The sequence below is a fragment of the Rhodococcus sp. 077-4 genome (assembly GCF_047782425.1).
Classification (GTDB): Bacteria; Actinomycetota; Actinomycetes; order Mycobacteriales; family Mycobacteriaceae; genus Rhodococcoides.
Map to the genome: position 1 here is coordinate 1188838 of NZ_JAJPWC010000001.1, position 56364 is coordinate 1245201.

The 56364-nt window shown below is 65.9% G+C and carries 58 protein-coding genes (2 of these 58 cut by a window edge); 37 read left to right on the forward strand and 21 right to left on the reverse strand.

All coding sequences use genetic code 11. From position 1 onward, the window contains the following. The 3 genes in view from ACNEOT_RS05760 to ACNEOT_RS05770 are tightly spaced (at most 27 nt apart) and all read right to left on the reverse strand, a layout consistent with a single transcriptional unit that may run on beyond the window. Positions 1-457, reverse strand: partial view of a YbaK/EbsC family protein gene (locus ACNEOT_RS05760; RefSeq protein WP_415972863.1) — the 5' portion only. It extends 17 nt beyond the left edge of the window; the window shows 457 of its 474 coding nt (coding positions 1-457); the start codon lies at positions 455-457; its stop codon lies off the left edge, out of view. A gap of 27 nt (positions 458-484) precedes the next feature. Next, entirely contained in the window at positions 485-1450 is a 966-nt protein-coding gene (alc, locus tag ACNEOT_RS05765; RefSeq protein ID WP_415972864.1) for an allantoicase, read from the reverse strand. Between the two features lie 4 nt (positions 1451-1454). Then, positions 1455-2459 carry a hypothetical protein gene (locus ACNEOT_RS05770; RefSeq protein WP_415972866.1) on the reverse strand — a complete coding sequence of 335 codons (1005 nt, stop codon included), beginning with the start codon at positions 2457-2459 and terminating at the stop codon, positions 1455-1457. A gap of 137 nt (positions 2460-2596) precedes the next feature. Here ACNEOT_RS05770 and ACNEOT_RS05775 point away from each other — a divergent pair, with 137 nt between their 5' ends. Continuing rightward, positions 2597-3175 (forward strand): TetR/AcrR family transcriptional regulator, encoded by a 579-nt coding sequence (locus ACNEOT_RS05775; protein WP_415973665.1) that lies wholly within the window; start codon positions 2597-2599, stop codon positions 3173-3175. A gap of 28 nt (positions 3176-3203) precedes the next feature. After that, positions 3204-3428 (forward strand): DUF6480 family protein, encoded by a 225-nt coding sequence (locus ACNEOT_RS05780; protein ID WP_415972868.1) that lies wholly within the window; start codon positions 3204-3206, stop codon positions 3426-3428. Between the two features lie 53 nt (positions 3429-3481). Here ACNEOT_RS05780 and ACNEOT_RS05785 read toward each other — a convergent pair whose 3' ends face one another. Continuing rightward, positions 3482-3979 (reverse strand): 2-oxo-4-hydroxy-4-carboxy-5-ureidoimidazoline decarboxylase, encoded by a 498-nt coding sequence (locus ACNEOT_RS05785; RefSeq protein WP_415972870.1) that lies wholly within the window; start codon positions 3977-3979, stop codon positions 3482-3484. Positions 3980-4098: 119 nt separating this feature from the next. On the opposite strand from ACNEOT_RS05785, the gene ACNEOT_RS05790 reads away from it, so the two are divergent. From ACNEOT_RS05790 to ACNEOT_RS05800, 3 genes are all read left to right on the forward strand, one after another. Further along, positions 4099-4926, forward strand: a complete 828-nt coding sequence (locus ACNEOT_RS05790) for a crotonase/enoyl-CoA hydratase family protein (protein ID WP_415972872.1) — start codon at positions 4099-4101, stop codon at positions 4924-4926. Between the two features lies 1 nt (position 4927). Further along, the gene (locus ACNEOT_RS05795) at positions 4928-5392 is read left to right on the forward strand and encodes a MarR family winged helix-turn-helix transcriptional regulator (protein ID WP_415972874.1); all 465 of its coding nucleotides are present in this window, start codon (positions 4928-4930) and stop codon (positions 5390-5392) included. Between the two features lie 179 nt (positions 5393-5571). Next, entirely contained in the window at positions 5572-6570 is a 999-nt protein-coding gene (locus tag ACNEOT_RS05800) for a GGDEF domain-containing protein (protein ID WP_415972875.1), read from the forward strand. A 46-nt stretch (positions 6571-6616) separates the two neighbouring features. Here ACNEOT_RS05800 and ACNEOT_RS05805 read toward each other — a convergent pair whose 3' ends face one another. Continuing rightward, positions 6617-7075, reverse strand: a complete 459-nt coding sequence (locus ACNEOT_RS05805; protein ID WP_415972877.1) for a PAS domain-containing protein — start codon at positions 7073-7075, stop codon at positions 6617-6619. Positions 7076-7138: 63 nt separating this feature from the next. Then, positions 7139-7630, reverse strand: a complete 492-nt coding sequence (locus ACNEOT_RS05810) for an inorganic diphosphatase (protein WP_068053642.1) — start codon at positions 7628-7630, stop codon at positions 7139-7141. 142 nt (positions 7631-7772) lie between these two features. Between ACNEOT_RS05810 and dacB the strand changes: the two genes are divergently transcribed. The 19 genes from dacB to ACNEOT_RS05905 all read left to right on the forward strand — a co-directional run bounded on the left by dacB (position 7773) and on the right by ACNEOT_RS05905 (position 28062). Continuing rightward, positions 7773-9176: a D-alanyl-D-alanine carboxypeptidase/D-alanyl-D-alanine-endopeptidase gene (gene dacB / locus ACNEOT_RS05815; protein ID WP_415972878.1), complete on the forward strand. Its 1404-nt coding sequence runs from the start codon at positions 7773-7775 to the stop codon at positions 9174-9176. Further along, on the forward strand, positions 9161-10258 hold the full coding sequence (locus ACNEOT_RS05820; protein WP_415972879.1) for a zinc-dependent metalloprotease: 1098 nt from the start codon (positions 9161-9163) through the stop codon (positions 10256-10258). Before dacB ends, ACNEOT_RS05820 begins: the two co-directional genes overlap by 16 nt. Before the next feature lie 17 nt (positions 10259-10275). Continuing rightward, on the forward strand, positions 10276-11250 hold the full coding sequence (tilS, locus tag ACNEOT_RS05825; protein WP_415972881.1) for a tRNA lysidine(34) synthetase TilS: 975 nt from the start codon (positions 10276-10278) through the stop codon (positions 11248-11250). Positions 11251-11261: 11 nt separating this feature from the next. Further along, the gene (hpt, locus tag ACNEOT_RS05830; RefSeq protein WP_032380712.1) at positions 11262-11813 is read left to right on the forward strand and encodes a hypoxanthine phosphoribosyltransferase; all 552 of its coding nucleotides are present in this window, start codon (positions 11262-11264) and stop codon (positions 11811-11813) included. Between the two features lie 289 nt (positions 11814-12102). Further along, positions 12103-14940: an ATP-dependent zinc metalloprotease FtsH gene (gene ftsH, locus ACNEOT_RS05835; protein WP_415972883.1), complete on the forward strand. Its 2838-nt coding sequence runs from the start codon at positions 12103-12105 to the stop codon at positions 14938-14940. A gap of 184 nt (positions 14941-15124) precedes the next feature. After that, complete coding sequence (gene folE / locus ACNEOT_RS05840) at positions 15125-15739, forward strand: GTP cyclohydrolase I FolE (RefSeq protein WP_415973667.1); 615 nt, start codon at positions 15125-15127, stop codon at positions 15737-15739. A gap of 19 nt (positions 15740-15758) precedes the next feature. After that, entirely contained in the window at positions 15759-16607 is an 849-nt protein-coding gene (gene folP / locus ACNEOT_RS05845; RefSeq protein WP_415972885.1) for a dihydropteroate synthase, read from the forward strand. Then, on the forward strand, positions 16604-17008 hold the full coding sequence (gene folB / locus ACNEOT_RS05850; RefSeq protein WP_415972886.1) for a dihydroneopterin aldolase: 405 nt from the start codon (positions 16604-16606) through the stop codon (positions 17006-17008). The genes folP and folB overlap by 4 nt, the downstream gene beginning before the upstream one ends. Next, positions 17005-17511, forward strand: a complete 507-nt coding sequence (folK, locus tag ACNEOT_RS05855) for a 2-amino-4-hydroxy-6-hydroxymethyldihydropteridine diphosphokinase (RefSeq protein WP_415972887.1) — start codon at positions 17005-17007, stop codon at positions 17509-17511. The genes folB and folK overlap by 4 nt, the downstream gene beginning before the upstream one ends. Beyond that, on the forward strand, positions 17508-17978 hold the full coding sequence (locus tag ACNEOT_RS05860; RefSeq protein ID WP_415972889.1) for a DUF3180 domain-containing protein: 471 nt from the start codon (positions 17508-17510) through the stop codon (positions 17976-17978). The genes folK and ACNEOT_RS05860 overlap by 4 nt, the downstream gene beginning before the upstream one ends. 90 nt (positions 17979-18068) lie before the next feature. Next, complete coding sequence (locus tag ACNEOT_RS05865) at positions 18069-19352, forward strand: DUF6779 domain-containing protein (protein WP_415972890.1); 1284 nt, start codon at positions 18069-18071, stop codon at positions 19350-19352. Positions 19353-19466: 114 nt separating this feature from the next. After that, on the forward strand, positions 19467-20381 hold the full coding sequence (locus ACNEOT_RS05870) for a Rossmann-like and DUF2520 domain-containing protein (protein ID WP_415972892.1): 915 nt from the start codon (positions 19467-19469) through the stop codon (positions 20379-20381). Next, complete coding sequence (panC, locus tag ACNEOT_RS05875) at positions 20378-21286, forward strand: pantoate--beta-alanine ligase (RefSeq protein WP_415972894.1); 909 nt, start codon at positions 20378-20380, stop codon at positions 21284-21286. Before ACNEOT_RS05870 ends, panC begins: the two co-directional genes overlap by 4 nt. 4 nt (positions 21287-21290) lie before the next feature. Then, the gene (gene panD, locus ACNEOT_RS05880; protein WP_032380718.1) at positions 21291-21722 is read left to right on the forward strand and encodes an aspartate 1-decarboxylase; all 432 of its coding nucleotides are present in this window, start codon (positions 21291-21293) and stop codon (positions 21720-21722) included. 4 nt (positions 21723-21726) lie between these two features. Then, positions 21727-22524, forward strand: coding sequence for a type III pantothenate kinase (locus ACNEOT_RS05885; RefSeq protein ID WP_415972896.1), 798 nt, complete (start codon positions 21727-21729; stop codon positions 22522-22524). A 159-nt stretch (positions 22525-22683) separates the two neighbouring features. After that, positions 22684-23253, forward strand: a complete 570-nt coding sequence (locus ACNEOT_RS05890) for a cysteine dioxygenase (protein ID WP_415972897.1) — start codon at positions 22684-22686, stop codon at positions 23251-23253. Then, positions 23250-23687, forward strand: a complete 438-nt coding sequence (locus tag ACNEOT_RS05895) for a rhodanese-like domain-containing protein (RefSeq protein ID WP_415972899.1) — start codon at positions 23250-23252, stop codon at positions 23685-23687. The genes ACNEOT_RS05890 and ACNEOT_RS05895 overlap by 4 nt, the downstream gene beginning before the upstream one ends. A gap of 36 nt (positions 23688-23723) precedes the next feature. Then, on the forward strand, positions 23724-25247 hold the full coding sequence (gene lysS, locus ACNEOT_RS05900; protein WP_415972901.1) for a lysine--tRNA ligase: 1524 nt from the start codon (positions 23724-23726) through the stop codon (positions 25245-25247). 274 nt (positions 25248-25521) lie between these two features. After that, positions 25522-28062: an ATP-dependent Clp protease ATP-binding subunit gene (locus ACNEOT_RS05905; protein ID WP_415972903.1), complete on the forward strand. Its 2541-nt coding sequence runs from the start codon at positions 25522-25524 to the stop codon at positions 28060-28062. A 167-nt stretch (positions 28063-28229) separates the two neighbouring features. Here the strand turns inward: ACNEOT_RS05905 and ACNEOT_RS05910 are convergent, their stop codons facing one another. Together ACNEOT_RS05910 and ACNEOT_RS05915 are read right to left on the reverse strand one after the other, a co-directional pair. Next, positions 28230-29555: a serine hydrolase domain-containing protein gene (locus ACNEOT_RS05910; protein WP_415972905.1), complete on the reverse strand. Its 1326-nt coding sequence runs from the start codon at positions 29553-29555 to the stop codon at positions 28230-28232. Between the two features lie 65 nt (positions 29556-29620). After that, the gene (locus tag ACNEOT_RS05915) at positions 29621-30808 is read right to left on the reverse strand and encodes a lipase family protein (RefSeq protein WP_415972907.1); all 1188 of its coding nucleotides are present in this window, start codon (positions 30806-30808) and stop codon (positions 29621-29623) included. Positions 30809-31084: 276 nt separating this feature from the next. Between ACNEOT_RS05915 and ACNEOT_RS05920 the strand changes: the two genes are divergently transcribed. Further along, on the forward strand, positions 31085-33397 hold the full coding sequence (locus ACNEOT_RS05920; RefSeq protein ID WP_415972909.1) for a putative bifunctional diguanylate cyclase/phosphodiesterase: 2313 nt from the start codon (positions 31085-31087) through the stop codon (positions 33395-33397). Between the two features lie 16 nt (positions 33398-33413). Here ACNEOT_RS05920 and ACNEOT_RS05925 read toward each other — a convergent pair whose 3' ends face one another. Next, positions 33414-33725, reverse strand: coding sequence for an antibiotic biosynthesis monooxygenase family protein (locus ACNEOT_RS05925; RefSeq protein WP_415972910.1), 312 nt, complete (start codon positions 33723-33725; stop codon positions 33414-33416). A gap of 52 nt (positions 33726-33777) precedes the next feature. Here ACNEOT_RS05925 and ACNEOT_RS05930 point away from each other — a divergent pair, with 52 nt between their 5' ends. Then, entirely contained in the window at positions 33778-34515 is a 738-nt protein-coding gene (locus ACNEOT_RS05930; RefSeq protein ID WP_415972911.1) for an alpha/beta fold hydrolase, read from the forward strand. A 5-nt stretch (positions 34516-34520) separates the two neighbouring features. After that, positions 34521-35330, forward strand: a complete 810-nt coding sequence (locus ACNEOT_RS05935; RefSeq protein WP_415972913.1) for an alpha/beta fold hydrolase — start codon at positions 34521-34523, stop codon at positions 35328-35330. On the opposite strand, the gene ACNEOT_RS05940 is transcribed toward ACNEOT_RS05935, so the two are convergent. Further along, positions 35327-36211 carry an A/G-specific adenine glycosylase gene (locus ACNEOT_RS05940; protein WP_415973668.1) on the reverse strand — a complete coding sequence of 295 codons (885 nt, stop codon included), beginning with the start codon at positions 36209-36211 and terminating at the stop codon, positions 35327-35329. The two genes, ACNEOT_RS05935 and ACNEOT_RS05940, sit on opposite strands and share 4 nt — an antisense overlap. Positions 36212-36300: 89 nt before the next feature. Here ACNEOT_RS05940 and ACNEOT_RS05945 point away from each other — a divergent pair, with 89 nt between their 5' ends. The 3 genes from ACNEOT_RS05945 (at position 36301) to ACNEOT_RS05955 (ending at position 38647) form a co-directional block, all read left to right on the forward strand. After that, the gene (locus ACNEOT_RS05945; RefSeq protein ID WP_415972915.1) at positions 36301-36927 is read left to right on the forward strand and encodes a carbonic anhydrase; all 627 of its coding nucleotides are present in this window, start codon (positions 36301-36303) and stop codon (positions 36925-36927) included. 91 nt (positions 36928-37018) lie between these two features. Then, entirely contained in the window at positions 37019-37756 is a 738-nt protein-coding gene (locus ACNEOT_RS05950; RefSeq protein WP_415972916.1) for a hypothetical protein, read from the forward strand. Between the two features lie 15 nt (positions 37757-37771). Continuing rightward, complete coding sequence (locus ACNEOT_RS05955) at positions 37772-38647, forward strand: SCO6745 family protein (protein ID WP_415972918.1); 876 nt, start codon at positions 37772-37774, stop codon at positions 38645-38647. Here the strand turns inward: ACNEOT_RS05955 and disA are convergent. From disA to ACNEOT_RS05970, 3 genes are all read right to left on the reverse strand, one after another. Further along, on the reverse strand, positions 38644-39729 hold the full coding sequence (gene disA / locus ACNEOT_RS05960; protein ID WP_415972920.1) for a DNA integrity scanning diadenylate cyclase DisA: 1086 nt from the start codon (positions 39727-39729) through the stop codon (positions 38644-38646). The two genes, ACNEOT_RS05955 and disA, sit on opposite strands and share 4 nt — an antisense overlap. 127 nt (positions 39730-39856) lie before the next feature. Further along, positions 39857-41254, reverse strand: a complete 1398-nt coding sequence (gene radA / locus ACNEOT_RS05965) for a DNA repair protein RadA (RefSeq protein WP_415972922.1) — start codon at positions 41252-41254, stop codon at positions 39857-39859. 54 nt (positions 41255-41308) lie between these two features. Then, the gene (locus tag ACNEOT_RS05970; RefSeq protein WP_415972924.1) at positions 41309-41920 is read right to left on the reverse strand and encodes a hypothetical protein; all 612 of its coding nucleotides are present in this window, start codon (positions 41918-41920) and stop codon (positions 41309-41311) included. 288 nt (positions 41921-42208) lie between these two features. On the opposite strand from ACNEOT_RS05970, the gene ACNEOT_RS05975 reads away from it, so the two are divergent. Genes ACNEOT_RS05975 through rlmB form a run of 5 tightly spaced genes read left to right on the forward strand, consistent with a single transcriptional unit; the run spans position 42209 to position 46261 of the window. Further along, positions 42209-42697: a CarD family transcriptional regulator gene (locus ACNEOT_RS05975; RefSeq protein WP_027494344.1), complete on the forward strand. Its 489-nt coding sequence runs from the start codon at positions 42209-42211 to the stop codon at positions 42695-42697. A gap of 1 nt (position 42698) precedes the next feature. Further along, entirely contained in the window at positions 42699-43364 is a 666-nt protein-coding gene (gene ispD, locus ACNEOT_RS05980) for a 2-C-methyl-D-erythritol 4-phosphate cytidylyltransferase (RefSeq protein ID WP_415972927.1), read from the forward strand. A 10-nt stretch (positions 43365-43374) separates the two neighbouring features. Then, complete coding sequence (ispF, locus tag ACNEOT_RS05985) at positions 43375-43839, forward strand: 2-C-methyl-D-erythritol 2,4-cyclodiphosphate synthase (RefSeq protein ID WP_415972929.1); 465 nt, start codon at positions 43375-43377, stop codon at positions 43837-43839. A 23-nt stretch (positions 43840-43862) separates the two neighbouring features. Further along, positions 43863-45278, forward strand: a complete 1416-nt coding sequence (gene cysS / locus ACNEOT_RS05990; protein WP_415972930.1) for a cysteine--tRNA ligase — start codon at positions 43863-43865, stop codon at positions 45276-45278. Further along, positions 45278-46261 (forward strand): 23S rRNA (guanosine(2251)-2'-O)-methyltransferase RlmB, encoded by a 984-nt coding sequence (rlmB, locus tag ACNEOT_RS05995; protein ID WP_415972932.1) that lies wholly within the window; start codon positions 45278-45280, stop codon positions 46259-46261. The genes cysS and rlmB overlap by 1 nt, the downstream gene beginning before the upstream one ends. 102 nt (positions 46262-46363) lie before the next feature. On the opposite strand, the gene ACNEOT_RS06000 is transcribed toward rlmB, so the two are convergent. The 6 genes from ACNEOT_RS06000 to ACNEOT_RS06025 are packed head-to-tail and all read right to left on the reverse strand — an operon-like array spanning position 46364 to position 51356. Beyond that, on the reverse strand, positions 46364-47218 hold the full coding sequence (locus ACNEOT_RS06000; RefSeq protein ID WP_415972934.1) for a biotin-dependent carboxyltransferase family protein: 855 nt from the start codon (positions 47216-47218) through the stop codon (positions 46364-46366). Next, positions 47215-47817, reverse strand: a complete 603-nt coding sequence (gene pxpB, locus ACNEOT_RS06005) for a 5-oxoprolinase subunit PxpB (RefSeq protein WP_415972936.1) — start codon at positions 47815-47817, stop codon at positions 47215-47217. The genes ACNEOT_RS06000 and pxpB overlap by 4 nt, the downstream gene beginning before the upstream one ends. Next, positions 47817-48575, reverse strand: a complete 759-nt coding sequence (locus tag ACNEOT_RS06010) for a LamB/YcsF family protein (RefSeq protein ID WP_415972938.1) — start codon at positions 48573-48575, stop codon at positions 47817-47819. Before ACNEOT_RS06010 ends, pxpB begins: the two co-directional genes overlap by 1 nt. Before the next feature lie 10 nt (positions 48576-48585). Further along, the gene (locus ACNEOT_RS06015) at positions 48586-49464 is read right to left on the reverse strand and encodes a metal ABC transporter permease (RefSeq protein WP_415972940.1); all 879 of its coding nucleotides are present in this window, start codon (positions 49462-49464) and stop codon (positions 48586-48588) included. Next, positions 49461-50291: a metal ABC transporter ATP-binding protein gene (locus tag ACNEOT_RS06020; protein WP_415972941.1), complete on the reverse strand. Its 831-nt coding sequence runs from the start codon at positions 50289-50291 to the stop codon at positions 49461-49463. Before ACNEOT_RS06020 ends, ACNEOT_RS06015 begins: the two co-directional genes overlap by 4 nt. Positions 50292-50339: 48 nt before the next feature. Next, positions 50340-51356, reverse strand: a complete 1017-nt coding sequence (locus ACNEOT_RS06025; protein ID WP_415972942.1) for a metal ABC transporter solute-binding protein, Zn/Mn family — start codon at positions 51354-51356, stop codon at positions 50340-50342. A 142-nt stretch (positions 51357-51498) separates the two neighbouring features. Here ACNEOT_RS06025 and ACNEOT_RS06030 point away from each other — a divergent pair, with 142 nt between their 5' ends. Continuing rightward, complete coding sequence (locus tag ACNEOT_RS06030) at positions 51499-52605, forward strand: LacI family DNA-binding transcriptional regulator (RefSeq protein ID WP_415972944.1); 1107 nt, start codon at positions 51499-51501, stop codon at positions 52603-52605. A gap of 174 nt (positions 52606-52779) precedes the next feature. Here the strand turns inward: ACNEOT_RS06030 and otsB are convergent, their stop codons facing one another. Next, entirely contained in the window at positions 52780-55323 is a 2544-nt protein-coding gene (gene otsB, locus ACNEOT_RS06035) for a trehalose-phosphatase (protein ID WP_415972946.1), read from the reverse strand. Positions 55324-55382: 59 nt separating this feature from the next. After that, a complete protein-coding gene (locus tag ACNEOT_RS06040) occupies positions 55383-56126 on the reverse strand; it encodes a FadR/GntR family transcriptional regulator (RefSeq protein ID WP_415972948.1) in 744 nt (247 codons plus the stop codon). An 80-nt stretch (positions 56127-56206) separates the two neighbouring features. Here ACNEOT_RS06040 and ACNEOT_RS06045 point away from each other — a divergent pair, with 80 nt between their 5' ends. Continuing rightward, positions 56207-56364: the 5' end (the start) of a gluconokinase gene (locus ACNEOT_RS06045; RefSeq protein WP_415972949.1), read on the forward strand. It continues 403 nt past the right edge of the window; only the first 158 of its 561 coding nucleotides appear in the window; it begins with the start codon at positions 56207-56209; its stop codon lies off the right edge, out of view.

The window sequence follows — 56364 nt, forward strand, 5'->3', positions numbered from 1 at the left end:
CCAGACCTGCAGTGATGCGGACCAACTCGGTGAACGTCGAACGGAAGATCGTGTTGACGTGACCCGCCGCCGCCCACACCTCGGCGTGGGCAGCCAGATCCTGGTCGACGAACGTGTCCAGGTTGGTGGGATGGCCGACCGGGGCTATGCCACCGATCGGCTGGCCGGTGGCATGCTTCGCCGTGTCGAGATCGGCGCGTGTCAACGTGCCACCGAGGCGCTCACCCGTGTGCGCGAGATGGACGTTGTGAGCTCCCGACACCAGTAGCAGCACCGGCTCGTCGTCGAGCAGAAACACCATCGACTTGACGATCGCGCCCACACCCACGCCGAGAGCAGCGGCGGCATCGGCGGCGGTGTGCGTGCCCTCCGGGCTGCTGACCACGACACCGTGATGGCCGCGAGAAATCAAAGTGTCGGCAACATGGGCTGCATTCGGATGAAGTAGCCGGGTCATGCACCAACCCTATTGCCACGCGACCGTTTACGCAGATGCGTCGAGATCACCGAACAGTCTCAATCGCGCCATGCCACCGTCGGGGAAGATGTCCATCCGAACCTCCGACACCGGGGTGTCGTGGGTGAGCACGAAGCGATGACGGGTGTCGGGCTGCAGCGTCGTACGCGGTAGCAGTTCGATCCATTCGCCGTCGCCCAGCCGTCCGCGCAGCGATGCAGCACCGGGCGCGTTTCCGAGGAAGCAGGTGGTGTCGAGTTCGGCGAGAGAGATGTGCCCGGTGCCGGCGAGCTGCACCTGAACCCAGTCGTTCGCGTCGTTGCGGCGACGCGAGGTCTCCCAGCCCTCGCCCATCGACCGCGGGGGTCCGGGGAAGAGCAGGTTGTTGGGGGAGCTGTAGAACATGTTGGAGCACGCCGAGACGTACGCGCCGTTCTCGAGCGCAGCCAGGTCGACCGGGCCGGCAGCGAGGAACTTGGGGTCCGGCTTTCCGCGGCCGAGTACTCGCAACCGCGCCACGCCGCCGTCGGGATAGATCGAGAGCTTCACGTGCGTCCACCGCGCATCGGAGGCAACAGTGAACCTGTTCTCACTGTCACCGTTGACCGGGCTGCGCGGAACGATGGTGGTCCACTCGGTCTGGGCGTGCAGTTCCTCCGGGGACGGAAATCCGTCCACCTCGGCGGCCTCGATCGAGATCTCCGGCGGATAGTTTCCGGTGAACCACGCGGTGTCGACGACGACAGCCGACACGACCCCTGGTGCTCCGAGACGCACGATCGCCTCGTCGTAGCCGGCCTCGCGTCGGCGCCGGGTCTCCCAGCCGTCGTAGATCTGGCCCTTGTGCCCGAACGTTGCCGTCGAATAGTCGGCTTTGCCCGGCCTGACGAGGTTTTCCTTCTCCGCGAACGTCTCGTCGTTCGCCCACACGACTGCGCCTCCGAGAGTGCGGACGGCGAGATCGGGTAGTGGCAGAGGGAAAGTGGCGGTCATGAAATCACACTTTACTGGTTTCGCGTGGGCTCAGCCGGTTGTGCGCGGACCGACGACGCACAGCCGCCGCACCCATCAGCAGTGCGCCGATCAGGATGTAGAACGCCAGTCCGAGTGCCGGCTGACCCAACCCGGTGCCGGAGAAGTACACGATGCTGCGCACACCCTCGGTGCCGATGCCGGGGGTGATCCACCGACCGATCGAGGCGTAGAGCGACGGCAGGACGTCTGCGCCGAAAGCGCCTCCTGCGCTCGGGTTTCCGAGGATGACGAACAGGACGATCGCGGCGGGAACCGCGGCGACGCCGATCAGTGCGCGCAGTCCCATGGTGAACAGTCCCGTGGCGAACACCACCCCGGTACCCAGCAGGGTGAGCGGAAACCAGTGCCCGGCAAAGGTTCCCAGTACATGGGTGGTGAGAAACGCTCCCAGTGCGCCGGACAGGGCTGCGTACACCGCGAGAATGCCGACGTGGACGCAGGTTTCGCGGCGGGAGGTCGGTGCGCCGATGAGCAGTCCGAATGCGGCAGCCAGCAGGTACCCGCCGACGACCCAGCCGACCGAGAGGTAGAAGCCGGACAGCCCTCGGTTGTCGTGCACGCCGACGGGGATCTCGTCGCGGACCACGAACTGGCGGCCCTGCGCGCCATCGACCTCGGTGAAGATCGAGTCCAGCGCAGTGGCCACGGAGCTTCCGGCCGCGCTCGCGGTGATGAGGGTGTCCGTTCCGCTCGCACCGACGACGTAGGCCCCGAGAATGTCCCGATCGCGGAGCAGCGCACGAACCTCCGCGGTATCGGCCGCGGTTCGTGCGTCGAGCGGGGTGCCGTCTATGGCGTCGAGGCGGTCGGCGGTCTGTCGGTCCAGCCCCTCGGGGAGACCGGCTTCGCTCACCACCGCGATGGGGATCGCGTGCGGCGTCGGCTGATGGAACGCCGAGACGTAGCTGAGGATGAAGCCGAGTTGCAGTACCAGTACTGCCGCGGCGAGCAGTGACATCTTGCGCATGGGTGACTCCTGAGCCGTGTCGATTTCCGTAGATATTGTCGATACCCGAGGTATTCAATACTCTAGGTATCGTGAATGCCGAGGAGCAAGAAAAGTGGGAGTCGACACAGCCGCAGCGGCGACCCCAGCGCACCGACGTGCGGGAACGACTGCTCGCTGCAGCCGCGGACGAATTCACCGAACGTGGTTACGCCGCAGCAAAACTCATCGACATCGCACATCGGGCCGGCTTCACCAAGGGCGCCGTCTACTCCAATTTCGAGTCCAAGCAAGCGCTGTTCGCCGAACTGCTCGCGCGACGCTCCCTCGATCTCGCAGCCCGCGTGCTGGCGCACGTATCCGACCTGGACTCACGCGCGGCAGCCGGAGCGGGCGGCGGCGAGATCGCATCCTGGGTGGTGGCCGAACCTCGATGGCCGCTTCTGACGGTCGAATTCGGCATCCTGGCCGGACGCGACCCGGCCATCGCCGAGCGCTACCGCACCGACCGTCGAGCGCTGCGCGGCGAACTCGAACGACTCATCGCCGAGCGTGCGGAGCGGTGGGGTGTGGGCGAGAACTTCGATGCCCGACGCCTCGCGACATCACTGGCGGCATTGATCTCCGGATTGGCCGTCGAACACTCGGTGGATCCGGAGGAAATCGACGAGAGAGTCATCGCCGACGCGGTGTCCGAACTGTTCGCGGGAGCGATAGCCAGGACACATCTCGATTGAGGGAGTCCGCACCGGGTAACCGAGAAAGATGAACGCTCAGAATCCCGATCCCGACGTCACCGCAGGACTCGAAGCGGGAGGCGGCGTCACACCAGGAGACACCCCGCCCGCCGAAACAGGAATCGGCGGCCCGAACCACGAACCGCCGCAGCGAAGCCGAGTGATGCCGATTCTCGTCATCTGCGTGGTGGCACTGCTGGCCATCCTGATCGCCGGTGGCTTGATCGGTCGCGTCGTCGGGCTGTTCGGCTGACCCACGCTTTTCGCGCTGGACGGTCGGTACTGCGGTAGTCAGTACTGCGGTAGTCAGTACTGGGGCCACCCGCCCTCGGGCCCCAGCAGGCGATCGAGTCGAATGTGGTTGATCTTCGCCAGCTCGTCGCGCATGACCTTGCGCTCGGTCCGGTCGTCGTTGTCGAGTCGATGGCCCAGATCCACCAGGATGTCGCGCGGCTCGAAGCCCTCGGGCTCGAACAACTGGCTGCAGACATACGAGAATCCGAAGCGCTCCTCGTACGCACGAGCAGCGGTACCCAACGCCCCGCGAGTGTCGGTCTCCATGGCCGCGCACACCTTGCTCGGCTCCGGCAGCGTCGCGGCCAGCGAATTCACGTAGTCGTCCGAGAGTTCGGCCAGCTCGGCGTCGGCCGCGGCGAACAGATCTGCGCGCGATCCGTACCGTCGGCCGTCGGCAACCCGTGACGCCCACGCCACCGAACAACAGCACTCGTACAGCGCGTGCACCGCCTTGCGACGCGGCAGTTCGTTGAACGTCTCCAGGCCGAGTCCCTGATGCATCAGCATCCCTCGATAGTGGGCCCATTTTCCCGGCAGCACCAGAGCTGAGCAGGGACTTAGCGCAGACGTTACTCGCCGTAACACGCGGTGCAGGATTCTGCCGAGCTCCCGCTAGGCTCGCAGGCATGACCGAACGAACCTGGAAAGCCTTCTCCGTGGAGATCGCGGACCACATCGCGCACGTGACACTTCTCGGACCCAACAAGGGCAACGCCATGGGCCCGGACTTCTGGAGCGAAAGCCCCGAGCTGTTCGCGCAGCTCGACGCCGATCCCGAGGTTCGTGCAGTCGTGCTCGCGGGCTCCGGTAAGAACTTCACCTACGGACTCGACCTCGCCGCCATGGCAGGCACGTTCGGTCCGCTCATGGCCGACAAGGCGCTGGCCGGTCCCCGAACGTCGTTCCACGACACCATCAAGACGATGCAGAAGGCGATCAATGCGGTCGCGGACTGCCGCAAGCCCGTCGTCGCGGCCGTTCAGGGCTGGTGTATCGGCGGTGGCGTCGACCTCATCACCGCCGCCGACGTGCGATACGCGAGCGCCGACGCCAAGTTCAGCGTTCGCGAGGTACGGGTGGCAATCGTTGCGGACATGGGATCTCTGGCCCGCCTCCCCGCGATCATCGGCGACGGCCACATGCGTGAGCTCGCGCTGACCGGAAAGGACATCGACGCAGCGCGCGCCGAGAAGATCGGTCTGGTCAACGACGTGTTCGAGGACCACGACGCCGCCCTCGCCGCTGCCAGAGAATGCGCCGCCGCCATCGCCGCGAATCCGCCTCTCGTGGTCCAAGGCATCAAGACCGTGCTCGACCATTCCCGCTCCGCCAGCGTCGACGATTCGCTGCGCTACGTCGCGGCCTGGAACGCCGCGTTCCTCGCCTCGCACGACCTCACGGAGGCAATCACCTCGGTGTTCGAGAAGCGACCGGCGCAGTTCACCGGTAACTGACGTGGTCGAGTTCGCCGAGGAGTTGGGCACGCAGCTGGTCCGACTGCAGCGCCTGCGCGAGCGCAACATCGCCGCGATTTCGTCTTCGGGCGGTGTCGACGGCGCTGCGTACGTATGCTTGTTCAGGCTCCTGCGTGACGGACCGATGCGGTCCAGTGAACTTGCCGCCATGGTGAATTCGGATCCGTCGACGGTGAGCAGGCAGGTGGCTCAGCTGGTGGAACGGGGCCACGTCGAGCGCCTTCCCGACACCCGCGACGGACGTGCCTTCGTACTCGCCGTCACCGCGTCGGGCCGGGAAGCTGCAGCGGCGATCCAGCAACGCCGAACCGACAATCTCGGACGGGTGATCGAGGGGTGGGCGCGGGAGGACAGAGCAGCGTTGGTCGCGTTGCTGGATCGATTCTTGACCGATTACGAAACGACGAGGCCGGACCTACCCGACCGGCGCGCCGGTAACGTCTGATTCGCGAGTGAGCGATCGGACCGAATGACAAGCTGATCAGCAGGCCGCTTCGCAGGGCCCCGAGCTCGCCCGAACAGCCAGGATGGACGGAGGGAACGCGGGTGCTATTCGATCGCGATCGAACCCCTCGCGCTCGGGCGACCGCACCGCGTCCAGGAGCGGTCCGGCTGGAACGTCGCGTGGCGCTGGGTATCGCCGCGCTGGTTCCCTCGTTCGGTCTCATCGGAGTCGTCGCGATGCTCTCGGTCGACGGACCCGCCGGTACGGCAGCCGAAGTTGCCTGCGTACTGGTGTTGCTCTCGACCGTCCCCGTAGGAGCATGGTGGTTGCGGCGCGCGGCGGACGCGTCGCACATGCCGGGATGGTTCGTGGTGTACGCCGACGTGGGAGTCGCGTTGATGCTGTTCTCCTTCGCGGGCCGTGACCTGGCCCTGAACGCCGCGGTGCTGTTCGCGGTGATCGGCATCTACATCGTCTACTTCTCCCGGCGTCGAGTGCTCGAGTTCCACATGCTGTTCATCAACGTGGTGGTCGTGGTTCTGGCAGCGCTGACAGCTGTCGAGGACACGCACGATCTGGCATCGACCCTCGCCCGGACCCTGGTCACTCTGCTGGTGGTCAACTCGGTGCTCGCGTTCCGTGCGGTGATCCAGCGCCAGCTCGACCTCGCCAACACCGACTCTCTGACGGGCCTGCTGAACAGGCGCGGCCTGGAACTGCGACTGCAACGCATGATGACCTTGCTCGATGCGGAGCGCTCGGTCGCGCTGATGGTGGTCGATCTCGATCAATTCAAACGAGTCAACGACACGTACGGCCATGCCGTGGGAGACCGGGTGTTGCGCCGCACGGCCCGCAGGCTGTCGGCGGTCGTGGGCTCGCGGCCGTGTGTGGCGCGTACCGGCGGTGAGGAGTTCACGATCGCACTACCGGTGGACGATGCAGGTGTGCACCGGATTGCCGTCGAGATCCTGGAATCCATCCACGATCCGGCCGACGACGTGCCGGTGACGGTCAGTGTAGGAGTGGCCTTGTTGGACAGCAGCCGTTGGTTCGCCGCCGTCGAGTCCGGAGACGGTGCCGACCTGGTGCACAACGTGCTGCTCGACGCAGACACGGCGATGTACGAGTCGAAGCACGCGGGCGGAAACAGAGCAACGGTGTACGCAGGCGAGTGATTCGCCTGCGTACACCGTCGGTCGTTCGGGGAGACGTGCTCGAAGGTCAGCGCAACGCGCTCTTGGGGTCGTTCCACAGCTGGTCGGTGAAATCCTCCAGCGCGACGAGGACGATCGTGTCCTCGGTGCGACGCAGGATCGACTTGCTGGCGCGCACCTGAACGATGTCGCCGGTCTTGTCGGTCATCCGCCACAGGGAATCCGCGCGCGTCGCCACCGTCGTGAGGAACATGTCCGCCACGTTGACGCCCTCCGGTGCCCGGTCGGGGAAGATGTCGTGCAGGTGGAAGTCCACGCGCTCCGTGCGGTCGAGACCGAACAGGTCGTCGAACGCCTCGTTCGCGAACACGATGGCACCGCTCGGATCGACAGCGAGGATCGGCACCGGGATACGGTCGAGGACGACCGTCACCGGCAGATCGGGAAACTGCGTCGGATCCGAGATCGGTCGCGAATCGAGATTTCGCCGATCACCGGCGGTGCCGTTGGAAGTGCTGTCGGTCATACGTCTCCCCAAACTATGATTTATCGGCGCACGGCCGAAACGAGCGGTGTGATACCGAAACGATCAGTGACCCGGATTGTCCGCCAAACGCTTGAATGATGCAGCGATTTCGGCCTCGGCTTCGGCGCGCCCCACCCAGTCTGCCCCGGTGACGTGCTTGTTGGGTTCGAGATCCTTGTAATGGACGAAGAAATGCTTGATCGCGTCGAGCTCGAACGTCGAGACGTCGGAAAGATCCTGGATGTGATCCCAGCGGGTGTCGCCTGCCGGAACGCACAGCACCTTGTCGTCGCCGCCGGCCTCGTCGACCATCTTGAACATCGCGACGGGGCGGGCCTCCACGATGACGCCGGGGAAAACCGACTCCGGCAGCAGAACCAGCGCGTCGAGTGGATCGCCGTCCTCGCCGAGCGTGTTCTCGATGAAGCCGTAATCGGCTGGATACGCCATCGCGGTGTAGAGGTAGCGGTCGAGGCGAACACGTCCGGTGACGTGGTCTACCTCGTACTTGTTTCGCTGCCCCTTGGGGATCTCGATGGTGACGTCGAACGGCACGTGCAGTCCTCACTGTCGTCGTCGAGCCGGAAGGGCTCGAGTCGTTGCGAATGTGTCGATGGTGGCGGCCCAAGGCTACCGAACCCGAGGATACTGTTGACTGAACCATCATGGGTACGACCACGGCAGTTACGGAGGAACGGTGGCGGGGCTGACACGGCGGTTCCTCGGCCCCACAGCGGGTCGACGGCGCAGGAAGAAGCGGTTGATCCTGACGCTGTGCGCTCTGTTCGTGGTGATTGCCGCCGTGACGACCGCCGCGCTGGTGTTGCCGTCGGTGTCCGACGGGGCCGAGACCGCGATCGAACCCCCACCGGACACGGTGCTGCCGAACCCACTCATCACACCGTTCCCCGAGTCGGCACCGCTGCCGAGTCCGGCAGGTCTCGCAGCCGCACTGGCCCCGGTGGTCGACGATCCGGCCCTCGGCACGTTCACCGGGACGGTCGCCGACGCGCAGACCGGTCAGGTGCTCTGGTCCCAGAACCCGGACGCACCGATGACGCCCGCATCGACCACCAAGGTGCTCACCGCTGCGGCGGCCATGCTCGCTCTGCCCGCCGATCACCGCGTCACCACCCGCGTGGTCCAGGGCGGCGGCGAGGGGAACATCGTGCTGATCGCGGGCGGCGACCCCACGCTCACCGCTCGACCGGTCGGAACCGACGGGTTCTATCCAGGGGCCGCCCGTATCGACGACCTGGTGGAGCAGATTCGTCGAAGCGGAACGACGGTGCGCAGCATCGGCGTCGACACCTCGATCTACTCCGGTGACACGATGGCGCAGGGCTGGTTCCCCGCGGACATCGCCGCCGGTTCGATCACCCCGATCGAACCGATCATGCTCGACGGCGGAAGGTCGGATCCACTCGTCGACGAATCGCCGCGCAGCACCACCCCGGCACTGGACGCCGGCCGCGCACTGGCGGCCGGACTCGGCGTCGACCCGGCAGCGGTGACGACGGGTAAGGCCGCCGACGGAGCCGATCAGATCGCATCCGTGGAGTCCGCTCCACTGCGAAACCGTCTGCAGCAGATGGTCAGTCGCTCCGACAACGTTCTCGCCGAGGCGGTCGGACGTGAAATTTCGCTGGAAATGAACACCGCTGCAAGCTTTTCCGGTGCGGTGGCGTCCATCGGGCAGACTCTGTTCGCCGCCGGCTTCGACATGGCAGGCCTGGCGCTGCAGGATGCGAGCGGGCTCTCGGTGGACGGCAGGATTCCGGCCAGGTTGCTCGATCACGTGCTCACTGCGGCCGCGGGAACCGAACAGCCGACGCTGCGTCCGATGCTCGATTATCTGCCCGTCGCCGGTGCCACCGGAACCCTGACGGATCGGTACGCCTCGGGGAATCGCACCGGGGCGGGCTGGGTACGGGCGAAGACCGGAACCCTCTCTGCTGCAAGTGCACTCGCAGGATATGTCGTCGATGTCGACGGCCGAATCCTGACTTTCGCGTTGATGTCCAACGACCGGCCACCCGATGTCAGTCGCCCCGCCCTCGATGCCGTCGCATCGACCCTGAGATTGTGTGGTTGCCAGTGAATGCGGACGCAGTGACGAGTGCCGACGAGAAGGAAGCGAAATCCGGATTCGCCGGTGCGGTCGACTGGTCCGTGGCCGCGAAGACCGGAGCGAAGCTGGCCCGTAAGGGCCCGGCCACGTCCCGCTACACCGCCGACGCTGCCGTGGAAGAGCTTGCTGCCGCATCGATTCGAGCCGAGCGGCCGGTTCGGGATACCACCGGTCTGGCCGACGGTCTCCCCGTGCCCGACGCCCAGGTGGTCGACCGGGCCGGCTGGATCGCCGCGGCCGCGGCGTCGATGAAGCACCTCACCGGAGACGACGACGGGACGCCGCCGTCCGGTGTGCTCGGCGGCAAGCCGGCCGGACTGCAGGCCGGTGCGATGCTGGCGTTTCTGTCGAGCGCCATTCTCGGACAGTACGACCCGTTCACCGGTGAGAACGGAACGCTGCTTCTGGTCGCGCCCAACGTGATTGCCGTCGAGCGGGCACTTCGAGTCTCGCCGAGTGACTTTCGGCTGTGGGTGTGCCTGCACGAAGTGACGCACCGAGTGCAGTTCTCCTCCGCTCCGTGGCTCGGGGGCTACATGCGCGAGAACGTGGGGGTGCTCTCCGACGGCACCGACGAGCCACTCTCCGACGTCGCCAACCGGCTGACGCGCGCGCTGAAGGCCCGGAAGAATCCGACCGGGTCCGCCAAGGCCGAGGACGCGGGCATCGTCGGCCTGCTGCGCGCCACTCAGCCGCAGCCTCAGCGCGACGCGATCGACCGGCTGCTGGTGCTCGGCACTCTGCTCGAGGGCCACGCCGACCACGTGATGGACGCCGTCGGGCCTGCCATCGTGCCCTCGGTGACGCAGATCCGCCGGGCGTTCGATCAGCGCCGTCAGCGCAAGGTCAGCCCGCTCCAACGCGTCATCCGGGCATTGCTCGGCATGGACGCGAAGATGGCGCAGTACGTGCGCGGCAAGGCATTCGTCGACCACGTCGTCGCCACGGTGGGGATGGAACGCTTCAACACCGTGTGGACCGGGCCCGACACCCTTCCGTTGCTGTCGGAAATCGAGGACCCGGACGCGTGGATCGCGCGAGTTCTGGGCTAGTGCTTTTTCCGAAGAGAGTGGAGCCTGCGGAACGACCCGGATTCCCTGAGGGGCCCGCACTGCTGGAGGTAAGGCATGCGGTGCGCGGGTGGCTGAGGGTCCATCCCGGTCCGGTTGCCGTCGCGTTGTCCGGTGGCGCGGATTCGTTGGCCTTGACCGCAGCAACTGTCGCCGAGGCTTCGAACGTGCGCGTGCTGATCGTCGACCACGGGCTGCAAGCCGGTTCGGCCGAGGTCGCGGCGACCGCGGCGGCGCACGCTCGGGAGTTCGGTGTCGTGGACGCGCGTGTTCTGACGGTGGACGTCTCCGGTTCGGGTGGGATGGAAGCCGCTGCCCGCCGCGCCAGATACGACGCTCTGAACCGTGCGCGCGGCGAGGCATCGGTGCTGGTGGCGCACACCCTCGACGACCAGGCCGAAACGGTGCTGCTCGGGTTGGGGCGCGGATCGGGTCCGCGGTCGATCGCTGGCATGGCAGCGTTCGACGCGCCGTGGGGTCGGCCACTGCTCGGAGTTCGACGCAGCGTCACCAGGGCCGCGTGTGTGGAGCTGGGGCTCACGCCGTTCGAGGACCCGCACAACACGGACACCGATTTCACTCGCGTGCGGTTGCGTCACGAGGTGCTGCCTCTGCTCGAGGACGTGCTCGGCGGTGGCGTGGCCGCTGCGCTCGCGCGGACGGCCGAGCAGTTGCGCGAGGACGGCCGGGTGCTCGACGCGATGGCCGAATCCGTCGTCGACGCCCATGCTCCCGACCTGGAGGTCTCGGCGATCGATACTCTCGACCCCGCCGTTCGCCGGCGAGTGCTGCGGCGATGGTTGCTCGGCCGGGGTGTGACATCGCTGACCGACCGGCAGCTCCGGGCCGTCGACGCCCTCGTCGGACGATGGACGGGACAGGGCGGAGTTGCGCTGCCAGGAGGAACGCCCGACGCCAGGTTGGTGTGCTCGCGTCGGCATGGCAGGCTGAGCGTCGGCCTGGAGAACGAATGAAGGGAAACCCCGTGTACGAGGGCGACATCGAATCGGTTCTCATTTCCGAGGAACAGATCAAAGCGCGCACTGCGGAACTCGCAGAAGAGATCGCGAAGCGGTATCCCGAAGGCTCCCCGGAAGGCGACCTGCTCCTTGTCGGCGTCCTCAAGGGCGCGATCATGTTCATGACCGACTTCGCGCGGGCACTCCCCATCCCGGCGCAGCTCGAGTTCATGGCGGTCAGTTCCTACGGCTCGTCGACGTCCTCGTCCGGCGTCGTCCGCATTCTCAAGGACCTGGACCGCGATATCACCGGACGCCACGTGCTGATCGTCGAGGACATCATCGACTCGGGTCTGACGCTGAGCTGGCTCAAGCGCAACCTGGCGACCCGGTCGCCTGCCTCGCTGTCGGTGGTGACGTTGCTGCGTAAGCCCGACGCGATCAAGGTCGACGTCGAGGTTGCGAACGTGGGCTTCGACATACCCAACGAGTTCGTCGTCGGTTACGGCCTCGACTACAACGAGCGCTACCGGGATCTGCCGTACATCGGTCTGTTGGACCCCAAGGTCTACAGCTGAGTTCGTTCTCCAGGACCGTTCGCGCTGCGTGAACGGTCCATTGCCGCGCTCGGACGTGTGCAGTGGACCACCGATACGGCTAGGGTGCCCACCAGGTGGGGAACTGCCGGGGGAGTGCAGTCGTTGGAGGGGAAGAAGCGTCAACGCCGACAGGTGCGTGGACGCAGAGCGCCAGGTGTGAGCGAGTCCGGTGTCCGGGTATCGCGGTAGCCTGGAGCATCCGGCGGGCAGGGAGCAGCCAGCGCGCGGGAGCGGACTGAAAGGACACGGCCGTCTCGGCTGAAGCTGTATGAATCGGAAGACAGTAATACGAAATCTGGCCATCGTTTTCGGCATTCTGTTGGTGATATATGCCTTCAGTTACTTCGGTAACGACACGCGGAACTGGAAGTCGGTCGACACCTCGGTGGCGATCGCCCAGCTCGACGATCGAAACGTCGAGTCCGCGCAGATCGACGACCGTGAGCAACAGATCCGGCTGACTCTCAAAGAGGCCTCCGACGCGACGGGCAACGAGAAGCAGATCATCGCGAAGTATCCGGACTCGGCGTCCGAGCAGATCTTCGACAAGGTCGATTCGCAGGGCCTGACGAAGTACAACACCACCGTCACCCAGGAGAGCTGGTTCAGCTCCTTCCTGCTGCTGATCCTCCCGATGGTGCTGATCCTCGGCGTGATCATCTTCGTGATGAGCCGTATGCAGGGTGGTGGCCGCGGTGGCGTCATGGGCTTCGGTAAATCCAAGGCCAAGCAGTTGACGAAGGACATGCCCAAGACCACGTTCGCCGATGTCGCAGGCGCGGACGAGGCAGTCGAAGAGCTCTACGAGATCAAGGACTTCCTGCAGAACCCGGCGCGCTATCAGGCGCTCGGTGCCAAGATTCCGCGTGGCGTGCTGCTGTACGGCCCTCCCGGAACCGGCAAGACGCTGCTCGCGCGCGCCGTCGCAGGCGAGGCGGGCGTCCCGTTCTTCACCATCTCGGGCTCGGACTTCGTCGAGATGTTCGTCGGTGTCGGTGCGTCCCGTGTCCGCGACCTGTTCGAGCAGGCAAAGCAGAACAGCCCGTGCATCATCTTCGTCGACGAGATCGACGCCGTCGGTCGTCAGCGCGGTGCAGGCATGGGCGGCGGTCACGACGAGCGCGAGCAGACACTCAACCAGCTGCTCGTCGAGATGGACGGCTTCGGTGAGCGCACCGGCGTCATCCTCATCGCCGCCACCAACCGACCCGACATCCTCGACCCCGCGCTGCTGCGCCCGGGCCGCTTCGACCGGCAGATTCCGGTCGGCGCGCCCGACCTGGCAGGCCGTCGGGCCATCCTCAAGGTGCACTCGGCGGGCAAGCCCGTCGCCCAGGACGCCGACCTCGAAGGTCTCGCCAAGCGAACCGTCGGGATGTCCGGTGCCGATCTGGCCAACGTCATCAACGAGGCGGCACTGCTCACCGCCCGCGAGAACGGCACCGTCATCACCGAGGCCTCGCTCGAGGAGTCGGTGGACCGCGTTGTCGGCGGGCCGCGCCGCAAGAGCCGCATCATCAGCGAGCACGAGCGCAAGATCACCGCGTACCACGAGGGTGGACACACTCTCGCGGCGTGGGCGATGCCCGACATCGAGCCCGTCTACAAGGTCACCATCCTCGCTCGTGGCCGCACCGGCGGTCACGCGATGACGGTGCCCGAGGACGACAAGGGCCTGATGACGCGGTCGGAGATGATCGCACGTCTGGTCATGGCCATGGGCGGTCGCGCGGCCGAGGAGCTCGTGTTCCACGAGCCGACCACCGGGGCATCCTCGGACATCGACCAGGCCACGAAGATCGCTCGCGCAATGGTCACCGAGTACGGCATGAGCAGCAAGCTCGGAGCCGTCCGGTACGGGCAGGAACAGGGCGACCCGTTCCTCGGTCGTTCGATGGGCCAGCAGTCCGACTTCTCGCACGAGGTCGCGCGCGAGATCGACGAAGAGGTCCGCAAACTCATCGAGGCCGCGCACACCGAGGCGTGGGCCATCCTCAACGAGTACCGCGACCTGCTCGACACCCTAGCCACGGAGCTGCTCGAGCGCGAGACACTCACTCGCAAGGACCTCGAGAAGATCTTCCACAGCGTCACCAAGCGTCCGCGCATCACCCTGTTCAACGACTTCGGTGATCGCAAGCCCTCGGACAAGCCGCCGGTCAAGACTCCCCGCGAACTCGCCGCCGAGCGCGGCGAGCCGTGGCCTCCGGTGCCGCCGGCCCCGAAGCAGCTTCCACCGCAACAGTTTCCGCAGCCCAGCTACGCCGGGTCGCCGCAACTGAGCAAGGGCGGATACCCGAACGGAAGTAGCGGATACAACGGCAACCCGACCAGCGGCGCTCCTGCCAACGGCTTGCCGGGTAACAACGGTGGCCCAGTCGACGGACCACCGAGCACCGGGGACGTCGACGCGCCGAACACCGGTAGCGGTCGACGCAGCGCGCCGGCAACCGGTGAGTACAACGGTGGCGGGTACAACGGCGGTGGCTACAACGGCGGCGGCCCGACCAACGGCGGGGCTCCGAACGGTGGCGGATACTCCGAGGGCTATCGCCGTCAGGAACCGCGACCGAGCGGCCCAGGCCAGGGCTCACGGCCGGATTACGGTGCTCCGGCAGGATGGTCGGCTCCGGGTTGGCCGCCGCGCGACCAGCCGTCGGTGCCGCGCTACCAAGGACCGACCACGCCACCGGATCGGAACCAACCGAACCGCGACCAGCCGGAATCGGATCGGCCCGACCAGAACCGGTACGAGCCGCCGCAGGGGCAGCCGTCATACCGTCAGCATCCGACGTACCAGCAGCCGCCGACGTATCAGCCGCCGCAGTATCAGCCGGATCCGTTCCGGCCGGACACTCGGGATCAGGGTCGTACTTCTCGGCACGAGCCCCCGTACGGTCAGAATCAGGACGAGGCTGCTCCGCAGGAGCCGTCGGCTCCGACGTGGGAAGTACCGACTCCGACCCAGAGTTATCCGTTGCCCGGAGACGACCGTCCCGAGGGCAGCCGGTCCGAGGACTCGCGGCGAAGTGAACGGTCCGAGGACGACGGCGACGAGGGTCCGCGGACGCAACGCTGGGAAGGGCCGGGCGGTTCGTACCGCTAGGCCGATCATTAGGCTTGCTGGGTCGACCGTCTCGGTCGGCCCAGCACGTCGTTCGAACCGTGCAGTAGGTCGGCGCAGCTGTTCTGGTGAAGGACAGGTGCAGGTCGGCCCAGCTGTCATATAAGCGGAGCCCAACCGGAGGTACGTTCTCGTGGACGAGACAGCAGTGGACCAGACAGCAGCAGTGGAGCAGGCATCGGTGGAGCAGACGGTGGCCTATGCCACCGGCGCGGCCTTCGATCAGCCTCGCGCCGAGGCCGCCGTGCGTGAGTTGTTGATCGCCGTCGGTGAGGATCCCGACCGTCCGGGCTTGCTCGATACCCCCGCTCGCGTCGCGCGTTCCTACCGCGAGATCTTTGCCGGGCTCTACACGGACCCGGACACGGCTCTGAACACCACGTTCGACGAGGGGCATCAGGAACTGGTTCTCGTCCGCGACATCCCCATGTTCTCCACGTGCGAGCACCACCTGGTCTCGTTCCACGGAGTCGCACACGTCGGGTACATCCCCGGTAAGACCGGAAAGGTCACCGGTCTGTCGAAGCTGGCGCGCGTGGTGGACATGTACGCCAAGCGTCCGCAGGTGCAGGAACGTCTGACGAGCCAGATCGCCGACGCGTTGATGCGAAAGCTCGACCCGCGCGGTGCGATCGTCGTGATCGAGGCCGAGCATCTCTGCATGGCCATGCGCGGGATTCGCAAGCCGGGTGCCAGTACCACCACCTCTGCGGTGCGGGGTCTGCTGCAGTCCAGCGCGGCATCGCGTTCGGAAGCTCTGGACCTGATTCTGCGGAAATGACGCGCTCGTTCGGTTCCCGATGAGTTCTGTGCGAAGCATCCCCCCGGCACCCGTCGTCATGGGTGTCTTGAACGTCACCGCCGATTCGTTCTCCGACGGTGGTCGGTACCTCGATGTCGATGCCGCCGTCGAACACGGGCTGGCGATGCATCGTCGCGGAGTCGACATCGTCGATGTCGGTGGCGAGTCCACGCGCCCGGGAGCAGATCGGATCGATCCGGCTCTCGAGGTGCAGCGCGTGGTGCCGGTCATCACCGCGCTCGCCGCCGAAGGGGTTACCACCAGCGTCGACACGATGCGCGCCTCCGTCGCCGAGGCAGCGATCGAGGCCGGAGTCTCGATCGTCAACGACGTCTCGGGTGGGCGAGCCGATGCGGCCATGGCCGGGGTGGTCGCGGACGGCGGATTGCCGTGGATCCTGATGCACTGGCGGGCCGCCGGTTCCGAGTACCGACACGCCGGTCCGGCCGATCGATACGACGACGTGGTCGCCGACGTCCGTAGCGAGTTGCTCGAACAGGTGGACCACGCGGTGGCCGCGGGAGTGGACGCGGCGATGCTCGTACTCGACCCGGGCCTGGGATTCGCCAAGAACGCCGAACACAACTGGCAATTGCTTCGCGGGCTACCGGACCTGGTGGCTGCCGGGTTCCCGGTTCTCGTCGGTGCCTCCCGTAAACGCTTCCTCGGGACTTTGTTGGCCGAGAACGACGGTTCCTCGCGGCCACCGGACGGTCGCGAGATCGCCACGGCCGTGGTGTCGGCGTTGGCCGTCGCCGGGGGTGCCTGGGGTGTGCGGGTGCACGACGTCCAGGCTTCACTCGACGCAGTGGCCGTCGTCCGGGCATGGCAGGGTGATCGGGCATGAGCGAGATCAGCAGCCGTGTCGGCACCGGAACGCGTCGCGGCGACCGCATCGAACTGCGGGGTCTGACGGTGCGCGGCAATCACGGCGTCTTCGACTTCGAGAAGCGAGACGGTCAGGACTTCGTCGTCGACATCACCGTGTGGATGGATCTGCGGCCCGCGGCCGAGACCGACGACCTGACCCGGACGCTGCACTACGGCGAATTGGCCGAGCGCGCCGCGGCCGTCGTCGCTGGACCGCCCCGGGACCTGATCGAGACGGTCTCGGCCGAGATCGCCGACGTGGTGCTGGCATACGACTCCCGCGTCGACGCGGTCGAAGTGGTGCTGCACAAGCCGTCGGCCCCCATCCCGCTGACGTTCGGCGACGTCGCGGTGGTCGCGTATCGCGAGCGCCGGTGACCCGCGCGGTGCTGTCCATCGGCAGCAACATCGGTGATTCTCTGAGCCACTTACGTTCTGTGACAACCGCATTGGGTGACCGCGTGGTGGCGTCCTCGCCTGTGTACCGATCTGCGCCCTGGGGTGGCGTCGAACAGCAGGACTTTCTCAACGCGGTCGTGTTGGCCGAGGACGACGCGTTCGATGCCTGGGACTGGTTGCGCTTCGGCCAGCGACTCGAAGAGGCGGCCGACCGCGTTCGGGTGCAGCGGTGGGGGCCACGGAGCCTCGACGTCGATGTCGTGGTGTGCGAGAACGTGATCAGCGACGACCCTCGATTGACCCTTCCGCATCCGCGCGCGCACGAGCGGGCATTCGTCCTGCTGCCGTGGTTGGACGTCGAACCGGACGCCACGCTGCGCGTCGGAGACGTCGACGTGCCGGTAGCGGAGTTGCTCGAGAACCTGAGTGCCGAAGAGCGTGCGGGAGTCGTGAAGCAAGGCGTCGGTGATGGATCGTGGTGAGCAATCCCACCAAGATCTGGGATGTACTGGGTCTGTTTCTGGTGGCCTCGATCGGAACGTGGCTACTCGTTCGCGTCTTCTACGGTTCGTTTCCACCGATTCCGGTGTATGCCGGTGCGTCGTTGTATCTGGTTGCAGTGGTGGAAGTGGTGACTGCCGTGATCGTCCGCAATCGCATCGCCGAGCATCGGGTGGGCGGCGGTCTGCACGATCTGCATCCCTTGACGGTGTTCAGGGCGCTGGTGCTGGCGAAGGCGTCGGTGCTGGTGGGGACAGCCGTCGTCGGAGTGTGTGTCGGGTTTCTGGTGTACGTGATGCCACGGGCCGCGACGGTGCAGGCGGCGGCGTCGGATCGGTCGGGGGCGATCGTCGCGCTCGTGGCAGGACTGGCCGTTGTCGGTGCCGCGTTGTGGCTCGAGCAGTGCTGCCGCACCCCGAAAGACCGTGACGACGAGCGTTCTCGGTAACCCTCGAAACATTTGATTGTTACCTCGGCTGCGTAAGCGATCGGCCGAGGATGACTATTTGCGAACGATTTGCCAGTTACCCTTGTGAACATGACAGATCAGACTCGCGCAAAGAAGGGACGCCGTAAGAGGCGTAGTGCGAGCCAGCTGTTCCTTGCGGCGCTCGTCGTGTTCGGCATCATCGCCAGTGTGTTGTTGCTCTTCACCGAGAGTGTGCAGTGGATGAGGGTGGGTGTGCTCTCGGCTCTGTGGGCTGCGGTGATCGGAGCCTTCGCAATGACCAAGTACCGCAGGGAAGCCGCCGCCGATCAGACCAAGGCCAAGGACCTGCAGACGGTCTACGAGCTGCAACTCGCCCGGGAAATTTCGGCCCGACGTGAGTACGAGATGAGCGTCGAAGCTCGCGTACGTAGCGAATCGCAGCTCGAGATCGACGAAGTTGCGGCGCTGCGCAACGAACTCGCCGCCCTACGCCAGAATCTGCAGGTGCTGTTCGACGGCAATCTGCCGACCGAACGAGTCGCCCTGCGCGCCGAGGCGATGAGGATGCAAGAACTGGGCGGACGGGGATACGACAGCTATCAACCTGCGCCGTCCGGCCTGTATGTCCGAGGCGGCAGCAACGGAACGGGCCTCAACGGAGTGGGAACTCCCTACGACGAGCCGGTCACGGCCGAGACCTCGGTGGTCTACCCCGTGGATCCGGACGAGATGCCGCAGGCCACGGCCACAGCGGGGGCCTCGACCGACGCCGAGTCGGCTCGCAATCCGTACGCCGAAAGCTCTGTCGAGGACGCGAATGCCGAGTCGGCCGCATCCGACCAGGACGAGGATCCGTACGAGCGACCCGCAGCGCAGGCCCGCCCCTACGGTGCCCCGAGGCCGGCCGCGCGCGTGACGCCGCCCAGCTCGCCCTTCGTTCCCTACGACTTCGAGCAGACGCGTCGACCTGCTGCAGAGCCGGAACCGGCTGTCGAGAACGAACCGCAGGTGGCCGCCGAGCTCTACGACACCGAGACCCAGTCCGTCGGTTCCTACCCGGAAGAGTCGTACTCGGAGCCGGCCGAGCCTGCGTACCGGTCGGACGTGGACCGCGACGGCGACTCCGATTCGACGTCCCGTACCTCGTTGCGCGAATCGGCCGACGCGTTCTTCGCGAGCGATCAGGACAGCCGGACACCTGACGAGGACGCATCCACCTCGCCCCGACGCGGACGTAGGCGCGCGGAGTCGGGGGACGACGAGGACGCCACGGGTGCGCACTCCAACGGGCGCTCCGTCGCCGAGATCATGGCCGGTCTGCACGGTGGAGACTCGTCCGATCCGGCCGTGACCGATCCGGGTACGCGTCGCCGTCGCCGTCGCGCAGACTGAGAACCAGATCACACACTCCCTCCATGGCCCGCGAGGGGTCGAGGCCGCTATTGTTCCCAGCAGGACGTCTGGTACCCGCCGAGCGGGACTGGAACGATCGAGAGGAAGTTTTCGGTGACCTCATCAGGGTTCACTGGTGGTCTGTCTCCGGCTCGCTTGACGGTAGGTGTCGTCTCTGCGGGGCGGGTTGGTACCGCATTCGGTGAGGCGCTCGAACGCGTCGGGCATGTCGTTGTCGGTGCCGCTGCCGTGTCCGATGCGTCCATCGCACGGGTACGCGCCCGATTGCCCGAGTCTCAGATCCTGCCCGTCGACGAGGTTGCTCGTCGCGCCGAACTGTTGATCCTGGCTGTGCCCGACTACGAATTGGCGTCCATCGTCGCAGGACTTGCGGCCACCGGTGCGGTCGCTCCGGGGAAGTTGGTGGCGCACACGTCGGGGGCGAACGGTGTGGCCGTGCTCGAACCGCTGGCCGCTCTCGGTGCTGTCCCACTGGCCATTCATCCGGCGATGACGTTCAGCGGCGGGGTCGAGGACACCGACAGGATGACGGCGGCGTGCTTCGGCATCACCGCGGGCGACGAGATCGGCTATGCGGTGGCGCAGGCCCTCGTACTCGAGATCGGCGGCGAGCCGGTGCACGTGCCCGAGAACAACCGGGCGCTCTACCATGCCGCGCTCGCTCACGGCAGCAATCATCTCGTCACCTTGGTGGTCGACGCCGTCGAAGCGCTCCGAGTTGCGTTGGCCGGTCCGGGTTTTCCCGGTTCGGACGCCGAACGCGGTGTGCCCGAGCGCGTTCTGGCTCCACTTCTCGAAGCCGCGCTGGACAATGCGCTGCGCAACGGGCAGTCGGCACTCACCGGACCGGTGGCTCGGGGCGACACTGCGGCTGTCGGCAAGCACCTCGATGTGCTCGAGGCCGTGGATTCGCGCATCGCAGCCGGATACCGGGCGCTGTCGTTGCGATCGGCACAGCGCATCGGTGCCACGGCAGATCTGATCGAACTTCTGGAAGGGAAGCAATGACCCTCGCGGGCAGCTACACCAAGGGGCAGTTGACGGTTCACCACGATCCTGCGGTGATCACGTCGGTGTCGAAGGCGCTGCGGGGCGTCGGGAAGCAGGTCGCACTGGTGCCCACCATGGGAGCGCTGCACGCCGGGCACCTGCAGTTGGTGCGGCAGGCCAAGCTCACCGGTGCCGTGGTGATCGTGTCGATCTTCGTCAACCCACTGCAGTTCGGTGTGGGAGAGGACCTCGACGCCTATCCGCGGACCCTCGACGCCGATGTCGCACTGCTGCGCGAGGAGGGCGTCGAGTTGGTCTTCGCGCCGTCGGCATCGGACATGTACCCGTCCGGTCCGCGCACCACGGTTCACCCCGGTCCGCTCGGCGCAGAGCTCGAAGGTCGCAGCAGGCCAACGCATTTCGCGGGGATGCTCACCGTCGTGGCCAAGCTGCTGCAGATCGCCGCACCGCATCGCGCGTACTTCGGGGAAAAGGACTACCAGCAGCTGACGTTGATCCGGCAGATGGTTCGGGATCTGAACTTCGACGTCGCCGTCATCGGGGTCCCGACGGTTCGTGAGCAGGACGGTCTCGCGTTGTCCTCGCGTAACCGGTACCTCGACGCCGAGCAGCGAGAGGCCTCGATGGCGCTGTCGGCTGCACTGGTCGCCGGGGCGCACGCTGCGGCCGGCGGTGCGGAGGCCATCCTCGCCACTGCCCGTGCCGTTCTCGACGAAGCACCGCTTGTGCAGGTCGACTATCTGGAGGTGCGCGATCCGCATCTCGGCCCGGCTCCCGAACGCGGAGACGGAAGACTGCTCGTGGCAGCCAAGGTGGGCACCACGAGATTGATCGACAATGTCGGTGTCGCTGTCGGCACGGGCTTTCTCGAGTACCCCGACGATCCTAAAAGTGGAGAGTGACACGATGTTTCGTACCATGATGAAGTCCAAGATCCATCGCGCCACCGTGACGCACGCAGACCTGCACTACGTGGGCTCGGTGACCGTCGATCAGGACTTGATGGAGGCGGCCGACCTGCTCGAGGGTGAGCAGGTCACCATTGTCGACATCGACAACGGTGCTCGCCTCGAGACGTATGTGATCACCGGTGAACGGGGCAGTGGCGTCATCGGAATCAACGGAGCTGCAGCGCATCTGGTGAACCCGGGTGACCTGGTCATCCTGATCGCCTACGGGGTGATGAACGAGCAGGAGGTTGCCGACTACGCGCCTCGGGTGGTGTTCGTCGACGAGAAGAACCGGCCGGTCGAACTCGGCAGCGATCCGGCTCATGCGCCTGCAGGCTCGGGTCTGATCACACCGCGCGATCTGCGGGCCGATTCCGTGCTGGTCTGATTCGATGCTCCTCGCGATCGATGTGCGCAACACCAGCACCGTTGTCGGGCTGTTCACCGGCACCGGTGATCACTCGAAATTGCTGCGAGACTGGCGAATACGAACCGATCCGCATGTGACAGCGGACGAGCTGGCGTTCATGCTCCGTGGATTGCTCGGGGCCGATGCCGAACAGATCACCGGTGTGACGGCGTTGTCGACCGTGCCGTCGGTGCTGCGAGAGATGCGCACGATGTTCGCGCGCTACTGGGATCATGTGGTGCACGTGATGGTCGAACCGGGTGTGCGGACCGGCGTGCCGTTGCTGGTCGACAATCCCAAGGAGGTCGGTGCCGATCGTATCGTCAATACCCTTGCCGCACATGACCTGTACGGATCTGCGTGCATCGTGGTGGACTTCGGAACCACCACCTGCGTGGACGTCGTCTCGGCCAAGGGGGAATTCCTCGGCGGTGCCATTGCCCCCGGTCTCGAGATATCGGCGTCGGCCATGTCGACGCGAACCGCGACGCTGCGCGAGGTGGAGATGGTCCGGCCGCGCTCGGTGCTGGGCAAGAACACCGTCGAGTGCATCCAGTCGGGCACCATCTTCGGATTCGCGGGCCTGGTGGACGGGCTCGTCGGGCGGATCCGACGGGAGGTCCCCGAGGTGACCGGCACGGACGTCGCCATCATCGGAACAGGCGACATCGCTGCACTGATCCTGCCCGAATCGACCACCATCGAGCACCACGAACCCGACCTGACCCTCGAGGGCCTACGCCTGGTCTACGAACGCAACATGGCACGGCGTCCACGCTGAATGTCTTCAGTGACGCCCGCGCTGAAGTATCGGTGAAGGGCTGGCGCATCGCGGATCCGTGTGTCAGACTCGTTGCCGTGATGACGTGCATGGCCACCCAGGAGTGTTGTCGAGGCTGAACCCTGCCTCGTTCATAACGCACCCCTGGAGTAGAGCTTCATGCTTTCCACACCTGTACTTTCTGCACCCTCCCGACCCCGATTGTCTTCGCGGTCCATCTCGACGCTTCCGACGCGGCTGCGTCCACCGGACTTGCTGCGTATCACCGACCAGGGCGCATCCGACGTGCTCGAGGGCCGCTTCGATCATCTGCTTCCAGATGGCGGTCGCTGGCCCACGGACGAGCGCTGGGCCACCCGTCTGCACTCCGACGACGATCTCGACGTGTGGTTGATCAGCTGGGTTCCCGACCGTTCCACCGAACTGCACGATCACGCCGGATCGCTCGGTGCGCTGACCGTTCTCAGTGGCTCGCTACTCGAATACCGCTGGGCCGGAACCGAATTGAAGCTACGTCGCCTCGACGCCGGTGATCAGGCGTCGTTCCCGCTCGGTTGGGTGCACGACGTGATGCACGATCCGGCGTCCGGCACGAGCGCCCCCACTCTCAGCGTGCACGCCTACTCACCGCCATTGACGGCGATGTCGTACTACGAAGTGACCGAGCGGTCCACCTTGCGTCGCACCCGCAGCGAGCTCACCGACGAACCCGAGAAGGCCCCGCGATGACCATTCACACGAGGACCATTGTCGAAATGCTCGAATCCGCTCGCGAGACCATCGATCGAGTCACCGTCTTCGAGCTGCGCGACGCCGTTGCCCGCGGAGCCGTCGTCGTGGACATCCGTCCCCAGGCGCAACGCGCCGTGGAGGGAACGCTTCCCGGAGCCCTCGCCATCGAGCGCAACGTCCTCGAATGGCGGCTGGACCCGACGAGCGATGCGCGTCTGGCCATTGCCGTCGACCACGACGTCGAGTGGATCGTCATCTGCTCGGAGGGCTACACCTCCTCCCTCGCGGCTGCCTCGCTGCAGTTGCTGGGTCTGCACAAGGCCACCGATCTGGTCGGCGGCTATCAGGCACTGAAGTCGGCGGGACTGCTCGGAGTGTTGACGCAGGCCAAGCACTGCGTTCGCGAGGCCGAGGCCGTCGCAGCGCACTGATCGTCCCTGCGCAGTCGGTCTGTAAAGTGTCTGCGCGTGAGTGATACAGCTTCTACCCAGCCGGCCGACGACACCCCGGAGCAACTACGGATTCGTCGTGCCAAGCGCGCTTCGCTGCTCGAGCGTGGGGTCGAGGCGTATCCGGTGTCCGTTCCGCGGACCCATTCCCTGCTCGAGATCCGCACCGAGTTCCCCGAGCTCGAACCCGATACGCAGACCGGCCTGATCGTCGGCGTCGTCGGCCGCGTCATCTTCGTTCGCAACACCGGCAAGCTGTGCTTCGCCACGTTGCAGGAGGGCGACGGCACCCAGCTCCAGGCGATGATCAGCCTGGCGGGCGTGGGCGAAGGCGCTCTCGCGGAATGGAAGTCGGACGTCGATCTCGGCGACTTCGTGTTCGTGCACGGTGAGGTCATCAGCTCGCGGCGAGGCGAGCTGTCGGTCATGGCCGACGCCTGGCAGATCGCGTCGAAGTCGTTGCGGCCGTTGCCCGTCGCGCACAAGGAGCTCAACGAAGAGACGCGCATCCGGCAGCGTTACCTGGACCTGATCACGCGTCCGGAAGCTCGCGAGACCGCGCGCAAGCGCATCGCCGTCGTCCGGGAACTGCGTAACGCCCTCGAGCGCCGCGGATTCCTCGAGGTCGAGACACCGATGCTGCAGACGCTGCACGGCGGCGCGGCCGCTCGGCCGTTCGTCACGCACTCCAATGCGATGGACACCGACCTCTATCTCCGCATCGCGCCCGAGCTGTTCCTCAAGCGCTGTGTCGTCGGCGGCATCGAGAAGGTCTTCGAGATCAACCGCAACTTCCGCAACGAGGGTGCCGACTCGTCGCACTCGCCGGAGTTCGCGATGCTCGAGACGTACGAGGCCTACGGCACGTACGACGACTCGGCCAAGATGACCCGCGAGCTCGTTCAGGAAGTGGCCATGGCCGCCCTCGGCTCCACGGTCGTCACACTGCCCGACGGCACCACCTACGACCTCGGTGGTGAATGGACGACACTCGAGATGTACCCGTCACTGTCGGAGTCGCTCGGATTCGACGTCACCCCCGACACGACCGTCGACGAACTGCTCGCGATCGCCGACAAGGTGGGCGTCGAGGTGCCGCGCAAGGACGGCGTCCCGATCTACGGCCACGGCAAGCTCGTCGAGGAACTGTGGGAGCACCAGGTGGGCGACGCGTTGACCGAGCCGACGTTCGTTCGTGACTTCCCGGTCGAGACGTCCCCGCTGACGCGTCAGCACCGCAGCAAGCCCGGCGTCACCGAGAAGTGGGACCTCTACGTCCGTGGTTTCGAGCTGGCCACCGGCTACTCCGAGTTGGTCGATCCGATCATTCAGCGCGAGCGTTTCGAGGATCAGGCGCGTCAGGCCGCTGCGGGCGACGACGAGGCGATGGTGCTGGACGAGGATTTCCTCGCCGCGATGGAGCAGGGCATGCCGCCGACCACCGGAACCGGCATGGGCATCGACCGTCTGTTGATGGCGCTGACCGGGTTGGGCATCCGCGAAACGATCCTGTTTCCGATCGTCAAGCCGTCTCAGGCTTGATCGAACGGTAAAGAGCTGTTCGCCAGCAGCGGACAGTGAATGGGAAACGTTTTGCATTGTGCCTGCGTTATGAACAGTAAGCAGGCAAGGCAGTCCGCATACGTGGGCGGTTGCGCAGCATTTCAGGGGTGGAGGGTCGGCGTTCGTAACGTCGGCCAACTACAGTGAGAATCAGTCTTACCTTCAAATGCACAAGCGACCCGGCGTGTTGGACACTGCGGCGCTAGAAGAACTGGTGGGCGAGCTACCACCCGCCAAGAAGTGAGGGAGAGCGATGTTCGAGAGGTTCACCGATCGCGCGCGGCGTGTTGTCGTCCTGGCTCAAGAAGAAGCCCGGATGCTCAACCACAACTACATCGGCACGGAGCACATTCTGCTCGGCCTCATCCACGAGGGCGAAGGCGTCGCAGCCAAGTCTCTCGAGTCGCTGGGCATCTCCCTCGAAGGAGTACGCAGCCAGGTAGAGGAGATCATCGGCCAGGGTCAGCAGGCTCCGTCCGGTCACATTCCGTTCACCCCGCGCGCCAAGAAAGTACTCGAGCTCAGTCTGCGTGAAGCACTGCAGCTCGGCCACAACTACATCGGCACCGAGCACATCCTGCTGGGACTGATCCGCGAAGGCGAAGGCGTCGCAGCTCAGGTTCTGGTCAAGCTCGGAGCCGACCTCAACCGTGTGCGCCAACAGGTCATCCAGCTGCTGTCGGGCTACCAGGGCAAGGAGCCGTCCGAGAGCGGCAGCGGCCGCGGCGAGGCGGGCACCCCGTCGACGTCACTGGTCCTCGATCAGTTCGGTCGCAACCTCACCCAGGCCGCGCTCGAAGGCAAGCTCGACCCGGTCATCGGTCGCGCGAAGGAAATCGAGCGCGTGATGCAGGTGCTCTCGCGTCGTACCAAGAACAACCCCGTCCTCATCGGCGAGCCCGGTGTCGGTAAGACCGCAGTCGTCGAAGGCCTGGCTCAGGCCATCGTCAACGGCGAGGTCCCCGAGACGCTCAAGGACAAGCAGCTCTACACCCTCGACCTCGGCTCGCTCGTGGCCGGCAGCCGTTACCGCGGTGACTTCGAGGAGCGCCTGAAGAAGGTGCTCAAGGAGATCAACACCCGCGGCGACATCATCCTGTTCATCGACGAGCTGCACACGCTCGTCGGCGCAGGTGCGGCCGAAGGTGCCATCGACGCAGCGTCGATTCTCAAGCCCAAGCTGGCTCGCGGCGAACTGCAGACCATCGGCGCCACCACCCTCGACGAGTACCGCAAGTACATCGAGAAGGACGCCGCACTCGAGCGTCGCTTCCAGCCCGTCCAGGTCGGCGAGCCGACCGTCGAGCACACCATCGAGATCCTCAAGGGTCTGCGCGATCGCTACGAGGCTCACCACCGCGTCTCGATCACCGACGGTGCACTCGTCGCGGCCGCCACGCTGGCCGACCGGTACATCAACGATCGGTTCTTGCCCGACAAGGCAATCGACCTCATCGACGAGGCGGGCGCGCGGATGCGCATCCGCCGGATGACCGCGCCGCCAGACCTGCGCGAGTTCGACGACAAGATCGCCGACGCGCGCCGGGAGAAGGAATCGGCCATCGACGCTCAGGACTTCGAGAAGGCTGCGAACCTGCGCGACAAGGAGAAGACCCTCGTCGGTCAGCGCGCCGAGCGCGAGAAGCAGTGGCGCTCGGGTGACCTCGACGTCATCGCCGAGGTCGACGACGAGCAGATCGCCGAGGTCCTCGGAAACTGGACCGGCATCCCCGTCTTCAAGCTCACCGAGGAAGAGACCACTCGTCTGCTCCGCATGGAAGACGAGCTGCACAAGCGGATCATCGGGCAGGTCGAGGCAGTCAAGGCCGTCTCCAAGGCGATCCGTCGTACCCGTGCAGGTCTGAAGGACCCGAAGCGTCCGTCGGGCTCGTTCATCTTCGCCGGCCCGTCCGGTGTCGGTAAGACCGAGCTGTCGAAGGCTCTGGCGAACTTCCTCTTCGGCGAGGACGACGCACTGATCCAGATCGACATGGGCGAGTTCCACGACCGCTTCACCGCGTCGCGCCTGTTCGGTGCTCCTCCCGGATACGTCGGCTACGAAGAGGGCGGCCAGCTCACCGAGAAGGTCCGCCGCAAGCCGTTCTCCGTCGTTCTGTTCGACGAGATCGAGAAGGCCCATTCGGAGATCTACAACACGCTGCTCCAGGTCCTGGAAGACGGTCGTCTGACCGACGGACAGGGACGCACGGTCGACTTCAAGAACACCGTGCTGATCTTCACCTCGAACCTTGGTACCGCAGACATCTCGAAGGCTGTCGGTCTCGGCTTCTCCTCGGGTGAAGGCACTGGCTCGAACTACGAGCGGATGAAGCTCAAGGTCAACGACGAGCTGAAGAAGCATTTCCGGCCCGAGTTCCTGAACCGTATCGACGACATCGTCGTGTTCCACCAGCTCACGCGAGACGAGATCATCCAGATGGTCGATCTCATGCTCAACCGAGTCGAGGGTGCGCTCAAGAACAAGGACATGGCAATCGAGGTCACCGAGAAGGCCAAGTCGTTGCTGGCCAAGCGCGGATTCGACCCCGTACTGGGTGCGCGGCCACTGCGTCGCACCATCCAGCGCGAGATCGAGGACGCGTTGTCGGAGAAGATCCTGTTCGGCGAAATCGAGGCCGGCCAGATCATCCTGGTCGACGTCGAGAACTGGGACGGCGAAGGCGCAGGCGAGGACGCGAAATTCACCTTCCGCGGTGAGAAGAAGGCCATCATCGTCCCCGACGAGGTCCCGGTCGATCTGGCCAAGGCCGCCGGAGACAAAGACGGCGAGTAAGTTTCACCAGTAACACCAACGGGCGATCCTCTTCGGAGGGTCGCCCGTTGTTGTGTGTCCGCCCGCATACCCGCCCGTTCGCGTCAATGGACCCTTGCACCGCCCAGACGTATGCAACGGTCCATTCACGCAGGTAGAGGTCGGGCGTGAATGGACCGTTGCAACGGTCAGACGTGTGCAGTGGTCCATTGACGGAAGACCCGAGCGCCGAGGGCAACAGCGATGAGGGCAAGTTCCGCCAGCACGATCCAGAACAGCAGCGCCATATCGGGAGCCCAGCGGGCCAGGGTCGAGATCGGTGCTCCGGCGAGCGTGGGCAGAAGGAAGTACAGCAACCCTCCGGCGGCGACGGCGGCAACTATGCGCGCAGGTGCCCATCGACCGGGTGCTGTCCGGAATCCCAGCAGTATTCGCGTCGCGCAGATCGCCAGCAACACCGCGAGTGCCGTCGACGCGATCACTGCGATCTCGTAGAGACCGAGGCCCGAGGTGCGGGGCTCGTCGATGCCGACTCGTGCGAGTGCGAGGGACCGGGCCGCCGAGGCAAGTGCGTCGGCTTCGACTTCGCCGTATCGGTTGGTCGCGAACACGACCGCCAGGTGGCGTTCCGGAAACAGGGCGACATGAGTGAAGTACCCGGGCACAGCCCCGGAATGCCAACGCATCTCGGTACCGTCGGGCAGCGTTTCGACGTACCACCCGTATCCGTATGCCGTGCCCGAACCCGTGGGCACTGTATCGGGACTGTTCGACGCCGGAGCAGTCAGCTGCTTGGATGCGTAGCGCGACAGCTCGTCGATGGATCCGCTCAGATAGCCGTAACCCATTCCAGCAGAGTCGATTCCGGTATCGATGCTCCGGGGAAACGTGAAGAACGGTACGTGGCCGGGAGCGACGGTGCCGGCGGTGTGCACTCCGGTCTCGCGGGCCACGACGTCGGCGAACGGTTCGGCGGTGACCTTCTCGACGATCGCCTGCAGCAGTAGGTAATTCAGGCTCGAGTAGCCGAAGGTGCCGCGGTCGGCCGCGGTGACGTCCAGGGTGGGTACGACGTCGAGTGCTCGTTCGGTCCGTCCCCACGCGTCCAGTTCGGTGACGTCGTGGGGGAGTCCGCTGGTGTGGTGAATCAGGTCGTCGATCGTGACGTCAGCTGGAACAAACGAATCACTCTCCGGCAGAATCGAATTCACGGTCGAGTTCAGGGTGACGGCCTGATGTTCGGCGAGGGAGTACACCGTTGCCGCCGTCACCGATTTCGAAACCGAACCCCACACGAACGGCGTGCTGCGCTCGATCGGCGCTCCGTCGCCGTCCACCCCGTACTCGACGTCCTCGATCACGTCGCGATCGGAGACGACCCGAAACGCCACCCCCGGCAAACCGAGCTCTTCGGCCACAACCCCGATGTCCGACGCCATGCCGGGGTCCGGCGGGGTGGGGGAGCCTGCGGTCAGGACTGTTGCGACGGTGAGCAGGGCGTGCAAAATGCGCATGGGTGGAGTGAATCAAGCTCTCCGGGATCGACGCCTCGGTGAAGACCCTGAATTCTGTCCTGAGATCAGCTCCTGTGAATCAGGTCGGCGATCCAGGGCATCACGTCGTTGTACGCGGCCAAGGCTCCGGGTTGGTGGTTCGCGCCCTCCAGTGGGATGGCCGGGAGATCGTATTGGCGGTAGGTGATGTCCGCGCCCAGGTCCCGCCAGCGCCGGAGCAGGGTGCGGCTCTGCTCGACGGGTACGGTGTCGTCCGCGACCGCATGCGCGAGGTAGACCGGCACGACGGGGGCGATGCGCCCGACGGTGTCGGTCTCGGCCACCGCCGCCAGAACGGGGTTGCTCAGCTGCTCGGTGAGTGGTCGGCCGTCGCGGGTGAGCTCGCTCGTTCGTACGATGTCGTTGGCTGCGGGGTCGGTGGTGCACCAGTTCTGTGCTGCGTCGAGCGCGGCGAGCCCGTCGGAGTCGAAGAGGCCGCGGATGCTCTCGGCCCGCTCCGGGTAGGCGTTGATCATCCCGTCGACGGCGAAGAGCACGGCGCTGCCGAGGCCGGTGTTGTCGAGTGTGTCGATGTTGAGCGTCGGATCTGCCGGTGGTGCACCGACATACGCTCCCCGGATGTTCAGTTCCGGGGCGTAGGTGGGGGCGAGTTCGGCAGCGGATGCGGACGCGAACCCGCCTTCGGAGTAGCCGAACAGCACCACCGGGGTCGAAGGTTCGACGTCTGCGGTCCTGGCTGCGTCGAGCAGCGCATGGCCCGAGGCCATCCGGTTCAGGTAGGTGTGTCCGCCGGGTGTCCCGAGGCCCTGATAATCGGTCGCGACGACGCGATAGCCGGCCAGCAGCAGCGGGAGGATGGCCGGGGACGAGCCGACTGTTCCGAGCACTGCCGATCCGGCGCAGCGGTCGGCCATGCCGGAGGTGCCGGGCGCGTAGGCGATCACCGGCCGGGGGCCGGGGCCGGTCCACGGAGCCGTCGGGGTCATGGTGTAGCCGGAGACGATCATGGGGTCGCCGTGAGTGTCGGTGGACCGATAGAGAATTCGTTCGATGTCGAAGCCGAGCCCGAATCCCTTGGGCGAATTGACGGGCAGGTTGCGGACCACCTCGCCGGGCACCGCGGGTTCTGTCGTTGCCACCGGCGCGTCGTAGAAGTCCGTCAGGGGCCCGGCCACGGCGACAGGCGTCGAGCATCCCAGGATCGACACGATTGCGGCCGCCGTGATCGCCATCGCTCGCGAGGACTTCGTCACCTGTCGCACCCTTCTGGTCGAGATTCCCGCACTCGATGGCCCGCCACCGGAGGTGACGTTAGCCTGAGAATCGGTCCTGTAGGGGGTCGACATCAAAAGGGAACGTACGAATTGCCCGATGTGAGACTGGCGAACGATCGTCAGGTTTGAAATAGTTCGTTACTCGACCCATCTTCGGGTGATTCGGCAACGAATTGTGGTCAAACGTCGGGTTCGATCGGCTGATGCGTACGTTCGGGGTACGCACCGACCGGCCTAGGAAGGATCGGCCCCACCATGTTGTGGACGCGCTTCCTCGGCCTCGGTGTGGTTTCGCTGGTCGCGTACGTGATCGCCCCGCAGGGATTACCCAGAGATGCTGTCTACGCAATCGTGCTCCTGGCCACAGTTGCCGCCTTCGTGTACCGCTACTCGAAGGAGCCCGGGCCGGACAAGCGGACGTGGAAGTACATGGCCGTCGGCGTCGGCTCGTGGGGTGTCGGCGATGCGCTGATCGCGATGGCGCAGCTCAGCGGCGCTCAAGTGTCGACGTTCTCCTCGTCCGACGTCTTCTACCTGCTGGGCTACCTGGTGATCGCGGTCGGCTTCGCCCGGGCCGCCGACGAGAACGGGCTCGTGTTCGGAATCGAGGAGCTACTCGAATGCCTCGTGGTTGCAGTCGGTTTCGGCCTCGCCACCTGGGTGTTCGTCATCTCGGACAACGCGACGTGGTCGCTGTCGTCGGCAATGGCACTGTGGCCGGCCACCGCCTACCTCACCGTCGATGCGTTTCTGGTGACTCTCGTCGGCAGTCTGTACCTGTTGACTCGCTCGACGACGGTTCCGTTTCTCGCCGCCGCGACAGGCGTCGTGCTCCTCGTGGCGGCCGATTTCTCGTCCTACGCAGCGGTGAACACGTCCGAGCTCTACCGATCGACGCTGCCGAATGCACTCTGGTTGGCGGCCTACGTGTGCTTCGGCGTTATCGCCCTGCATGTCCCGGACCGGACGGTCGCTCGGATCGACCGGTCGAGTCCGTTCAAATTCGGGCGGACCAGATTTGCGGGACTTGGAATCGCGGTTGCCGTGACACCGCTGGTGATGGCTGTGCAGTTGGCCCGCGGAGTACCCGTCGAGCAATGGGGTTGGGTGATCGTGATCGCCTCGGCGCTGGTCATCGCCCTCGTTGGGGGCCGGATGGTGTGCTTTCTGAACACGTTGCGCCTGCAGGCCGCGGTGCTCGAGGACGTAGCTCGCACTGATGCGGTCACCGGACTTGCCAGTCGCCGACTACTCCGGGAGCGGTTGGACACGATGCTGGCAACCCGAGGGGACGCCGATGTCTTCACGCTGGTGGTGGACATCGATCGCTTCGCGCAGATCAACGAGACCTTCGGGTACAGCGTGGGAGACAGCGTGCTGCGCGAGATCGGCCATCGCCTCGTCGCGTCGGTTAGAGCCGATGACCTGGTGGGACGACTCGGGGGCGATCAGTTCGTCGTCGCTATGCGCCGACTTCCCGCCCGAATCGATGTCTCGGACGCGGCCGAGCGACTCCAGTTCGCCGTCAGCAGGACGATGTTCGTGCACGACATCAACGTGGCACTAGACGCGACCGTCGGAATCGCGGACACCGAAAGGCCCGAGGGGAGCTCGATCGGTGCCGAGCAGCCGGCTGCGAGTCCCGTCGACGGCGAGGCGATGCTTCAGCGTGCCCACGTGGCGTTGACAGCCGCAAAAGCGGGCCACACCCGCGTGGGTCGCTACGAACCCGAGATGGATCGCGACCGCCACGACCAGATGCGATTGCTGGGGGAGCTGGACACGGCAATTCGTGACCATCAGCTTCGAGTGTTCTTCCAACCGTGCCTGGATCTGGAATCCGGCCGTGTGGATCGCGTCGAAGCCCTGCTGCGGTGGTTGCACCCCCGCGAGGGCTTGATCGGGCCGTCGATGTTCTTGCCCGACGCCGAGCGCACCGGAATGTTGCCTGCCATCACCGCACTCGTACTGGACGAGGCGTTGGCACAGTGCAGTGCGTTGCGGCGACGTGGCGTCGATCTGGCCGTCTCGGTGAATCTTTCGGTTCGGAATCTGCTCGACGAGACGCTCACCGAACAGGTCGCAGCCGCGCTGGCGAAATATTCGGTTCCTGCGCATGCGCTGGAGTTCGAGGTCACCGAGACCACCGCGATGACCGATCCGGTGCGTTCGGTGGATGCCTTGACGTCGCTGCGCAGCCTGGGCGTGACCATTGCGATCGATGATTACGGCACCGGTTACAGCTCGCTGACCTACCTGCAGAGCCTGCCGGTGCAGACGCTCAAGATCGACCGTTCGTTCGTGTCGAAGATGAACTCCGACGAAACCGACGCATCGATCGTGCGCTCGACGATCGACCTGGCTCGAAGCATCGGGGTGCGGGTGATGGCCGAGGGGGTCGAGGACGCGGGCACGTTGAATGCACTCCGAGAACTGGGCTGCGACGGTGCTCAGGGCTACTTCCTGGGCAGGCCGATGCCCGCCGAATTCTTGGCCGAGGCCGTGGCGAAACTGAATTCGGAAACGCCGACCAAACTGGAGTGGGAGCTCGCTCGCGAACGCATCTGAGCGGACTCGCCCGGTCTCAGGACGGGGCAGGTACGTCCAGTACGACCTCGAATTCGAGCAGCGATGCTCCCGAGGAGACAGGCTTTGCAGCGCGTGCTCCGGCGTGAGCCTCCCTCGACGGCCCGGCCGACCAGGCCTGGAACGACTCCTCGTCCTCCCACTGGGTGACGACGAAATAGCGTGACTCGCCCTTGACCGGCCGCAGCAGCTGAAATCCGAGAAAGCCAGGGGAGCCGTCGACCGAGCCTGCACGCGCGGCGAAGCGCTTCTCGAGTTCGGGACCTGCGCCCTCGGGTACGTCGATCGCGTTGATCTTCACAATGGCCATTCTCGAGAGACTACGCCGCCGTGCGGTTTCTCCGCCGATATGCTCGACGGTGATGCTCTACGACGAGGGTGGATCCGGCCGTTCGATTCTGCTGCTGCACGGGCTGATGGGTAGTGCGGCCACCTGGCGTCGGCAGGTTCCATGGCTCAGGAAATTCGGACACGTGCACACCTACGACGCTCCGGGCCACCGTCGCCCGCCGCCGACGGAACTCACGACCGAATCCTTCGTGGCCGACCTGCTCGAGCACCTCGACACACTGGGGCCGAGCGTGCTGATCGGTCATTCGATGGGCGCACTGCACGGTTGGTGCGCGGCCGCGCAGCGTCCCGACCTGGTGACCGCGCTGGTGGTCGAGGACATCGCTCCTGACTTCCGAGGCCGTACCGCAGACGACTGGGCTGCGATGATCAGGGCGTGGCCGCAGCCCTTTCCCGACGCCGACGCGGTGCGAGCGTTCTTCGGAGACGTTGCGGGACAGTACTTTCTGGATTCCTTCGAGCGCGGTGCCGACGGGTGGCGTTTGCACGGCGAGGTCGACTTCTTCGAGGCGATCTCACAGGGGTGGGGGACGCGGCACTTCTGGGACCAGTGGGATGCCGTCGACGCTCCGGTGTTGCTGATCGAGGGTGAACACACCATCACCCCGGCCGGCCAGATGACGCAGATGCATGTGCGCAAACCCGGATCGAAGTACGTGCGGATCGACAAGGCGGCGCACTTGATTCACGACGAGGAACCGGAGCGATATCGCACAGCGGTCGAGGAGTTTCTGCGCGCACTAGAGTGATCCGAATGCCGCTCGCGAAGCTCAACGGAATCGACCTCAACTACGACGTCACGGGCGACGGCCCGCTCGTGGTGCTGGTGATGGGCACCGGTAGTCCGGGCCGCGTGTGGCGAACGCATCAGGTTCCGGTCCTGGTGAAGCAGGGATACCGGGTCGTCACCTTTGACAATCGCGGAATCGCACCGTCTTCCGAGTGTGCGAGCGGGATGACGCTCGACGACCTGGTGGCCGACACCGCTGCCCTCATCGAGCACCTCGGCGGCGGCGCAGCACGCGTCGTGGGCACGTCGATGGGTGCGCGCGTCACCCAGGAATTGGCTTTGGCCAGGCCGGATCTGGTGTCACATGCGGTGATGATGGCCACCTACGGCAAAACCGGCACCTTCCGTGAGCAACTGTCGAAGGGCGAGAAGGATCTTCACGATGCCGGAATCGAACTCCCGGCTTCGTACCGCGCGGCGATGACTGCCATGCAGAACTTTTCACCGAAGACGCTGGCCGACGACGCTGCGATCGGCGATTGGCTGGCGATCCTCGAATACTCCGGTGGCAGAAGGACTGCGGGCATGCGCGCGCAGATCGGACTCGAAATGCGCGCCGGGACAGATCGATTGGCGGCGTACCGGTCGATCAGGGTCAAGTCCCTCGTCGTCGGATTCGCCGACGATCGCTTGATTCCGGTGCAGCAGTGCCGCGACGTGGCCAATGCGATACCTGGAGCAAACTACGTCGAAATCGCCGACACCGGCCATTTCGGCTACCTCGAACGACCCGACGCGGTCAACGCTGCGCTCGTGGAGTTTCTGGCGTCCTAGCTGTCCGAACCCTCGCCTGCAAGTGCGAACAATCCCGATTCGGTTTGTTCGATCAGTCCGTCGGTCAGTAGCGAATCGAGAGCTCGGTCGCGTTGTGTCGGATCGGTGGGCCAGACGATGTCGAGCCGAGCCCGCTCGACGGGGCCGGTGCTCTCGCGCAGTACCGACATCAGCTTGCCGCGAACCTGACGGTCGGTGCCCGCGAACTTCTGGACCTTCTTCGCAGGCCCGTTGTGGGCAGGTCTGCCGGCCTCGATCCAGGCGCACTCGGGCAGCGGACACAGCAGGCACGCCGGATTTTTGGCCGTACAGATGAGCGCACCCAGTTCCATCAGCGCCGCCGAGTGGCGGGCGGCGCGCGGGACGTTCTCCGGAAGCAGCTGCTCGACGTCGGCCAGATCCCTTGTAGTGGAGGGGTTTCCGGGCTCGGCGTTGCCGTGCAGCGCTCGCGCGAGGACGCGTCGAACATTGGTGTCCACCACAGGAACTCGCTGACCGTAAGCGAAACATGCCACCGCTCTGGCGGTGTAGGCACCGATGCCGGGCAAGCCCAGCAGCGTCTCGACGTCGCTCGGCACCTCGTCGCCGTACTCCTCGGCGAGCACCCGGGAGCACTCGTGCAACCGCAGTGCCCGACGCGGATAGCCCAACTTGCCCCACGCGCGGAGCACCTCGGCCTGTGAGGACGACGCCATCGCCGAGGGCACCGGCCAACGCTGCACCCACTGCTCCCAGATGGGCGCTACCCGCACCACCGGTGTCTGCTGCAGCATGATCTCGCTCATCAGGATCTGCCATGCGCTGACTCCCGGACGACGCCACGGCAGATCGCGTCCGTCGGAGTCGAACCACCCGAGCAGAGCGTCGGCATCGATCGGCAACTGGTCGCCCTTCCGGTTGTCGCTGTGATCGTTCCCCACAGTAGCCAACCCGACTCGCTGGTAGCTCGACGCACGTGCACAATGAATTCATGCCTGCTTCGAATCCGATTGCTGCCTGGAAGTCACTCAAGGAAGGCAACCAACGGTTTGTCTCCGGAGAGGTCCTGCACCCGTCGCAGGGCATCGAGGACCGTGCTCGCCTCGAGAGCGCTCAGCACCCCGGTGCCATCCTCTTCGGTTGCGCCGACTCGCGAGTTGCTGCCGAAATCATCTTCGACCAGGGTCTCGGCGACATGTTCGTCGTACGTACCGCCGGTCACGTGGTCGATTCCGCGGTGTTGGGCTCCATCGAATACGGCGTTGCCGTGCTCAACGCCCCGCTGATCGTGGTACTCGGCCACGACCACTGCGGCGCGGTTCAGGCGACCGTCGACGCCCTCGAGAGTGGTGACGTGCCCGGTGGCTACATCCGCGACGTCGTCGAACGCGTCACCCCGTCGGTGCTCTCTGCCCGCCGCGACGGCTACGAGGCCATCGACGAGTTCGAGGCACGGCATGTCGAGGAGACCGGCAATCTGTTGATGCAGCGCTCGCGCGTCGTCGCGGACAAGGTCGAAGCCGGGGAACTCGCCATCGTCGGTCTCACCTACCAGCTGTCGAAGGGCCACGCGCAGCTACGTGAGGTCATCGGCGACATCGGCGAAGTGCCCGCCTGAACCGACCCGGATCCTGTCCCGGTGAGTTCGACGGCGCGACACGCCGCGTGGGCTCAGGGATAGCGCGGCTTCGGCCGCATACGGTTGGCTCGTGTTGGAACCGACCGGGCCTTTGCCTCCCGAAATCTACTGGCGACGCCGCGCGCTCGCCATCGGTGCGGCCGTCGTCGTTCTCGGATTGATCGTGTGGTTCATCGCCTCGCTCAGTGGCGGTTCCGACGACACCGAGGCCGCTCCCGCCGGCGTCGTTGCGGCACCGGCTACGACTTCGGCTCTGCCGTCACCCAGCTCTTCGGCCACCGAAGGTGATTCCGGCGGCTCGGGTGTTTCCGGTGGCGGCTCGGGTGGTTCCGGCGGCTCGGGTGGAGGCACGGACTCTGCGGCCGGTGGTTCCGCAGCGGCGACCACCAGTGGTGCCCCGGCTCCCGTGATCTCCAATCAGTGCCCGGACCAATCGCTCGCGATCAAGGTGACGCCGGAAAAGGCCACATACCGTCTGGGCGAAGAGCCCGTGTTCACGGTGGTCATCACCAACATCGGTTCCACCGAATGCCAGCGCGACGTCGGTGCCGGGCTCCAGCAGGCGCTCGTCTACACCCTCGACAATCAGCGCATCTGGTCCAACATCGACTGCTTCCCCAACGCCGCGTCGGACCTGCGTACCTTCAAGCCCGGCGAGCAGGCCGGCTTCACGGTCAAGTGGTCCGGCACCAACTCGGTGCCCGGTTGCGGCGAAGAGCGAGTGCCGGTCGGCGTGGGTGCTTACCAGGCGATCGCGCAGCTCGGTGAGCTCAAGAGCGTGCCGGAGCCGTTCAACATCACCAGCTGAGTACGGTCGACTCTCATGACGACCACGACAGCTCTGGCCCGCGCCGCCTACAAGACGCTCGAACCCTTCCACGTCACCGCATACTTCAATCCCGAACTGGGATCGGCGTACGAGGACACAGGCCTCGACGGTCACGCTTGGTACGTCGGGGCTCGGGCGGCCCCGATGGGTCCGTGCGCGCCGAGCGTCGTTGCGGCTGCGTTCTACAACTTCAATCCGGCACTGATCGAGGTTGCGTGGCCTGCCGCCGTGGCCGTCGGTCTCGAGACGGTGTCGGCTCGTCGGTGGACCATGCTCGACTCCGTTCTGGGAACGGCACTCGGCTCCCTGGCGGACGACCCTGCGCTCGCCACGTTGGCGGGCCGTCTGGGCGATATCGGCGACACCGCCTCGTTCGCGGGCCGACCGCTCGCCGCCGCGTGGCACTCCGCCGCTCGACCCGAGGTACCGCATCTCGCGCTCTGGCACTCGATCACCGTCCTACGCGAATGGCGCGGCGACGGACATCTCGCCGCACTGATCGACGCAGAACTCGACGCGGTCGAGGCCGCAGTCTTCCACGAGGCCGACCGGCAGACCCCGCAGCCCGGCCGTCGTGCGCTCGGCAAACGCATCACGCAGCTGACCAGGCAGTGGTCCGAGGGCGAATGGGGTTCTGCCGCAGAACGACTCGCTGCCCGCGGCCTGCTCACCGTCTCTGCCGAGGGCGAGACGTTGACCGATGACGGCGTCGCGCTCGATCAGCACATCGAGGATCGCACCGACATCATGGCGTCGGCGGTGTGGAAGAACGTTCGAGACGCCGAGCAGTTGATCGCCAGCGCACGGCCTTACGTCAAAGCCGTGATCGACGCAGGCTTCCTGCCGGGGACGAAGAAGAAGGCGTCCTAGTCGTAGGGTCCGGAGATCGACGCCTCGGCCAAGCGGGACAAGCCCTCTCGGATGTGCCGAGCCCACAGTCCGCCGATACCGTCGACCGATTGCAGGTCGGCGGCGGTGGCTGCGAGCAGCCCCTGCAATGTGCCGAACGCGCCGACGAGTCGGTGAATCTGGCTGAACTGCAACCTCGGGACTCGGGTGAGTACCCGATACCCGCGGGGACTCATCGGGGTGTCGAGGGCCTCGATGGTCGCGGGATAGCCGAAGGCTCGGGCCAGCGTCGTCAGATCCAGCAGGTCGACGTCGGTCAGCTTGTCCAGTGCGGCAAGCGCCTTCTCGACCCCGGTGGTGCTCGACGGTTCGTTGCCGGCGAGATAGTCGCGGACGATCAGTTGACGATCGACGTCGTTGTCGCCCAACAGTTCTTCGAGCTGGAGCGCGAGCTGTCTGCCGTCGGTTCCGAGTTCGAGAACGTTCTGCTCGATCTCCACCGACACTCGCCGCACCATCTCGAGCCGCTGTGCCACGGTCAGGGCATCGCGCAGAGTCACGAAGTCCTCGATCTCGACGACCGAGAGCTGACGGGTGTTGTCGTCGAGCCGGGCCTTGTAGCGTTCGAGAGTCGCGACGGCCTGATTGGCGCGCGAGAGGATGGTGGCCGAGCCCTCGACGACGTGTCGGATGCCACCGATGTAGACGCTGACGATGCTCATCGACTGGCTCACCGACACAACCGGATAGCCGGTCTGCATGGCGGTTCTCTCGGCGGCGCGGTGGCGGGTACCGGACTCGACGGTGGGGATCTTGTGATCGGGTACGAGCTGCACATTCGCGCGGACGATGCGCTTGCCGTCGGTCGAAAGAACCACTGCGCCATCCATTTTGGACAACTCGCGGAGCCGGGTCGGTGCGAATTCGACGTCGAGCTCGAACCCGCCGTCGCAGATCGCCTCGACTTCGTCGTCGTAGCCGAGGACGATCAGGCCGCCGGTGCGGCCGCGCAGGATTCGCTCCAGACCGTCGCGGAGGGCGGTTCCCGGTGCGAGCCGGGCGATGGCCTCACGCAACGCTGGGGACGGCGTGGTGCCCTCCATGGCCAACCCCCCTCGTGTCTTGTGATCTCGTGCGACTAAAGAGTACTGCGCTGCTACATGCGGGCAGCCCGACAAAGAATACTGCGCTGTTACATGCGGGCAGCCTGAGAAAGCGTACTGCCCGGTGTCATACGGGTCGCATACGCGTGTAGGTCAGTGCCTCGCCGACGTTGGTGACGGTCTTGACCTTGATGCCGTCCGGGATGGGACCGGCGTCCTCGGGGACGATGGCGTAGTTGAAGCCCAACCGGGCGGCCTCGGCGAGCCGGCGACCCAAACCGGCCACGCGGCGCACCTCGCCTGCCAGACCCACTTCGCCCAGAATCACCATCCCCGCGGGAAGCGGCTGATCGCGAACCGCCGATGCCACCGCCGCAGCCAGGGCGAGGTCCGCCGACGGTTCGCTGGTGCGCATTCCGCCGACAGTCGCCGCGTAGACCTCGGCCTTGGACACCTTCACTCCACACCGACGCTCGAGAACAGCCAGGATCATCGCCACGCGGGCGTGGTCCAGCCCACTGACTGCGCGCCGCGGCGACGGCATCGCGGTGTCGACGATCAGTGCCTGCAGCTCGGCCAGCAGCGGCCGTTTGCCGTCCATGGTGACGGTGACCGCCGTACCGGGGACGGCGTCGTTTCGGTGATGCAGAAACAGCCCGGACGGATCGCTGATGCCGACGATGCCGGTTTCTCGCAACTCGAAACAGCCCACTTCGTCCGAGGCACCGAACCGGTTCTTGACGCCGCGGATCATCCGCAGGGTGGAGTGTTTGTCGCCCTCGAAATTGAGCACCACGTCGACGAGGTGCTCGAGCGAGCGCGGGCCGGCGACCGCGCCCTCCTTGGTGACGTGCCCGACGAGCAGCACCGCAACCCCGGTGGTCTTGGCCAGCGTGGTCAGCGCGCTCGTGATGGCGCGGACCTGGGTGACCCCGCCGATGACGCCGTCGACGTCCGCGGCGAGCATCGTTTGTACCGAGTCGACGATCAACAGGCTCGGCTTGACCTGTTCCACGTGGCCGAACACCGTGGCGAGGTCGGACTCGGCAGCGAGGAAGACTCGCTCGTGTACCGCGCCGGTGCGGTCGGCGCGCAACCGCACCTGACCCGCCGACTCCTCGCCCGTGACGTAGAGCGCGCGGCGATCCGGTGCCGAGCGGGCCCACCGGTGCACGACCTCGAGGAGCAGCGTCGATTTGCCGACTCCCGGCTCGCCGGCGAGGAGTACGACCGAACCGGGAACCAGACCGCCGCCCAGCACGCGGTCGAACTCGTCGATTCCGGTGGTGTTGGCTTGGGAGGTGGCGCTACTGATGGTCGTCAGAGCCGCCGCCGGCGTGGTGGGAATCATGGCCCCGCCGCCGGAGCGAAGAGCCGATGCGCCGGCCCGCGTCGCCAGTGGAGCGGCGGTGGCCTGAACCTCGTCCATCGAGCCCCAGTTACCGCATTCGGGGCAGCGGCCGACCCATTTCGAGACCGAGTGATGGCATGCAGAGCATCGGTAGCTCGACTTCAGTTTGACCACGTCGAGAGCCTAACGATCGGCACCGACAGGGTCGGATGACCTGGACCGGAGCGGTCAGTGCCCGCCGCCGCTGTGCTCGGAAACGGCTTCTTCCGAGCGCTCGAGCTCGTGCCCGGCATCGATGGGAACGTTGACGACGACCTCGCCCGCGTTGGCGAACCGGAAGGTGACCGGCAGAGTGAGGCCCGGTCGAACGTTCTCGGTGATGTCGGCCATCTCGACCTTGATCAGCTGGATCGGCAGCAGCGGGTCGTCGAGCTGAACGTCGGCGGGCGAACCTGCGCCGAGCGCGGTCAGCGGTGCGATCTCGTTGCTCCCGGCTTCCGCCTCGTCGACGATGGTGACCTGAGCCTCGGGGGAGGAGATGCCGGTCAGCTCGTCGGCCACACCCGGGTTGGAATTGATGGCCGTGAAGCCGAGCTCGACGGTGCCACCGGGGGTGATGCTGTATTCCTCGGAGGTGGGGTACACCACGTGGACGTTGCGAAGCTGGATGTCACCGACGTCGGCGGAGTTACCGTTGACTGCGGCTACCTGGGTGGCGGTCTGAGAGATCTGGCCTGCGCCGCACGCGGTGAGGGCGAGCGCGCCACCGGCGAGAAGTGCCAGGGCGGTGGCCGTCCTGCGAGGGCGGCCAAGCAATGTCGCAGTGTCGATTGCAGTCACTTCGGTCGTCCTCCATGTGGTGCCGGGCCGGCTCGGTCCATCTCGTCCACTAGGCAGAGTAGTAGTTCTCGTCCACCGGCTGCTCGTGGGGTCTGCCACTGATCCACGGAACGCCATGTGAGGGTCGTGTCACCAGTGGAACCAGCAGTGCGACCCACGTGCGAATGTGGCCCCGGATACACGTCGATCCGTCTGTGTCAACCCCTGATTCGGCGTCACTGTGCCCCTGACCTGCACCGTTGATATGAGGCGTGGTATTCTGGGTAAATCGAAAGGGGCACTTGTCACATGATTTTCAAGGTCGGAGACACCGTCGTTTACCCCCATCACGGAGCGGCGCTGATCGAAGCGATAGAGACACGCACCATCAAGGGTGAACCGAGAGAGTATCTGGTTCTCAAGGTCGCGCAAGGCGATCTCACCGTTCGAGTTCCCGCGGACAACGCAGAGTACGTAGGCGTTCGCGACGTCGTCGGGCAAGAAGGTCTCGACAAAGTCTTTCAGGTGCTTCGCGCGCCGCACACCGAAGAGCCCACCAACTGGTCGCGCCGCTACAAGGCCAACCTGGAGAAGCTTGCTTCCGGTGACGTGAACAAGGTGGCCGAGGTCGTCCGCGATCTCTGGCGACGCGAGCAGGATCGCGGATTGTCCGCAGGCGAGAAGCGCATGCTCGCCAAGGCTCGTCAGATTCTGGTCGGCGAGCTCGCACTTGCCGAGGGAACCGATCAGGCCAAGGCCGACACCATGCTCGACGAAGTTCTCGCTACAGCTTCTTAGAGTGAACGGTACTGCCGGCGACGTAGTCGCTCTGGTACCTGCAGCAGGCAAAGGCCTTCGGCTCGGATACGACGAGCCGAAGGCATTCGTCGCTCTGGGTGCCGACTCTCTTCTGACGCGGTCCGTCGACGGTCTCCGGGCTTCGGGTGTCGTCGATCGCATCGTCGTCATCGTTCCCGTCGATCTGCTCGACGCGGCCCGCCGTCATGTAAGCGACGACGTCGTTGTCGTCGCGGGTGGTCTCGAGCGCACCGATTCGGTGCGCGCCGGTCTCGCCGCTGTCGGTGACGCCGCCGTCGTGCTCGTCCACGACGCCGCCCGCGCCCTCACCCCGCCGGCGCTGATCGCCCGCGTCGTCGCCGAGGTGCGAGCCGGACGCCACGCCGTCATCCCGGTTCTTCCCGTCGTCGACACCATCAAGGAAGTCGACCTCATGGGCGCTGTGGTCGGCACCCCGGATCGCTCGAGTCTGCGCTCGGTACAGACCCCTCAGGGCTTCGACGCCGACGTGCTGCGTCGCGCTTACGACGCGACCACCGACATCTCCACCGACGATGCGGGCCTGGTCGAGCGCATCGGCGAGACGGTGCACACCATCGTCGGCGATGCTCTCGCGTTCAAGATCACCACTCCACACGACCTGCTACTGGCGAAGGCGTTGTTATGAGACTCGTCGCATGAGGGTGGGCATCGGCACCGACGTCCATCCCATCGCACCCGGTCGGCCCTGTTGGCTGGCCGGCTTGTTGTTCGAGGACGCGGACGGGCTCGAGGGGCATTCCGATGGCGATGTCGCCTCGCATGCCCTGTGCGACGCGTTGCTGTCCGCGGCCGGTCTGGGCGATCTCGGATCGGTTTTCGGGACTGGGCGTCCGGAGTGGGACGGGGTCAGCGGAGCGGCCATGTTGACCGAGGTCAAGCGCTTGTTGGACGCAGACGGATTCGCGATCGGCAACGCCGCGGTGCAGATCATCGGCAACCGGCCCAAGATCGGACCGCGTCGCGTCGAAGCGCAGGAAGTTCTTTCGCAGGTGCTCGGCGCGCCGGTATCGGTGTCTGCGACCACCACCGACGGGCTCGGGCTGACCGGTCGAGGTGAAGGAATCGCGGCCATCGCGACCGCACTTGTCATGACGAGGTAAAACCACCGGTAGCATTGCTGGTCGTGACCCTTCACCTACACGACACCGAGACGAGGGCCCTGCGGGAATTCACCCCCTTGGTCCCTGGCCATGTATCGGTGTACCTGTGTGGGGCGACTGTGCAGGGCGAGCCCCATATCGGCCATGTGCGCAGCGGCGTCGCATTCGACGTACTGCGCCGCTGGCTGCTGGCCCATGACTACGACGTCGCCTTCGTTCGCAACGTCACCGACATCGACGACAAGATCCTGAACAAGGCGCGCGACGCAGGCCGTCCGTGGTGGGAGTGGGCCGCGACGTACGAGCGTTCGTTCACCTGGGCCTACGACCGTCTCGGGGTGCTGCCGCCGTCTGCGGAGCCGCGCGCGACCGGGCACATCACGCAGATGGTTCAGATGATCCAGCGGTTGATCGAACGCGGCCACGCCTACGCCGACGAGTGCGGTGACGTCTACTTCGACGTGCAGAGCTTTCCGAGTTACGGCGCGCTGTCCGGTCACAAGCTCGACGACGTGCACCAGGGCGAGAGCGTCGCCGAGGGCAAGCGGGATCCCCGCGACTTCACCCTGTGGAAGGGCGCGAAGCCCGACGAGCCGTCGTGGCCGACGCCGTGGGGCCCCGGCCGTCCGGGCTGGCACCTCGAATGCTCGGCGATGGCGGAGAACTACCTCGGTGCGGACTTCGACATCCACTGTGGCGGGCTGGATCTGGTGTTCCCGCACCACGAGAACGAGCGCGCGCAGTCGATGGCGGCCGGTGACGGTTTCTCGCGGTACTGGCTGCACAACGGGTGGGTGACGATGGGCGGCGAGAAGATGTCGAAGTCCCTCGGCAACGTGCTCTCGGTACCGAATGTGCTCAAAAAGGTTCGGCCGCAAGAGCTTCGGTTCTACCTCGGTGGCGCACACTACCGCTCGATGCTCGAGTACTCCGATACCGCGCTCGAGACCGCGGCCGTGACGTATCGGGGCATCGAGGGGTTCGTGCGGCGAGCCGTCGAACGCGCCGGTGACGTACCGATGGGCAAGTGGACCACCGGGTTCGCCGAGGCCCTCGACGACGATCTCGGAGTTCCCAAGGCGTTGGCGGAGATTCACGCCACCGTCACACTCGGCAACACCGCACTCGAATCCGGTGATCTACCGGCAGCGGTGGAGTATGCGGGCAGCGTGCGGGCGATGCTCGACATCCTCGGTGTCGACCCACTCGATCCGCACTGGAGCAACGACAGTGGTTCCGACGCAGCAGCTCTGGGCGCCCTCGGCGTCCTGGTCGAGGCCGAGCTGGAGCGTCGAGCAACGGCGAAGGCGACCAAGGACTGGGCCGCCGCCGACGACATACGGACAAGACTGGCCAAGGCCGGAGTCGACGTGACAGATACACCCAACGGGCCGGAATGGTCGTTGGGTACGAGCAAGACCGACGAAGCAGGTTTGTGATGGCAGGCAATTCGAGTAGGCGCGGCGCAATCCGCAAGGACGGCACCAAGAAGGGGCAGGTCGCCGGCTCCGGTGGCCGCCGCCGCAAGGGGTTGGAGGGACGTGGCGCGACGCCTCCCGCCTCCGAGCGCACCAAGCATCCCGCCGCGCGTCGGGCCAAGCTCGCCGAGAAGTCCGCAACGAACCGCGGCGGTGCCACCGGTGGCCGCGCGGGCGGACGACCGGCCGGACGCAAGGCCGAAGACGGTCCCGAGGTAGTTCTGGGACGTAACCCGGTGGTCGAGTGCCTGCGCGCAGGCGTGCCCGCCACGGCGCTGTGGGTTGCCGTCGGAACCGACAGTGACGATCGGCTCAAGGAAGCCGTACAGCGCGCAGGCGATGCGCGCATCTCCATCCTCGAGGTACCTCGCTCGGATCTGGACAAGCTCAGCGCCAACGGACTGCACCAGGGCCTGGCCCTGCAGGTGCCGCCGTACCGCTACGCGCATCCCGACGATCTGATCTCGAACGCGCGCACCCACCAGGAGCCTGCGTTGTTGGTGGCTCTGGACAACATCACCGACCCCCGCAACCTCGGTGCCGTCGTGCGATCGGTGGCGGCCTTCGGCGGCCATGGCGTCGTGATCCCGCAGCGTCGCAGTGCGAGCGTGTCCGCGGTGGCGTGGCGAACCAGCGCCGGCGCCGCAGCCCGCCTGCCGATCGCCCGTGCCGTGAATCTGACTCGCACACTGAAGGATTGGCAGTCCAAGGGCGTCACCGTCGTCGGCCTCGACGCGGGCGGCGACACCGAACTCGACACCTTCGACGGTAAAGGTCCGGTCGTGATCGTCGTCGGATCCGAGGGCAAGGGCCTCTCGCGCCTGGTCAGCGAGACCTGCGATCACATCCTGTCGATCCCGATGGCCGGGCCGGTCGAGTCCCTCAACGCATCCGTCGCAGCGGGCGTCGTGCTGGCCGACATCGCGCGTCAGCGTCGAGGCTGAAGCGCGGACCTCACACCCTTTCTGCAAACCTCACACCCCTGCTATCGCTTGAATGGGTGTGTGAGGTCGAGAAAAGGGGTGTGAGGTTGGGTGCGGCCGGGATCAACCGACAGCGCGGAAGCGTATCCGGCTGCCGGGGGTCAACTGTGCGGCTGCGGCCCCGTCAGCGGCGGTGACGACAGCGATCACCGGGTAGCCGCCCGTCACCGGGTGGTCGGCGAGAAACAACACCGGCTGCCCGGACGGCGGAACCTGCAGCGCTCCGAGAACCATTCCCTCACTGGCCAACTCGCCGTCGATGGCGCGGGTCAGCGGTTCGGCGCCGTCGAGCCTGATGCCGACGCGATCCGAGTCCTGAGTGACCGTCCACGGCTGGCTCAACAGGAGTGATCGGGCGCGCTCGGTGAACCAGTTCTCGCGCGGCCCGAGCGTCACGTGCAATGTGGTTCGGATCGGTGGGGGCGGTACGAAATCTGCCGCGGGCCACTCGGCGCTGTCGTTACCCACAACGAGCACGGTGCCGGGTGAGAGCGCTTCGGGCCCGAGACCGGACATCGTGTCCGTGGCGCGGCTACCGAGGACGGCGGGGACGTCGATTCCGCCCCGCACGGCCAGGTAATTGCGCAGACCCCATGTGGGCGTGGCCAATTCCAGATCGTGTCCGGCTCGGAGCAGAAGCGTCGAATGCAGTCCATGCTGAATGCCGTCGATGCGGCAGATCGAATGCGCCCCGGTGACGGACACGAGAGCGTCGAACTCGGCCCGCAGCTTCAGGCCACCGAACGTCACTTCCAGTGTCGCGGCATCGGAGTTGTTGCCCACCAATCGATTTGCAGCATCGTGCGAGAGGAGGTCCGCGGCACCCGAGCGCCCGACGCCGATCGACGCGTGCCCCGGGCGACCGCGATCCTGCACGGTGCACAGTGGCCCCGTCTGCAGAACGGTCAGGGCTCTCATGCTCGCTCGAATCGGACGGTGGTTCCGGGCCGCAGCAGCGCGGGTGGCTCGCGGTCGAGATTCCACAGTGTCGCGTCGGTGCGCCCGATGAGTTGCCAACCTCCGGGTGACGATCGCGGATAGATGCCCGAGAACTCGCCCGCCAAACTCACCGAACCGGCCGGAACGCTGGTACGCGGTGACGCGCGCCGCGGGACGTGCAGTCGCGTATCGGTGCCGACGAGATAACCGAAGCCGGGTGCGAAGCCGCCGAACGCGACCGTCCACACTTGGTCTGTATGTGCAGCAATGACTTCGGCGGTGGAGAGTCCCGTCAGGCCGGCCACCTCGTCGAGGTCTGCGCCGTCGTAGATCACCGGGACGGACACGGTGTCGGACCGGTCGTCGTCGGTTGTGCCTGAGGGTTCGACGGCCGAGATCCAGTCCGATATCGGCTGCCGTGGCCCGTCGAAACACACCAGCACGGTGCGCGCGGCGGGCACCAGATCGACGACCCCAGGCGGTGGGTCGGCCACCATGGCCCGGTAGTGCATCATCGTTTCGTCCAGCCCGTCGAATTCGACGAGTGTTGCATTCTCACCGGCCGGCAGGACGCGCATCAGACGAAGGCTGTCACGTCGATACCGTTGGCGTGCAGCAACTCCGATACCGCGGTGGCCATCGCGACTGCGCCGGGGGAGTCGCCGTGCAGGCAGATGGACTCGGCGTGAACGTCGATGCGCGAGCCGTCCAGAGCCAGGGCAGTGCCCTCGGTGATCATGGTCAGCACGCGTTGGGCGACGACGTCGGGATCGGACAGCACGGCACCGGGTTCTGAGCGGGAGACCAGCGTTCCCTGTGGGGTATATGCGCGGTCTGCGAAAGCCTCTGTCACGGTGCGCAGCCCGGCTCGCTCGGCTTCTTCGAGGAACACCGAACCGGGTAGCCCGAGTACAGGCAGCGTCGGGTCGTACGCGGTGACGGCGTCGACCACGGCTTTGGCCTGACCGCGATGGTGCACGATGGCGTTGTACAGGGCCCCATGCGGTTTGACATAGGCGATCGCCGAACCGGCCACCTGTGCGAGCGCATCGAGCGCGCCCATCTGATAGATCACGTCGGCGGTGAGGTCGGTAGGAGAGACGTCGAGAAAGCGTCTGCCGAAACCGGCGAGGTCGTGATAGCCGACCTGCGCTCCGATCCGGACGGCACCGTCGGTTGCCGAGCGGCACGTGCGCAGCAGGGTGGTGGGATCACCGGCATGGAAGCCACACGCAACGTTGGCGCTCGACACCAGGGCGAGCATGGCGTCGTCGTCGCCGAGAGTCCACGCACCGTAGCTTTCGCCCAGGTCTGCGTTGAGGTCGATGGACGTCACCTGCGACATCCTATGCGGTGACGAGCCGTCCGGAATTGGCCTTGCGGGTTCCGCCGACAGCGCGGCAGAGAAGGTAGATCACGAAGGAAATCGTGGTGACGAACGTCGAGACCGGCAGGCCGGGAGCGAGGGAGAGCAAAATGCCTCCGACGGCAGCGATCTCGGCGAACAGGATGGACAGCAGCGTTGCCTTGAGTGGGCTCGCCGTCACCCGTGCGGCGGCCGCGGCCGGGGTGATGAGCAGCGAGAGCACCAGCAGTGCACCGACGATCTGGACGCCCAGTGCGCACGCAACACCGACGAGCACGGCGAAGACGACCGAGAGCGCACGGACGGGGACTCCGCGAGCCAGCGCCACCTCGGGGTCGGTGCTGGCGAACAGCAGCGGTCGGTAGACCACGGTGAGGACGATCAGCACCAGTACGGCGCACACCAGCAGCAGCTGAATTCCGCTCTGCCCCACGCCGACGATCTGGCCGATGAGCAGCGAGAAGCTGGTGCCGGTTCGGCCGGGATAGAGCCAGATGAAGAGCACCGACAGGCCGAGGCCGAAGGACATGATGACGCCGATGACCGAGTCGCGGTCGCGGGCCTTGCTGCCGAGCAGAGCGAACATCACTGCCGCGACAACGGATCCCACGATGGCTCCGAGGCCCACGGTGATGCCGACGAGCAATGCCGCTGATGCGCCGGTGAGCGAGAGCTCACTCGATCCGTGCACCGCGAACGCCCATTGGCGACTGACTATCAGCGGGCCGAGTGCGCCGGCGAGCAAGCCGAGTATCGCGGCGGCGAGCAGTGCCTGCTGGACGAAGTCGTAGGTCAGCAGATTTGCGGTGGTGTCGAAGTCGAGCATCTTCGAGAATGCGTCGAGAACTTTCTCGTTCATGCTTTGTCTTTCCTCGGGTTCTCGGCCGGGTGGTGTGCGCCCGCAGAGCCCAGGGCGTCGATGGAGTCACCGGTGCCGACGACGACGAGCCGGCCACGGACCTTCAGTACCTCGACCTCGGTGCCGTACAGCTCGGAGAGCACCTCGGTGGTCATGACGTCCTCGGGGGTGCCGATGCGGAATCGGCCGTCGACGATGTAGACGATGCGGTCGACGAGCGGGAGTATCGGGTTGATCTCGTGCGTCACGAACAGCACTGCCGTCTCGTGCTCACGGCGTCGGCGATCGATGAGGCTCGAGACCAGGGACTGGTTGGCGAGGTCGAGGCTGAGCAGCGGTTCGTCGCACAGCAGTACCGACGGATCGCCGACGAGAGCCTGCGCGATACGCAGCCGCTGCTGCTCACCGCCGGACATCGAGCCGACGGGTGCGCCGGCGAAAGAGTTGGCGTCGACCTGATCGATCGCGCGCTGCACGGTCTCCTTGCGCTGCCGCATACCGCGCAGACCCATGCCCCACCGGTGACCGTCCCAGCCGAGGCCGACGAGATCGCGTCCGCGCAGGGGTAGGTCGTCGTCGATGTTGCGTTGCTGGGGCACGTATCCGACGCCCGACTGACCGCGACGAACGGGATGACCGTCGATCGCGGCCGTGCCGGACGTGAGGTGATTCTGGCCGAGCAGCACCTTGAGCAGAGACGTCTTGCCCGAGCCGTTGGGGCCGAGAACGGCGACGAACTCGCCCTTCTCGACCGCCAGGTCCAGGTTCTGCCACAGCGTGCGCTCACCGAACGCCAGTCCGGCATCGCGCAGTTCTACAGCAGGCATGCACTACAGCTTTCCATCAGCCGGTCCGAGATCAGGAGGCGGATCGGCTCAAGGGGTGGTCGCGAGGGCGGCCTGCAGATCCGTTGCGGCCTTGGTCTGCCACTCGATGTACGTCATCCCGGCGGGCAGGGTTTCGGTGACCTCGACCACGGGGATGCCTGCGGCTTCACTGGTGGCGCGAATGTCCTGTGTGACAGCGTCTTCGGTCTGGGTGTTGTAGACCAGCGCACGAACGGACTTGGACGTGAACAGATCACGCGTGGCCGCGATCGAGGCGGGCGACGGGTCGTTGCCCTCTTCGATGGAGTCCTTGAAGTCCTCGGGAGTGCGGTCGTCGAGATCGGACTCCTCGATGAGGTAATGCGCGATCGGCTCGGTCTGCGCCACCGGTGCGTCGGGGTGATCGGCGGCGATCTTCGCCGTCACGTCGGTGATGCCGTGAGCCTGCTCGTGGAACGTCTCGGCGTTGGCGGTGTACTGCGCGGCGTTGTCGGGATCGAGCTGACCGAGCTTGTCGGCGATCTCCTCGGCAGTGTGCGCCGCCACTTCGGCGTTGTACCAGACGTGTTCGTTGACCTCGCTGTGCGAGTGGCCGTGGTCTTCCTCGGCGGTGGTCTCTGCAGTCGTCTCGGCGGTGCTCTCGGACTCGTGATCGTGGCCGGCGTCGAGCAGGGTGAAAGCGTCGACCGACGGAACGTTCTTGCCCTCGGAGCCGAGGATGTCCTCGATGAACTGGTCGTAGCCGCCACCGTTGTAGACCACGAGCGACGCCTCGGCGACGGCAGCGGCGTCGGCCGGGCTCGCCTCGTAGGAGTGCGGGTCTGCGGAAGGGTCGGCAATGATCGACTTCACGGTGGCCAGATTGCCTGCCACTGCTTCGGCGACGCTTCCCCAGACGTTCGTCGACGCGACGATCGTGATCGGTCCGTCGACTGGGTTGGCCGGGGCGGACTCGGTGCTCGCCGGTTCGCTCGAGCTGCATGCGCTCATCGCAAGAGTTGCGGCGCAGGTCAGACCGACCAGTGCTATGAGCTTGACCCGGGACGAGCGATGGGTGGACGACATCGATGTACTCCTGATGAGCGGGGCTTGACGCTAATGGAAACCGTTACCGTTGTACTCTAGCGCTCGACGGGGTGGTCGATCCAATCGGACGAACGTGACCTCGAATTTCACTGCGGGGCGTTGTGGGACTAACGTCCCGGTCATGGTCAGGTCAAGCGAACCACGACGTCAGGCGACGTTGGCGTCGATCGCGGCCGAACTGAAAGTATCGCGAACCACCGTCTCGAACGCCTACAACCGCCCCGATCAACTCTCGCCCGAACTACGCGAACGTGTACTGCAGGCGGCCAAGCGACGCGGATACGCCGGCCCCGACCCGGTCGCGCGATCGCTGCGCACCCGCAAGGCCGGAGCCATCGGACTGCTCCTCACCGAAGCCCTCAGCTACTCCTTCCGCGACCCCGCCGCGATGAGCTTCCTCGCCGGACTCGCCGAATCCTGCGAAGCAGCAGGGCAAGGCCTACTGCTCATCCCCGCCGGAGCCGAACGCGACGACGTGCAAGCCGCTGCCGTGGTCCAACAAGCAGGAGTCGACGGATTCGTCGTCTACTCCGTCGCCGACGACGACCCCTACCTCGCAGCCGTCCGCGAACGGCACCTGCCGATCGTGGTCTGTGATCAGCCCCGCAACATCCCCGAAGCGGCCCTCGTCGCCATCGACGACCGAGTGGCAATGAAAATGCTTGCCGCACATCTGATCTCGCTGGGTCACGAGCACCTCGCCGTCCTGTGCATGCGGCTCGGACGCGACCGCCGCGATGGCGTCGTACCCCCAGGGAGGCTGGCGGACAGTCACTTCCACGTCCAGCGCGAACGCATCGCCGGAGTGCAAGCCGCCATGATCGACGCCGGACTCGACCCCGACACCCTCACCGTCGTCGAACGCTTCGACCACACCGTCCGCTCCGGCCACTCCGCCGCGGCCCAAGCCCTGCAGGCGAACCGCGACACCACCGCCCTGCTGTGCACCACCGACGTCATCGCTCTCGGCGCACTCAATTTCGCGAGAGTCTCGGGAATCGATGTGCCGAGCCAACTCTCGGTCACCGGATTCGACGGCATCTCCGACGCCATCCGCGAGAACCTCACCACCGTGCGCCAAGACGCCGAGGAAAAAGGCCGTCGAGCAGGCAAACTGGTGCTCTCGTCCTCCCATTCGGGCATCGTCGCCGCCGAAACCCTGCCCACCGAACTCTTCCGCGGACGAACAGCAGGACCGCCGCCGAAGCAGCCGCCCGCTATCGCCTGATCGGCCGTCGTCCGCCGTCCGCCAGCTGCCCCGCCTTCCCAGTTCGCGTCAATGGACCACTGCACGGCTCAGACGTATGCAATGCGCCATTGACCCGGAGCATCCCGGTGGGTGAATGAACCATTGCACGGGTCAGACGTATGCAAGGGTCCATTGACGCAGCTGCGGTGAGCCCTAGGCGCTGAGCAACCTCGCGCAGCGCAGTAGACCCAGATGACTGTAGGCCTGCGGGTGGTTGCCGAGCGATCGTTCGGCGATGGGGTCGTATTCCTCACTGAGCAGGCCGGTGGGGCCTGCGGCACTGACGAGTTGGGCGAACAGTGCTTCGGCTTCGGCGCGTTGTCCCACCAGAAGGTAGGCCTCGACGAGCCAGGCCGCGCACAGGTGGAAGCCGCCTTCGCCGCCGGGGAGGCCGTCGTCGTGGCGGTATCGGTAGACGGTCGAGCCACTACGCAGTTCGGCTTCGGTGGCGGTGACGGTGGCCGCGAAGCGTGAGTCTGCCGGGTCGATCAGTCCGGACAGGCCGATGTACAACGTCGCAGCGTCGAGGTCGGTGCCGTCGTATGCGGCGGTGAAGGACTGCACTTCCTCGTTCCAGCCGTTGGCGAGTACTTCCTCGGCGATGGTCTCGCGCAGTGTCGACCACCCGGGTTCTGCTGTGCGGCCGAATGTTTCGGCCAAGCCAATGGCGCGGTCGACGGTGATCCAGCCCATAACCTTGGAGTAGACGTGGTGACGGGGATTGTCGCGGATCTCCCAGATGCCGTGATCGGGCTCGAACCAACGACGCTCGACGGCTTCGACCATGGCGCGGACCAATTCCCAATCGTCGTTGGAGAGACCGTTGTCCGACCCCGCAGCCTTACGTGCGTGGGCGAGGGCCGACACCAATTCGACGATGGGTCCGAAGACGTCGAGCTGAACCTGTTGATTCGCAGCATTTCCCACGCGCACCGGACGCGAACCGGCGTAACCGGGTAGTTCGTCGATGACGGCTTCGGGCGGAAGCCCGAGACCCCAGATGGTGTAGAGCGGGTGCAGGCGCTCCGGGCCGGAGACCGACTCGAGCACTCCGTGAATCCAGGAGAGGTAGTTCTCGGCCTCGGCCATCGATCCCACATCGACCAGTGCGGATGCGGTGAGCGCTGCGTCGCGCAGCCAGCAGTAGCGGTAGTCCCAGTTACGCACTCCGCCGATGTCCTCGGGCAGCGACGTGGTGGCCGCAGCCATGATCGAACCGGACTCGGCGTGTACCAGGCCGCGCAGGGTCAGGGCCGACCGCTTCATCAGATCGCGTTTGAGCGGCGGCAGGTCCAGGCCGTCGGCCCACTCCTTCCAGTACGCCTCGGATGCTCGACGACGCTCCACCTCGGCCCAGGGGTGCTCGCTCAGATCGTCTGTGCCGAGCCGTAATTCGAGAACGATCGGACCGTTGGAAGGATCGACTTCGGCGTGCGCGGTCTGCTGAGATCCGTCGGAAACGACGTTCCAGGTGACGCCGGGACTGCGCAGCACCATCGGATCCGCAGTACCGAGGATGCGCAGGCCGTCGGCGTCGGGTTCGAGTGAAGCCCAGGCCTTTCCGAATTCCGGCCGCGGCGCGAAGGTCACCACGGCGGTGGCCTTGCCGGTGATGACGCGGGTCAACGCGGTCTGGCCCTGGCCGATGTCGTGCGGGAGGTAGTCGGTGACCTGCAGGCTGGCCCACTTGGTCTGCACCGTCATGGTGCCGTCCACGTACTGCTGGCTGAGGGGCAGCGAGGCGCGGGTGGGTCCGACGCTGAAGTGACCGGCCTGATCGCCGCCGAGCAGGTGCGCGAACACGGCTGCGGAGTCGGGCTCGGGATGACACAGCCAGGTGACGTCCGCGTCGGGAGTAAGCAGCGCAACGGCATTGGGGCTGGCCAACATCGTCAGTCGTTCGATACGCGGGGCGTCGGCTCCGGAGAGCCACTGCCGACGCTCTTCGAGCAGAAAGGCCAAGGCCACTGCAACATGCTCGGTGCTGTCGATGCGGAACTCGGCGAGGGTGTCTCCCGGCCCGATCTTGACGCCGATGTCCGGTCCGTGCAGATGGGCGAACGCTTTCTCGTCGGTGACGTCGTCGCCGAAGAAGACTGCGGCAGTAGCGGATTCCTGATGGCGCAGGATGTCGAGGGCGACTCCCTTGTTGGTGACGATGACGGCGAGCTCGATAACGGATTTGCCCTCGGTCACCTCGACGCCGTCACGCGCAGCTGCGCCCGAACGTACGGCTGCGAGCGCCTGCTCACCGGCAGCGGTCTCGGCATTGCGCACGTGCAGCGCGACGCTCGCCGGCTTGGTCTCGATACTCACGCCGGGATGGGCGTCGGCGATGACCTGCAGCTCGCCGGTGATGAGCGTGAGGAGCTTCTTGGCGTCGTCGTCGATGGCGTTGACGAACCCGGCGTCGAACTCGCTGCCGTGGCTGCCAACCAGCTGCACCTCGGACGGTAGCCGCGAGAGGATCGCGAGATCACGGAGGGCGCGTCCGGAGATGACGGCGGCGTTGGTGCCGGCCAGTGAGGCGAGCCCGCGCATGGCGCTGACCGACTCGGGGTGCGGGAAGGCCTTCTGCGGGTCGGAGACGATCGGCGCCATGGTGCCGTCGTAATCGGACGCGACGAGAAGACGCGGAGTCCGAGCTACTCCAACGAGCGCGCGGCGAAGTTCGAGCGGCAATTCGAGAGCAGTCACCCGTCGAATCTAGGCGATGAACCGCGCCTCGGTGTACCTGGCTTTGTGCGCTCGATGTATCACTGCTGGTCGGGCACCAGTCCGGGCGACGGCGTCACACCCGATGCCGCCGACATCGATGCAGCGGACTTTGTGACGATGGCCAACATGGCTCGTTGTGCGGCGTCGGCGTCTCCGGACTGGATCGACGAGGCGACCACGCCGTGCAGCCGGATGGCCTCCGGGTCCGCCTGCCGCGACATCAGCGCATGACGGGTGCGTCCGGCGAGCACCTCGACCACGATGTCGGACATCGACCGCAACATGGGATTGCCCGAGGCCGCGAGCAACGTGCGATGAAAGTTGCTGTCGTGTTCGAGGTAGGCCTCGGAGTCGGCGGCTCGGGATGTCGACGACATTCCGATGACGGCAGCCGTCAACGCTCCGCATTGCTCGGGCGTTGCTCGATGCGCCGCGAGCTTGGCCGCCAAAGGCTCGATGCCCGAACGTAGTTCGCTGAGCAGCAGAAGTTGCTCGGCGCGCGCAGGCCCGGCGAGTTGCCAGCGAATCACCACCGGGTCGAGGGAATTCCAGTTCTCCGAGCCCAGCACGGTGATTCCCACGCGCCGCCGGACGGTGAGCAGGCCAAGCGATTCGAGGACGCGAACGACTTCGCGCACCACGGTCCTCGACACGGTGAAGCGCACGGCGACGTCGTCGGCCGAAATCCGGGTTCCGCTCGGAATTGCGCCGCTCACGATGTCGCGACCGAGCTCGTCGAGCACCGAATCGTGCAGTTGGCGGAAGTCGCTGGTCTCGCTCATGTCGAATCGATCGTCCCACGGGTGGCCCGGTTTCTCGCGTCTGTCCGATCCGCGCGAGCGAGATGGAGCAGTATCGAGGGATGGCAGCACAGACGACAGGCAGAGCGCATCATCCGGTTCTCGTAGTGATGGGCGTGTCCGGCTCGGGCAAGTCGACGGTGGCGGGCATCCTCGCCGGAGCGTTGAAATGGGACCTGCAGGAGGGCGACGACCTGCATCCGGAGGCCAATGTGGCGAA

Excerpts from the sequence above, each read along its gene's own strand:
- ACNEOT_RS05910 (WP_415972905.1), bottom strand. The coding sequence starts at position 29,555 with ATGCGCATTTTGCACGCCCTGCTCACCGTCGCAACAGTCCTGACCGCA.
- ACNEOT_RS06000 (WP_415972934.1), bottom strand. The coding sequence starts at position 47,218 with ATGAGAGCCCTGACCGTTCTGCAGACGGGGCCACTGTGCACCGTGCAG.
- ACNEOT_RS05895 (WP_415972899.1), top strand. The coding sequence starts at position 23,250 with ATGACCATTCACACGAGGACCATTGTCGAAATGCTCGAATCCGCTCGC.
- panC (WP_415972894.1), top strand. The coding sequence starts at position 20,378 with ATGACCCTCGCGGGCAGCTACACCAAGGGGCAGTTGACGGTTCACCAC.
- ACNEOT_RS06015 (WP_415972940.1), bottom strand. The coding sequence starts at position 49,464 with ATGAACGAGAAAGTTCTCGACGCATTCTCGAAGATGCTCGACTTCGAC.
- ispF (WP_415972929.1), top strand. The coding sequence starts at position 43,375 with ATGAGGGTGGGCATCGGCACCGACGTCCATCCCATCGCACCCGGTCGG.
- ACNEOT_RS05945 (WP_415972915.1), top strand. The coding sequence starts at position 36,301 with ATGCCTGCTTCGAATCCGATTGCTGCCTGGAAGTCACTCAAGGAAGGC.
- ACNEOT_RS06030 (WP_415972944.1), top strand. The coding sequence starts at position 51,499 with ATGGTCAGGTCAAGCGAACCACGACGTCAGGCGACGTTGGCGTCGATC.
- ACNEOT_RS05905 (WP_415972903.1), top strand. The coding sequence starts at position 25,522 with ATGTTCGAGAGGTTCACCGATCGCGCGCGGCGTGTTGTCGTCCTGGCT.
- ACNEOT_RS05885 (WP_415972896.1), top strand. The coding sequence starts at position 21,727 with ATGCTCCTCGCGATCGATGTGCGCAACACCAGCACCGTTGTCGGGCTG.
- alc (WP_415972864.1), bottom strand. The coding sequence starts at position 1,450 with ATGACCGCCACTTTCCCTCTGCCACTACCCGATCTCGCCGTCCGCACT.
- folB (WP_415972886.1), top strand. The coding sequence starts at position 16,604 with ATGAGCGAGATCAGCAGCCGTGTCGGCACCGGAACGCGTCGCGGCGAC.
- ACNEOT_RS05925 (WP_415972910.1), bottom strand. The coding sequence starts at position 33,725 with ATGGCCATTGTGAAGATCAACGCGATCGACGTACCCGAGGGCGCAGGT.
- ACNEOT_RS05955 (WP_415972918.1), top strand. The coding sequence starts at position 37,772 with ATGACGACCACGACAGCTCTGGCCCGCGCCGCCTACAAGACGCTCGAA.
- ACNEOT_RS05920 (WP_415972909.1), top strand. The coding sequence starts at position 31,085 with ATGTTGTGGACGCGCTTCCTCGGCCTCGGTGTGGTTTCGCTGGTCGCG.
- ACNEOT_RS05865 (WP_415972890.1), top strand. The coding sequence starts at position 18,069 with ATGACAGATCAGACTCGCGCAAAGAAGGGACGCCGTAAGAGGCGTAGT.
- ACNEOT_RS05975 (WP_027494344.1), top strand. The coding sequence starts at position 42,209 with ATGATTTTCAAGGTCGGAGACACCGTCGTTTACCCCCATCACGGAGCG.
- ACNEOT_RS06040 (WP_415972948.1), bottom strand. The coding sequence starts at position 56,126 with ATGAGCGAGACCAGCGACTTCCGCCAACTGCACGATTCGGTGCTCGAC.
- ACNEOT_RS05785 (WP_415972870.1), bottom strand. The coding sequence starts at position 3,979 with ATGCTGATGCATCAGGGACTCGGCCTGGAGACGTTCAACGAACTGCCG.
- ACNEOT_RS05770 (WP_415972866.1), bottom strand. The coding sequence starts at position 2,459 with ATGCGCAAGATGTCACTGCTCGCCGCGGCAGTACTGGTACTGCAACTC.
- disA (WP_415972920.1), bottom strand. The coding sequence starts at position 39,729 with ATGGAGGGCACCACGCCGTCCCCAGCGTTGCGTGAGGCCATCGCCCGG.
- pxpB (WP_415972936.1), bottom strand. The coding sequence starts at position 47,817 with ATGCGCGTCCTGCCGGCCGGTGAGAATGCAACACTCGTCGAATTCGAC.
- ACNEOT_RS06020 (WP_415972941.1), bottom strand. The coding sequence starts at position 50,291 with ATGCCTGCTGTAGAACTGCGCGATGCCGGACTGGCGTTCGGTGAGCGC.
- ACNEOT_RS05930 (WP_415972911.1), top strand. The coding sequence starts at position 33,778 with ATGCTCTACGACGAGGGTGGATCCGGCCGTTCGATTCTGCTGCTGCAC.
- ACNEOT_RS05790 (WP_415972872.1), top strand. The coding sequence starts at position 4,099 with ATGACCGAACGAACCTGGAAAGCCTTCTCCGTGGAGATCGCGGACCAC.
- ftsH (WP_415972883.1), top strand. The coding sequence starts at position 12,103 with ATGAATCGGAAGACAGTAATACGAAATCTGGCCATCGTTTTCGGCATT.
- ACNEOT_RS06025 (WP_415972942.1), bottom strand. The coding sequence starts at position 51,356 with ATGTCGTCCACCCATCGCTCGTCCCGGGTCAAGCTCATAGCACTGGTC.
- ACNEOT_RS05780 (WP_415972868.1), top strand. The coding sequence starts at position 3,204 with ATGAACGCTCAGAATCCCGATCCCGACGTCACCGCAGGACTCGAAGCG.
- rlmB (WP_415972932.1), top strand. The coding sequence starts at position 45,278 with ATGGCAGGCAATTCGAGTAGGCGCGGCGCAATCCGCAAGGACGGCACC.
- ACNEOT_RS05805 (WP_415972877.1), bottom strand. The coding sequence starts at position 7,075 with ATGACCGACAGCACTTCCAACGGCACCGCCGGTGATCGGCGAAATCTC.
- ACNEOT_RS05935 (WP_415972913.1), top strand. The coding sequence starts at position 34,521 with ATGCCGCTCGCGAAGCTCAACGGAATCGACCTCAACTACGACGTCACG.
- ACNEOT_RS05890 (WP_415972897.1), top strand. The coding sequence starts at position 22,684 with ATGCTTTCCACACCTGTACTTTCTGCACCCTCCCGACCCCGATTGTCT.
- folP (WP_415972885.1), top strand. The coding sequence starts at position 15,759 with ATGAGTTCTGTGCGAAGCATCCCCCCGGCACCCGTCGTCATGGGTGTC.
- panD (WP_032380718.1), top strand. The coding sequence starts at position 21,291 with ATGTTTCGTACCATGATGAAGTCCAAGATCCATCGCGCCACCGTGACG.